Consider the following 57,671-nt stretch of genomic DNA (forward strand, 5'->3'; position numbering starts at 1 on the left):
CTTCAAGCGTATGGAATCTTTCACGGATCATGTCCAGAGTTTGCAGGAACCATTGTTTGTTTTCAGCAAAATACTCCTCTTTCCACAAGCCTTCAGCCTCCAGGCGCTTGGCGACCATAGCCGCCAATTCTTCAATGTCCATGGTTCGCAGGTAGACTTCATTAATGGAAATCAGCTTGGGGTCGGTGAAAAATTTTGGATCACCTGGACGGAAGTTGAATACAGAGTTGACCTTACTGATTCTGTTAAGGGTAAAAGTTTCAATAAGTTCTTCTCTTGAAAATATTTCCTGATCAGTTCCGGGATTCCAGCCAAGAAGACAGAGAAAATTGCAGAGTGCCCAGGGGATAAAGCCCTTATCTTCGTAAAATTGGACAGCAACGACTTCCCCATGACTGCGTTTTGAGATTTTACGCTTCTGAAGGTCCAATGTAAGTGGCATGTGGGCAAAAACAGGAAGTGGCGAGCCCAGAGCTTCATAAAGCAATACCTGTCTGGTGGTATTTGTCATGTGATCCTGTCCTCTGATCACATGGGAAATACGATCGCGGATATCATCAACGACATTACAGAGGAGGTAGAGGGGCTTTCCATTGGAGCGGACAATGACGAAGTCTTCCATTTCGCTGTATTTCCGTTCAATTCTGCCTAGTACCTCGTCGTCGTAGAAGAGGGTCCCGGTACGTTCAGGCACCTTGAAGCGGATCACGTAGGGAAGTCCCTGGGCTTCCTTGGTGGCTACTTCTTCTGGAGAGAGATGTCGACACGTGCCGTCATACCCGACCTGAAGCTTATTCGCCATGGCATGCTCACGTTTTTGATCCAGTTCTTCCTTGGTGCAGAAACATTTGTAGGCATGACCTTCTGTCAGTAATTGTTGGGCAGCCTTAACGTGATCCTCTTCGAATTCGGTTTGAAAATATGGTCCTTCATCCCAGTCCAGGTCCAGCCACTTCAGACCATCAATAATACCGGCGATGGATTCCTGGGTGGAACGTTCGGTGTCTGTATCCTCGATACGCAAAATTAGCTTGCCATTGTGTTTTTTTGCAAAAAGCCAGTTGACAAGAGCTGTACGTGCACCGCCTATGTGCAAATATCCTGTAGGGCTGGGGGGGAAACGAACTCGAACGTCTACCATGGGAATTCCTCAATATGTAGTGTGTGGATGGCAGAAAGTACAATATGACTTCTGGAATCAAATATATACGGTTTTATGAATTGATTGAAGATGTTGTTTGTTGAAAAAAGCAAAAATTATATTCCTGAGTAGTTAATTTAATAGGATTGTTATCATCCGGAGTTTCCTAATATATACACAGTGAAACTGGATAAGTTGCTGTGCCAACGTGAAAATTCTGTTGCCTGCGGTAGGCGTCCTAGGTAATGTCAAAAAACGGTTACTGCCGCACAAGGAAATCTCACAATCTGTTATCTCGAGCAAGGTCACAACGGTTATGTGTCGGGTGTACCTCTGTGCGATAAAAAAATCTCCGGGCAAAATGAAATAAACGTGATACCTTTTCTCCATAAGAAAAAAATATTCAGTTATTGATGTCGGGAAAAACAGTGGTTATAGCCTGAAGATGAGATATCTTCAAGGTTTTGATTCTTGCAGAAACCAGGAAATAATCTTTTGTGGGTGGGGATAAAAGAGTTGTGTGGCAAGGGTGTTCTCGTTATAGTTATTAGCTTTTGCCGTTGAATTTGAGATATGCGTGCTTTTATAATTTCATCTGTGGGCTATGGTCATATTTTCAACGAGATATAGGGCGTTTTCTCTGTAACCGGTACCATGGGGCCAGAAGAAGAGTACAAAGTTATACGTATTGCTCTGCCCCTGTGAATAAGTTGGAACGATTTAATCTGTATATATAGAAAATGAGAGAAAGTAACAATGGAGAATCAGACAGGTTGTGGTGAATGTCCCGAGGGAATGGTGAAGGATGAATATGGGCAATGTGTCATGCCCTGTGTAACTTTTGCATCTTTTGTGCTCTCCTTGAACACGTCAGCTCTTTTTCATATGGGGGAATTGCCTCACCCGGAGAGTGGGCAGCGAGTTATTGATCGCGCCTTGGCAAAACATACCATTGATACTCTGTCCATGCTTGAAGAGAAAACCAAAGGTAACTTGGAAAGCGATGAGAAAGAACTGCTCAGCCGGATTGTATATGAGTTGAAGATGAAGTTCGTCAAAATAGAAAAAGGCTAGATTTGTTTGGAAAAAAGTAAATCTATCACCATCAACGCGCCAGCAAAGGTCAACCTCTATTTGAAAATAACAGGTAAGCGTTCCGATGGCTATCACACCCTGGAAACGGTCATGCAGAAGATTAATCTGTATGATACAGTTGAGCTGACATTGACCGAACATCAGGGGATCAGCTTAACATGTCCTGATAGTTCCCTCCCGGAAGATCAGTCGAACTTGGCGTATCGAGCTGCAGAAAAATTCTATTCCGTGTTGATAGCCAGGGGAGTGTCCGTCTACGGGGTTGGCATAACGTTACAAAAAGGGATTCCGATAGCAGCTGGCCTCGGTGGCGGAAGCAGTGATGCCGCTGCTGTATTATCAGGGCTTAATGCGTTGTATGGTAGTCCTCTGGGAGTCCGTGAAATGGCTGAAGTCGGAGTTTCCCTTGGTGCTGATGTCCCTTTTTTCCTGCAGTCTGGATCTATTTGTATTGCAACAGGAATTGGTGAAATATTGAAACCTGTATGTTCCGACGCATCTTACTGGTTTGTCGTTGTCAATCCTGGTTTTTCCGTTTCGACAAAATGGGTGTATGAAAATTTTGTATTGACAGAGGATGAAAAAAAGATTAACCTAGATCGTTCACGTATCAAGAAATGGTGGCGGTCCTGTGGGCAAGGAAGTAGTTGTCCTTTTCCCATGGATTGTCTCTATAACGATTTGGAACAGGTTACGGCTGCTCGCTACGGGCAAATTAAACAGATAAAGCATTCATTGATACAGTGTGGAGCTGCTCATGCGCTCATGTCGGGTTCAGGTCCTACGGTATTTGGTGTATTTGCAAGCGAGCATCAGGCTGCACATTGCGTGCAGCGTATTAAAGGGAGCGAAAGTTTTGTGAGTCTGGCTCAGGTCGTTGGTGGCCAAGGCTAGGAAGTGCAAAATGAAGATAAGCTGGGGCGTCGTCAAGCGGTAAGACACAAGGTTTTGATCCTTGCATTCGGGGGTTCGAATCCCTCCGCCCCAGCCATTTGTTGTCCCCTGTGGTATGTTAGTCTCTCGTCAATCCTGCCTGCAGTAGCAACCGATATGTGAATAAGAGATGCACGGGGATGCGTTATGCCCAAAGTGATGAAAGTTTTTACAGGTAATGCCAATCCGCAGATAGCCAAAGAAATTTGTGATTACCTGGGGGTGCCCCTGGGGGCTGCCGAAGTGAAGCAATTCTCTGATGGAGAAATATCCGTCGATATCGGGGAAAATGTTCGAGGAGCTGACGTGTTTGTGATACAGCCGACATGTCCTCCCGTAAACGACAACCTTATGGAATTGCTTATAATGGTTGATGCGCTGAGAAGGGCGTCAGCTCGCAGGATCACTGCTGTAATGCCTTATTATGGGTATGCGCGTCAAGATCGAAAGGTCCGCCCACGTGTTCCCATTACAGCCAAGGCAGTAGCAGAAATGCTGATGGTCGTTGGAACTCGACGTGTACTGAGTATGGATCTGCACGCCGGGCAGATACAGGGCTTTTTTAATATCCCGGTCGATCATCTGTATGCAGCTCCAATTCTGCTGGAGTTTATCAGGAATAATTTCAATGATGTTATTCTGGTGTCTCCAGATGCAGGCGGAGTTGAACGGACCCGCGCATTCGCAAAAAGGCTCAATGCAGGTCTCGCCATTGTAGATAAACGGAGAGATCAGGCAAATGAGTGCGAAGCGGAAAATGTTATCGGTGATGTCAGAGGAAAGACTGCCATCCTACTTGATGATATGGTCGACACCGCCGGTACTCTCTGCAACGGAGCAGAAATACTGATGCAGAAGGGAGCCCGCGAAGTACATGCCTGTTGTTCCCACGCCGTGCTTTCTGGTCCTGCTATTGAACGTTTGAACAAATCAGTAATCAAATCGTTGTTGGTAACCAACTCGATCCCCTTAAGGGAAGAGGCAAAGCAGTGTGAAAAGATAACCGTGCTGTCGGTTGGGAAATTGCTTGGAGAGGCAATTAAAAGAATCCATAACGAAGACTCCGTCAGCTATCTTTTTGTGTAACACAAATACAGTATTTATTCGTAACCCGGAATAGGGGAGGCTTTTTATGTTACAAGTCGATTTGGCGTCCAAAGTGCGCACCGTATTCGGTAAAGGGCCGATGCGCCAGATGAGGATGCAGAAAGTTACGCCGGCAGTGGTTTATAGCGGTGGTGATGAGGCTGTAGCCTTGCAGTTTGATGCAGGACAGCTCTATAAAAAAATGCTTTATATTCACGGTCGCAATGCTGTTGTCACTTTACAGGTTGAAGGTGACAAAAAAGAAAAGCGCCACGCAGTCGTACAGGAAATCCAAAAGGATCCTGTCACCGGCAGTTTGATTCACGTGGATTTTCGTGAGATCGATCTGGAAAAAGAACTCGAATTTGTAGTACCTCTTGAGTATACAGGCACTGCCAAAGGTGTTGATTTAGGTGGTGAGCTTGTCGTGAATCGTACAAGTGTAAAGCTGCGAGGTTGCCCTTTGGATATACCTGATAGTATTTCAACGGATATAACCAGCTTGGAGCAGGGCGGTGCTGGCCTTAAGTACAGCGATCTCGAATTGCCTGAAAAGGTAACCATGCTTGACAAGCCAGAGGTAACCTGCGTTTTTGTTCAGTGAGATTAAGCATTTTTAATGCGTATTTTTATGAATGGGCCGGTTTAATAACCGGCTCATTTTTTTTATAATGTATTCATGGATTATCTGTTCGTCGGACTTGGCAATCCTGGTAGCCAGTATACGGCAACCCGTCACAATATCGGCTTTATGGCCATTGAATCACTTCTAGGCGTGTACAACTGTTCTGCTCCAAAACTGAAGATGCAGGGCCTGTTTACCCGGATAAAGCTTCCCCATTGCGGGCTGATTTTTTTACAGCCACAAACATATATGAATCGATCAGGTGAAGCTGTCGTCAGATTTATGGAGTATTACCAGGTGGATCTTGATCATCTTGTCGTTTTACATGATGATATAGACCTTTCTTTTGGTCGAGTTAAAATTGTGGCAAACGGCGGTGCCGGTGGTCATAATGGTATTCGCTCGATTATCCAGCACGTAGGGGGAAAAACATTTTCCCGAATGAAGATCGGTGTAGGACGACCATCGTCAAAGGGGAACCAGAAAGACATCCCTGTCGATAAATATGTCCTTTCACGTTTTACTGCCCAAGAGCAGGTATTGTTGGAAAAGATATATTGGCGAATCGGTGATGCCGTGGACATATTGCTAACACAAGGTGTTGCGGCCTGCATGAATGAAATAAACGGATTGCCCATAGTCGATTGATAAGACTGGAAATTAACCGTTTGTGTGTTGCATATTCGTCAATATCAAACAAAACTTGCTGCTACTCTTTGCTATTCCGGAAAAATATGGTATTGTATGAATTCGTGAAAACCTTTTCGGGATTAAAATATTGTACGTGCATTATGCAGAATTTTTAAATGTTTTCCGGAGGATCTCGTGTTTTCAGAAGGTGATATGGCTGTGTATCCTGCCCATGGTGTAGGACTCATAGAAGCCATTGAAACACAAACCATTGGTGGCATTGATCAGAGTTTTTATGTAATGAAAATTCTGGACAATGACATGACTATAATGATTCCAACCGCCAATAGCGAAAATGTTGGGCTTCGGGCTATTATTTCCAGTGACGAGGTGACAAGAGTTATTGATATTCTAAAGGAGCGTGATATCAAAATCAACGCTCAGACTTGGAATAGAAGATACCGCGATTACATGGAAAAAATTAAAACCGGATCCGTTTTTGAGGTGGCTGTTGTTCTCAGGGACCTGTTTTTGCTCAAAGAAGATAAAGAGCTTTCTTATGGGGAGCGGAAGATGCTTGATACAGCGAAAAGCCTTCTCGTTAAAGAACTTTCTTTAGCTCAAGAGCTAGAAGAGACATCTATTGAACAGCAGATTGAGCAGTTGTTTTGCTGATATATAAATATTGGTATAATTAGTATAAAGTTTTCTCAAGTGTTTTGTGAGGATGATACCGACCGCGTTTTGACGCACAACGTGCAATCAAATGAAGCCAGACAACGTCTGGATCACTGCATTGTTCGTTTACATCCTGATCTTTCCAGATCGTATATCAACAGATTAATTGCAGCCAAGCACATTTTTGTTAACGGTCAGTCTGTAAAAGCTGGTCATAAACTCAGACCAGGCGATCAGATTACTGTACATTTCCCTCCTGTCGAGCCTAGCGAGTTGGAGCCTGAGGCCATTGATTTTGAGTCGATTTTTGAAGACGACCATCTTCTCATAATCAATAAACCTCCTGGATTAGTTGTACATCCCGCTGCTGGTCATAGGCATGGAACTCTGGTGAATGGCCTGCTGCACAGATTTGGCAACTTGCCAAGTCTGGAAAATTCCAGACCTGGGATAGTACACAGGCTGGATAAAGATACTTCTGGTATCATGCTTGTTGCCAAATCTGATACAGCTTTGAAAAATCTTGCTGATGCTTTCAGGAACCGAGCGGTGAGCAAAACCTATTATGCTTTGCTGGAGCATTGTCCCGTCAAGGATTCTGGGAGCATCGTTGCCCCCATAGGACGACATCCTGTTAACAGAAAAAAAATGGCCATTGTTGAGAGGGGGCGTCATGCTATTTCCCACTATGAGGTCATGGCTTCATATGTTAATGGTATGTGCCTGGTTAAAGTCCGTATTGAGACTGGCCGAACCCATCAGATCAGAGTACATATGGCCTCCATTAATACTCCGATAGTTGGTGATCTACTGTATGGTGGTAAAAAGCACATTTTAGGTGGCCAACATGTTGAGCGACAGATGCTTCATGCACACACACTCGTTTTTCCTCACCCGGTGAGTGGCAAAACGATGAACTATTTCGCTGAATTGTGGTCAGATTTTAGCCAATCCCTAGATTATCTTGATCAGCTGGACAGTTCTCATGGGTAGGGTAATTTGCATTACAGGTGGTATTGGCAGTGGGAAAAGTTCTGTTGCCCGGCTCATGTCTGCTTATTGTAACGTGCCATGTATAGATATTGATGAGTGTTGTAAAGAGTTACTCTGTAAAGGGCACAGAGGATGGCATGCTCTCCAAAATACATATGGGAATGTCTATTTCAATGAATCTGGGCATGTAGATCGCAAGCGGTTACGTGAAGCTCTTTTCTCCGATCCCGAACTGAGGGAGCAACTCGACAGCCTTCTTCATCCCATTGCGCGCAGAACGTTGCTTGACGCAATCGAGCAATATGATGATCAGTTTTTACTTGTGGAAGTACCGCTTGTATATGAAGCTGGGTGGGACAAAGACTTTGACGCTATTGTTGTTGTTGCCGTAGATCGTGAAAAACAAATTCAACGCACAATCACCCGTGATGGAGTAGATGAGGAGCAGGCTCGCCAATCTGTCGATGCACAGATGGAACTCGAGAAAAAGGTAAATTTGGCAGATTATATTGTTGACAATAACGGTGCATGGGCTGATACTAGAAATAAGGTGGTGGATCTCTGTCTTCTGTTGGAACGAGAAATAGGGCTGTTCAAGAAAAAAAACTTGACAGTATGAGCTTTACCAAATATTTAGCTGTATACACCTCAACAATTCTTCCAATGACTGTTGATTTCTTGTTCTGATATTTCATATAAAAAACAATAACGAATAGAAAGCCTAGAGAGGGTCAGGGAGGCACATCTTTAACCTCTGATCTGCTGTTCAGGCAATATAACATACCATCAAAACGACCCTGCCATATTTTTTCAACTAGCTGTACGTATCCTCTTACAGGAACTTCGCGTCTCTCTACCAGTCGAAGGATTTCTAGGCAGTATATAGTGGCTATCCGGTTATGTATTCGTTCATTGTTGATAACAAAATATTCTGTAATAGCGCTGTTTATTCCCCTTGAGCTGCATGGGTGTCGCTCATGGACGCTTTGAAAGACCATACGGAGGAAAGACCGGTCGATGAATCCTACTGAGTTGAAAAATAAAAAAATTAAAGAGCTTGTCGCCTTAGCTGCTTCGCTAAACATTGAAGATTATAGCAATATGCGTAAGCAGGAGCTTATTTTTGCCATTCTCAAGTCCCAGGCAGATGAAGATGGAAAACTCAGGGGGAGCGGTGTTCTTGAGGTACTCCAGGATGGATTTGGTTTCCTTCGCGCTCCAGATTACAATTACCTTCCCGGTCCGGACGATATTTATGTAAGTCCGTCTCAGATACGGAGATTGAACCTCCGTACCGGTGATACTATTGAGGGAGAAGTCAGAGCTCCTAAGGACAATGAGCGATATTTTGCCCTGTTGAAAATTGACAAAATCAATTACGAGCCTCCCGAAGCTGCCAAAAATAAGACCGCATTCGTCAATCTGACGCCACTCCATCCCGAAGAACTCATCAACCTTGAGACTTCTCCAGATAATTATTCCATGAGGGTAATGAACATTACCGCGCCCTTGGGGAAAGGACAAAGAGGCCTGATTGTAGCTCCACCTAGAACAGGTAAAACTGTTCTCATGCAAAAAATTGCCAATTCTATCGTGAAAAACCATAAGGAGGCCCATCTTATTGTTCTCCTTATTGATGAACGTCCTGAAGAAGTCACCGATATGAAGCGCAATGTAGATGCAGAGGTCGTCAGTTCTACATTTGACGAACCGCCCCAGCGCCATATTCAGGTCGCTGAAATGGTAATTCAAAAGGCTAAACGGTTGGTTGAGCATAAAAAAGATGTTGTTATTCTTCTTGACTCCATTACTAGGTTGGCGAGAGCTTATAACACCGTTACACCTGCTTCCGGCAAAATTCTCTCTGGTGGTGTCGAAGCCAATGCACTGCACAGGCCAAAGTTGTTTTTCGGAGCAGCTAGAAACGTCGAAGAAGGCGGGAGCTTGACTATTCTTGCCACTGCGCTCATCGATACCGGCAGCCGCATGGATGAGGTGATTTTTGAAGAATTCAAAGGTACCGGTAATATGGAGATCGTTCTTGACCGTAAAATGGCTAATCGCAGAATTTATCCTGCCATCGATATCCAAAAGAGCGGTACACGTAAAGAGGACCTTTTACTTCCACCAGATGATCTCAATCGAATTTGGATTTTGCGCAAACTCCTTTCTTCCATGAATCCTGCAGATGCTATGGAATTTCTCCTGGATAAAATGTCTCAGACGAAAAACAATCAGGAATTTTTTGCCTCCATGAATCGGTAAATGTGATTTTTACTTTAAAAAAACTGGGAAAAAAGGTATATTATTATTTTTTTGTGCAAAAAAAGCGCGAAGAAATTTTACAAGGAGTAATGAGCAATGAAATCAGATATACATCCAGAATATAATAAAATTAAAGCTGTATGTGCTTGCGGAAACGAGGTAGAACTCGGAACAGTGATGTCCGAAATGAAAGTTGAGATTTGTTCAGCCTGCCACCCGTTTTTCACTGGTAAACAAAAATTGGTGGATACTGCTGGCCGTATCGAGAAATTCAAGAAAAAATATGCGCATCTCAACAAAAAGTAATATTTTTTCTCTAATCCACATGGCCCATTCTTCTTGTGTCATGTGGATTTTTTTGTCTTTAGCCCAGGATAAACTGCATGTTTGACAACCTTCGTGACATTGATGAAAAGCTTGCTGTGCTTGAGCACCAGCTCTCAGATCCGGCACTTGTTCAAGATCAGAAAAAGTTCCAGAAAGTTGTTCGCGAGCATTCTACTGTGTCTAAGCTTGCTTCTTTGTATGGAAAGTATCTGGCTCTTTGTCAGGAAATGGATGACAATAAAGCTTTGATCAAGGATGAAGGGGAAGATCCGGAGCTGGTTGAACTTGCTAAAGCTGAGTTGGGTGAAATGGCTGAGGACAAGGTCAAACTCGAGCAGGATATCAGCGTTCTCCTGTTACCTAAAGACCCCAATGACGAGAAGAATATTTTCCTTGAGATTCGGGCAGGAACAGGCGGTGATGAGGCCGCTCTGTTTGTAGCCGATCTTTTCCGCATGTACAGCCGTTATGCAGAGAGTCAAAGCTGGAAAGTTGAGGTTATGAGTTCCAACCCGATTGGAATCGGCGGCTTCAAAGAAATTATTGCTTTAATCAGTGGTAAAAGTGTGTACTCAAAGCTTAAGTTTGAGTCGGGGGTGCATAGAGTCCAACGGGTTCCCGATACCGAGACACAGGGACGCATACACACTTCGGCTGTAACGGTTGCCATCATTCCTGAGGCTGAAGAAGTAGATCTGCACATAGAACCCAATGAATTAAAATTCGATGTTTACCGTTCATCAGGACCAGGCGGTCAGTCTGTAAACACCACTGATTCTGCTGTTCGCGTTACGCACCTGCCCACAGGACTGGTAGTCACCTGCCAGGACGAAAAATCACAGCATAAGAATAAGGCAAAGGCCTTACAGGTTCTACGGGCTCGTTTGCTGGATAAAATGGAACAGGAGCGTCACGATAAGATTTCAGCTGACCGCAAGAATCAGGTAGGAAGTGGTGATCGAAGTGAACGGATCCGAACCTACAATTTTCCCCAGGGTCGAGTTACAGACCATCGTATCAACCTTACGGTATATAAGCTGGATCAGGTTATTGCTGGCGCCCTGGAAGAAGTAATCATACCTGTTATCACCCATTACCAGACAGAAGCACTGAAACGGGCAGATGCCTAAAGTGTGTTGAACCTGGTTCGGATGCGAATATCAGAACTCCTTATTCAGGCCAGTGCAAAGTTGCATGGCTGTGGCGTGTCTGCAGCTTCTTTGGAAGCAGAGCTCATTATGCTGCATGTTCTTGGATGTTCGCGGGCAAAACTGTATCTCTCCTCTGATGATAACCTCACACCGGATCAACAGGAAAAATTTTCCAATCTTATTGCCCACCGATGTCGTCGAATACCATTGCAGCACCTTACCGGGCAACGTGAATTTTGGTCTTTGGATTTTATTGTAGGCCCAGATGTCTTAATTCCCCGACCAGAGACTGAATTCCTGCTTGAGTGCGTGCTGCAATCAGTTCATCGAACCGCATGTGCAAATGCACTTGATCTTTGTACTGGTAGTGGTGTGATCGCTACAATACTGGCCCTGGAACTTGAAACCAGAGTTCTTGCCACAGACCTTTCTTTGCCTGCGTTGGCTGTAGCCCGGCAGAACGTTGCCCACCATGAGTGTACTGACAAGATCTCTCTGCTTTGTTGCGATTTGTTCAGCGCGATTGCTCCGAAAAAACAGTTTGACCTTATAGTCAGCAATCCACCTTATGTTGGGCTGAACGAACAGGATCAGCTCGAACCTGAAGTAAAAGATCATGAGCCGCATCTGGCTCTTTTCAGCGGCGAAGACGGTATGGACAGTATTATTCGCATACTGACCAGCGCTCCCCAATATTTGCGATCTGGTGGATCTTTATTCTTAGAGATAGGAGCCGGCCAGTCAGAATCTGTTTTGTCTCTTGCCTCTCACATAGGGCATTACCGAAAAACATCGATTACCCAGGACTGGTCCGGAAAGGATAGAGTCTTCCACGGCAGGCTTTAAAGGGTTGATCATCTGCGGCCTGTGGCTAGCACCAACCTGAAAAATACGGCACGCAAATTGCATTGTTTGATTTGTCTTTGCAGTTGGCTGTATCCCACAGAAGTGCCAACCATTGGACCAGTGAAGCTTCGTCGTTTTTTATATATTTTTATTGATCTCCAAAGGTGGGAGGCGATCAATGAACCGAGAATTTCGCGCATCGAAAATGCATGTGAATACAAACAGGTTTACTTTTAACATAATAAAGGGAATAGATGGATAAGATAGTCATTCATGGTGGTCAACCGCTCTACGGAAAAGTGTCAATGAGTGGAGCAAAAAATGCAGCATTGCCTTTACTTGCAGCAACACTTCTCGCACCTGGTTTACATACATTGTCTAATGTCCCCGACTTACGGGATACAAGGACAATGCTCCGTCTCCTGGAAATTCTTGGTGCACACTGGCAGCGTACCGGGTCAACTGTAACCATCGAGACTTCAAATCTGACCACAGCTGAAGCACCTTATGAACTTGTGAAAACTATGCGTGCCTCAGTGCTAGTTCTTGGCCCACTCATCGCTCGATCAGGTTTTGCCAGGGTATCTCTTCCCGGAGGGTGTGCCATAGGCGCCCGGCCAATTAATTATCATTTAAACGGTTTTGAGCAACTTGGCACTGTGACTGAGTTAAAACAGGGATATGTTGAAGTACGTGCAGAAAATGGTGGTCTTGAAGGAGGTACCATATACCTCGATAAACCTACGGTGACGGGCACTGAAAATATACTCATGGCATCTGTGTATGCCAAAGGCAAAACAGTAATTAAAAATGCAGCAAGAGAGCCTGAGATCGGAAATTTAATTGATATGCTGGAAAGCATGGGCGCAAACATCCAAGGGAAAGATACTGACTGTCTCACTATTCATGGCGTGGAGAGTCTGCATGCGGCCACAGCAACTATTATTCCCGACAGAATAGAAACCGGCACCTATATGATCGCAGTGGCGGCTGCTGGTGGAGAGGTGGAAATCACTGATTGTATACCTGGGCACCTCCCCGCTCTTACCGGAAAGCTTGAGAGATGCGGCGTTGATATTGAAGTGGGAAACAATAGCTTTAAGGTGTGCTGCCCGGAAAATAATGGACAGAACCATTGCCGGTTACGCAGTGTGGATGTAACGACACTTCCTTATCCTGGGTTTGCTACCGACCTGCAGGCACAATTTATGGCGCTTATGACGTTGGCAACCGGAGCTGCTGTAATTCATGAGACTATATTTGAAAATCGTTTCATGCATGTTGCCGAATTAGAACGTATGGGAGCAGATATCAAGATAGATGGCGGCAGTGCTGTAGTGAGAGGTGTTGGACGAGGTTTTTTAAGCGGTGCCCAAGTTATGGCGACGGATCTTAGGGCAAGTGCTTCCCTGGTTATTGCCGGACTTGCCGCTTCCGGTATGACTGAAATATCGCGTATCTACCATTTGGAACGTGGCTATGAGAATATGATTGAAAAACTTGCAGGGCTCGGAGCCAATATCAGACGCGTGCGTGAATAGCGGACACAGCATACCTGATCACAGGTATTTTCTTGCTTTCATTTGCCTTGTAACGGTGTTCTGATGCCTCGGATCTGTGCAATTATGATCAATCGAAGAGGTAAAAGCGAGCAACTGGAGATTATGTGGAATACCTGTGATCAATTACGTTAAAAGTCATTTTGTCATGGCGTAAAACATAAGCGCGTTGAGTACAAGTCCATGGTCAATGGTTCCTTGCCTCACCAGAGCAGTTACTTCTTTATATGACCTGAGGAAGCACTCAATATCCTCCATGTCATCCTGTTTGGGGTTATCAGACTTAACCGCATCCTTCACCAGTATTGTATAGCAGTAGTTATCCTGCAGAGCAGGATTAGGGCACACTTTTCCTATAATTTCAGGCTGGTTCCCCCTGTATCCGGTCTCTTCCTGTAATTCTCGGCATCCTGCAGTTATCGGGTCTTCTCCTGGATCAATTATGCCGCCGGGTATTTCTATCTCCGGACGGCAGCTTCCATAGCGAAATTGGCGTATCATGACCAGTTGCCCTATGGGGGTTACTGCAACAACATTTACCCAGTCGGAAAAATCAAACCTGATAAATTCTTTTTTTCTGCCAGTTCTTTGACATCTTGCCGGACCGGATCTGATGGTTGCCAGCGGTGTTTTCAGTAATTCCTTCTCTTGGGCTAATATCCACCCGTGTACCTCTATATCGTCTTTCATTGTTCAATATCTATTTTTTACTGCCCTGTTGGTTAGTTAGTGCCTGTCTATACATGCTTTTTCGTTAGCTCGTTACTCGCTTACTTACCCAATTATTGCGTTATGCTCAAAATTCTATTCTCGAATGTAAGCGAAGACTCCGATACCAGGTATATGTTTATGATAAAAGATATCGCATGTCTCGGATTCTACGCTTACCCAAAGGTGAACATAAATCCTCATGTATGGATAGACACTATCTATCGTCGACCTGACCCACCACTGCCGCCAGAATTGCCGCCAGATCCTCCTGCACCGCCACCGGAGCCACCGGAGCCACCTGAACTACCTGAGCCATTTGAGTTATTGCCTGATCCACTGGAATCACCAGAGCCACTTGAGCTATTGCCCGCTCCTCCAGAATTACCAGAACCGCTTCCAGCACTTCGGCCGGAGATTCCTGTTTCCCTGCCGGTTGAAATATTAGATGAAATACTACGTGCAGCGTTTTCTGCAGAACCATAGCGGGCCTGGCGCTCAAAAGCATTTCTGACCTGCCTCATTTCAGCAGCCCCAAAACCACAGTTGATTGCATTTTCTGTCATCTCACCAATTGTCTCTGAGCGTACAGAGCGATAGGCCATCGCACGTGCTGTAGTCCATACCTGAATAGTTAGCTTATCCGCATCAGCCTTATTCATTGTACTGGTTCTTGTCTGCAGTGCGGCGACTATCCTACTGGAATCCTCAGTCTTAAGCCCCGCAGCATAGGCGTTGGCCACAAGGTCACAAAGAGTCTCCTGTATTGTCGTATTATCAGAGAGATTCCGGGCTGTTTTGTAGGCATTTGCATACCTACTTCGCACCGTTTCAGCCGCAACAACTATTCTGTCTTGATCAATATTCTTGGCAATGCCCTCATAGATCTTATTTGTAACAGGTTCCATTGGTAGCTTTTCTTTTTTTGCCAGTGAAACAATAGTACGCACTTGGTTAATGTTTTTTTGGCTGAACCTGTATTCCTTCATTGCCTGCAGAAGATTCGCCTCTTCAATGCCGTCTTTAGAAGAGGGCATTGAAACACCAGAATTCTTAAAAGTATTCACTTGTGCTACGGCCTGATCGGCAAGACTAAAAAAAATAGAGGCAAGAGTTATCCCTATGAGAATCATAGATCTGTTTTTCATGCGATTATCTCTCCCGTTAAAGCTGACGGTTACCAATGCAACGGGCATGGTTGCTTTTTGCAGCCTTGCCACAACACAAACAATTGTTTGCCTTTATTGTTGGATTCATGATTTGTATGATGATTTTCATATATAACAATTGCTTACTGTTAAGGTTACCTTTCAGGAGCGAATAAACAGTTTCTCGCTCCGAAATCATCGACAACGGTCAGTTCGCATGCAGGAATTTCTGGTACCTTATCGATAAGATAGAAGTAAGAAAAGTTACTTCTTTTAGGTACCGTAATTCGCCACATGCCGTGGTCAATATGTGCGGCAGGGTGTAATGTGAAGTGGTCGATGGACGAGGCAAAAAGGACTTCTCTTGCATCCGGATTCTGGTAATACAGCGCGATAGAATCCGATTGGATGATAAAGTAGTGCCGCTTTGAACATCCGGTAGTAATAAAAATCAGGAAGATTGCAGCAGCCAGAAGCGTTTTTCGTTGAAAGAACATAACCATTTTTATGTCTCCACCTTTATGACAGAATTTATTGTACCGAAATCATCTGGCTCACGTGCTGCTACGGTTGGATCGGGTAAAAGCATCTTACCGTCCACTACGAAAGAATATTTATGTTCCCCATGGACTACAGGCAGGGTAATTTCCCAGTAATTACCAATGCCAGTGGGTAACAGAGCCACCTTTTTCCAGTTAGTAAAGCTGCCTATTATCTCAACCTTCACCGCCTCCTGATAGAGAACAAAACGATAGTTAACCGCTTTATTCTGAATAGGGGTGACGTTTACGCCTGCCATTTCTTCATGGGGACCTTTCTCTGTTCCTGTAAAGATAAAAAATACTATAACCATAGCCACTGCAAAGCTAGCTATTGGCTGCCACCAAGAGGAGAGAGCTTTCTGTAGGGAAAACTGCACTGCCTGAGAAGGAATCGGTCCTGGCATCCATTTTTCAGGTGCTCCGTGCAGAAGTTTTTCCTGCTCTAAAAATGACTTGGTTTCGCATGCAAATTGATGACTGTCGTGTACCTTATCCACGAACGTTATCTTCTCATCAAGATTAAGTTCGTCATCAATGAATTGAGAAATTAAATAGTCTTCCATGGCAGATTCAGGTTAAAAGTTGTCTTAGTTTTTTTCTTGCCCTGTGTACTTTTACTTTAATATTTGTTTCACTGCACTGGTGGATGGCCGCAATATCAGCATAGCTTAGACCGCTGCTAACAACGAGGGCTAGGATATCTCTTTCTTCCGGTGATAACTGTTTCATTGCATCCAGAACACGTCTCGCTTCCTCTTTTTCAATATACTTCTTCTCCTGATCTGACGCGGGCTCAACAGGTTCTACATCTAAAGACGCGTCATGTTTTTGCAGACGTATATAATCGTGGAAAAGGTTTCGGCCAATGGTGAAGAGCAAGGCCAAACTCAGTTCCCGGTTTTTATATTTTTCCAGATAACGGGTAAAACTTTCCTGAACCAAATCATTTGCTACATGGGAATTGCACGATTTCCGTAGCAAAAAGTGATAAAGTCGCCCGCCATTTTCTAAATAGAATGCCCGAAATTTATCCATAATACTATGCTAACGGAAAAAGAGAGTGAAGGTTTCATAAAAAATAAGGTTTATTGTAAGTAGTATCTTGTGTTTCACAACAAGATGTTGTCTAACTTGCTGTTTTAACATTGAATACCGAGGTTTTTTTGGAAATTTGATAATCAAATGTAAAATATTCTGTAACCTTCTTTTTTCTTCTACGTTTACCTCATGAAATACGGCAGATTTACAACCATTTCTCTGAACATGGTGTTTGGGGAATTATCTGTTCAAGCCACGATTAAAGGAGTGTACACATGAAGAAAAAGATCAGCACATTGTTTGTTGTCTCTTGCGCCACCCTCATGCTGACAACTGCGACATATGCAGGTCAAGGAAAATCGGCCGGTTATGGTGATGGTAGCGGAGATTCAACCGGAGATTATGGTCCAGGCGATTGTGATCTTACATCAATCATGAAAGATTATCCTGGTTTCCTTCTTGCCGGTAATGGGCATGGTCCAGGTGATGGAACAGGATCTGGTGACCAAAGCGAGGCAAACGGGCCTGGAGATTGTGATACTGCTTTGATCATAAAATTGGATTCCAGCCCGCTACTTGCCAAAGGTGGCGGAGGTGGCAATGGAAATGGAGGCGGAGGGAACGGTAACGGTAACGGTGGCGGTGGAGGCAATGCCGGGTCAGGGGATAACGGTGGCAACGGACCTGGTGACGGAACAGGAACGGGTGACGGCCCCTTGGACGGAACGGGGAATGGACCTGGAACCGGCGACTGTCTCAACACCTGAGATCACTCTACCCGCCAGCCTTATGGCTGGCGGGCCCCACCATATGATCAAACCTCAAGTTCTATTTCCATCTTCATCAACTGCTACGTGTAAAAAAGCAAATTTTTGATGCAACCTAAGTAGCAAATTTCATTTGAAATATTTCTAAAAGTAACATCACCTGCGCGAATAGCCAGCATTTGCACATTCTTTCCACATTTCTTGAAAATAGGGAGAGTATTGTTTTGTGTAGTTAAAGAGTTAATCCCTCTATGACTGCCAAAAAAGTTGCGATGCAACAGATATAAGACAAAACGTTAATGCACAGGTGAAAAAACATGAATCGTAAACAAAAACTGAGTCTAACCAGATGGATGCGTACACTCCATAGAGACATTGGCTTTTTTGTAGTGGGGCTAACCATTATTTACTGCGTAAGCGGAGTTCTTTTAACCTACCGGGATACCGGTTTCCTTAAAAGCGAAATCCTCATTGAGAAAACACTGAAACCGGGATTGGCCGCAAACACCCTCGGTAGAGAACTGCGCATTCGAGATCTTAAGGTAACTGCTGGGGAAAACGATATCATATCCTTTGCTACTGGCAGTTATAATACCGTAACAGGTATTGCTACTTATACCGCAAGTGAGCATCCATATCTTCTGAGATTGTTTAACAATTTACACCATGTGAGTAGCAAGGACGGCAGGCATTGGTTTACGACTCTGTATGCTATTGCACTTCTGTTTTTAGCTCTTTCCTCTTTCTGGATGTATATACCTGGCAACAGTCATTTTAAACGAGGGCTGCTTATCTCTTTTTGCGGGATTCTTTTCTGTGTGCCGCTTTTGTTACTTTAAACTGATTGTTTTGCAAATTTTTACCTTAAAAAATGTCATGCGAATCTTTTTGCTTATTGCTTTGACTTTTCAACTCATGGCCTGTGGACTGCACATCGGCCCTGAGAATGCAGTATTAACGCAGGAGGACCTTAACCACCTCCCTGCCTGGCAAAGCGACAATTTAGAGGATGCTGTTTCTGCCACATCTCTGTTTACTCTGTTTGATTCTCCGCAACTGCGAATGCTTGTAGATGAAGCTCTTGCTGCTAACCCAGACCTGCAGCAAGCAGCCCTTAATCTACAGATTGTTCAGGTTGAGCTTAGGCAGGCCAAAGGAGACCAGATACCCCTGGTCGATGCCGATCTTTCCATGGGGAAAGAAGAAGCTTCTGAGGAGTTATACACCGGAGCCCTGTCTGTCAGCTGGACACTCGATATCTGGGGTAAATTGCGAGATATAACCAGGGCTGGCGATATGGAGGTCAATGAGAAAAGAGCACTGTTGCAGGCTGCCCGAAACGATCTTGTTGCTGAGGTAATGGGGTATTGGCTGCAGCTCGTTGCTACATCACATGATATCGGACTTCAAACAAGACGAGTGGAAACGTTGCTGAAGACAGAGAACTATATTCTCTCACGATATCGCAGCGGACTCGGTGACCTCCAGGATCTGGACAGTGCGCGCAGCGCTACCTCTTCCGCTCGGGCAACACTGGTTGAATATCAGGAAACGCGTAAACGACTCCAGCGTACATTACAGATACTGCTTGGTAAGACAACGGTTCTTACCATTGACCTACCTGAAAACTATCCAGTAGTTCTCACACCGCTCGTCGAGGTACCGGAACAAACACTGGGGAGGCGCCCTGATCTTAAGGCTGCTTATTATGCCATCCGGTCTGCAGATCTCAAAACTTCTGTTGCATATAAAGAGTTGTTGCCTGAAATTAATCTCTCCGCAGTACTTGAAGATATAGGAGATTCTCCCTCAAGTCTCTTGCTGGCTGATCCGTTGTGGACCTTGCTTGGTGATTTGGCTGCACCGCTGTTTCATGGGGGAACATTACGAGCAGAGGCTGAAATCGCTGAATTGGAAGCTGCCCAGACCTATCAGGTGTACAGGCAGACGTTACTGTCAGCCATTGGGGAGGTCGAGAATGGACTCGCCTATGAACAGGAGCTGAGCCAACGAATAGTGCTTGTCGAATCAGCGCTGAAAAGTGCCCGTAATTCCCTGGCCACTTATAGAAACAGTTATCGTGCGGGGCTGGTTGATATTCTAGATTTATTGAGCGTGCAGAAAGCAACGTATGATTTGGAATTTGAACTGGATGATCTTGTTTACAATAAACTGGCGAACCGTATTCAGCTCGGACTTGCGCTTGGTTTAGGAGTTACGGAATTATGAAACGATTGATACAGTGGATTGCGCCTCTGTTTGCTTTGCTTTTGCTTGGGGTGGCTGTTCTGTATGTTAGGGCTGATATGGGAGAGAATAAAACGGAAGGCGCGAAAAAACAGGCGGAAAATATCGTACTCCCGGATGTTTCTGTGGTTACCTCGAGTCCCGGAAGTTATATGGCTACGATTTCGGGATACGGAGAATCAGTACCGCATTATTCCCTTAGTCTGGTAGCAGAGGTAAGTGGCAGGGTGAAGAAGGTTGGAGTATCTTTTGAATCAGGCAATATTTCTAGAAAAGGTGAGTTGCTTGTCCAGTTGGATAATAAAAAATATCTCGCAGATGTAGCCACCGCCAAAAGCGACCTGGAGCAGAACAAACTTAACCTGCTTGAAGAAGAACGACAGATGGCTCAGGCAAAGGCTGAATGGGAATCTTCTGGGTTGGAAGGGGAACCTGATTCGGAACTTGTTTTGAGAAGACCGCAACTTGCTGCAGCCAAGGCGATGGTGGCAAGCAGTAAGGCAGCCCTGGAACTTGCAGAAGACAAACTTGCCCAGACCGAAGTATACGCCCCCTATGATTGTCTGGTGGTCGCCCGTAATGTTTCTCCCAGCAGTTATCTGCAGGAAGGTTCAACTATAGGATCGTTTTACAGTGTGGACAAGGTGGAAATCTCCGTACCGCTGTCCACCAGAAATTGGGATAATTTGCCGAAGCCACCTGAGCTCTCAGGTTATGCCGTGAAGATCAGCGCTGTTGACAGCGATTATTCCTGGGAGGGCAGTGTCAACCGGGTGGAGCGTAGCGTTGATACGGCAACCCGGCAGAGAGACGTGGTGGTAGAAGTCCTTGATCCTTTCAGCAGATCTACGCCGTTGCTTCCAGGCATTTTTGTACAGATTGAAATTCATGGCAAAGAGGTTGACAATCTTTGGAGATTGCCGATGTCTGCGCTCAGTCAGCGTGGTGAGATATGGTATGTAGTGGATGGTACGTTGGATAAGTTTTCGGCAAACCTTGTCTTCAGCAACCTTGACAAAATATATATCGAGGTTCCGGAAAGCCTTGGCGATTCACCACAACAGGTGTTGGTTCATCCGTTGTCAAATTATGTCTCCGGCATGAACGTGCATCCGGTGGAGGTTAAACTATGAACAGTTCGGGGAAGCTGAGGGGGGGTGACGGTTATGGGATTATTGGCTGGTTTGTCGAAAACCCAATTGCAGCAAACCTGTTGATGATAGTTGTTATCGTGCTGGGCGTCATGCAGGCGGCTAACCTGCAGAGAGAATCCTTTCCTTCAACGGAACCAAACTCAATTACCATTTCCGTTTCCTATGATTCCGGCTCCGCCCAACAGGCCGAGGAAGGCATAGCTATGAAGATTGAGGATCAACTCGAAGGTGTGAATGGCATCAAAAATCTTACCTCAGCCTCAACTGCAAGTGGTGCCACGGTAACTGTTGAAAAGCTCGATGACTATAACCTTGAGACCCTGCTTGATGATGTCAAAGATAAGATTGATGCGATTTCCACTTTTCCGGCAGATGCTAAAAATCCGGTAATCAGCAAATCCCAAAGGGAAGAGCATGCCATCTGGGTACAGCTTTACGGCGAAGCGGACAGAGCCACCTTGCAAAATCTTGCCTACCGGCTGAAGCTTGATCTCCTAAGCAACAGCTATGTCAGCCAGGTCAATACCGCCGGCTGGATCGATCCGATGATGGTCATTGAGATCGATGAAGGAAAGCTACAGGCGTACGGCTTATCACTGTCCGATGTGGAGAGTGCTGTCAACGCCACCTCTTCGGATACCATGAGTGCCGTGCTCAATGGCGATAACGTGTATCTGCAGCTTAAATCCTCCAGTCAGGCATACTACAAAACAGAATTCGCAGCTATTCCTCTGCTTACAACCAATAACGGTCATCAGGTCCTCCTGGGTGATGTTGCAGAGGTAGCAGACCTGTTTGATGATTCAACCTCTGTTCTGTCCAGGTTCAATGGTGTTAATTCCGTGGCTCTGCAGGTTATCGCGTCTGACGATGATGATATAACCGAGACTGTTTCCGGTGCCCTTGAGGTAATCACTGAGTGGCGTGATGGCGGTAAATTGCCAACAGGTGTTGAGCTGGCAACCTGGCATGATCATTCGATAAACATCAAACAGCGGCTGGCACTGCTGGGAAAGAACGCGTTTAGCGGTATAGTGCTTGTGTTTGTCCTGCTGGCAGCTTGTCTCAACCTCACTGTCGCATTCTGGGTGGCCATGGGCTTGCCTTTCATCTTCTTCGGTACCCTTTATTTTATGGGGATACCATGTATCGATCTCACCCTGAATGAATTTACGACTTTCGGATTCATTATGGCACTCGGCATTGTGGTCGATGATGCGGTTGTCATCGGTGAGAGTGTGTATACGGTCCGGCGTGGTGAAGGCGATACCAAGGCAAGCACCATTAAAGGCACCATGCTTGTGGCTGTGCCAACTCTTTTCGGTGTATTCACCACAGTGGCGGCATTTTATTCTCTTACCCAGCTCAGCGGTCGCCTGGGCCAGCTATATAGTCAGTTTGCAACAGTGGTTACCGTCTGTTTGCTTCTTTCCCTGATCGAGTCAAAGCTGATTCTGCCTGCTCATCTTAGTCATCTCAACACCAGGCGGAGCAAAATCGGCAACCCCTATCTTGCGCTTTGGCAAAAGGTGCAGGTTGCAACAGATTTTTGTCTGGAATGGTTCAATGAACAAATCTACCGCCGCGTGATTGAGTGTTCCCTTTCCCATCGTTATACGATTTCCATTCTCTTTCTGGTCGTGTTTGTACTTGTCGTCAGTATGCCGCTGACAGGGAAGGTCCGCCTCAGCTTTTTTCCGGATGTTCCCGGCGATACCATCAACGGTCAGTTGGCAATGCAGAACGATGCCAGTTACGGGCAAACACACGCGGCGTTGTCTCAGCTGGAGCAACAGGCTCTTCAGGCAGATGAAGATTTGCGAGGTGACGGCGCAGCATCAGGCATTGCCAGCCTCCAGGTTCTCTCCGAGGCTGACAGGTCCGGCAAAATTACAGTGGAGCTTGCCCCTGACAGCCCCTATGATGTCAAAAGCTTTACCAATCGCTGGCGGGAGCTTGCGGGGCAGCCGGAAGGAGCTAGGACCGTCTCAATCCAGTCCAGACATAACACCATTGATGCTTTCAGAATGGAATTACGTTCCAATGACGACCAGGAGCTAATTGCAGCTGGAGAATGGGTAAAGACTTATCTGCTTGATATACCAGCCGTCAGTGGCATTGAAGATAACCTGGAACCGGGCATGCCCCAGCTGCATATTGAACTCAACCAAGAGGGAAGGGCTCTGGGGCTGACTACAGATATGCTCTCCCAACAGATCTATCAGGCATTCAGCGGTCAGATAGTCCAGCGGTATCAGCGTAACAGTGATGAAATCGAAGTTAAGGTTCGCTATCCAGAATCCAGCAGGGGAAACCCTGCCGATGTGCTTATGGCCAATATCCGTACCAGCGACAATACGGTGTTGCCACTTGATTCGGTGGCAACCGTGACCTATGGATATACAAGGGACACGATTGATCGCATTAACGGTAAAAGGGCGGTCTATGTTTCTTCAGATATAAATAAGGAGATGCTGTCTGCCACTGAACTCGTGACCAAAGTGCAGCAGGAACTGGTAGTGCAACTCAAACGTCACTATCCCGGGCTCGACGTTCATTTTGCAGGAGAAGCCGAGCAGCAGGCTGAAACAGAGCACTCAATGATCAATATGTTTCTCATGGCTCTGTTTATCATCTATGTTCTCCTGGCGGTTCCACTCAAATCCTACGTGCAGCCGCTCCTGATCATGATGGCCATCCCCTTTGGAGTGGTGGGAGCAATTCTTGGGCATTGGTACAACAATCTCCCGCTCTGCATTCTTTCCCTGAATGGCATCATTGCATTGAGCGGAGTTGTGGTCAACGACAGTCTTCTCCTGGTAACCTGTTTCAACAGCCTGAGAAAAGAAAATCATGGCAGCGCCCCTGAAAAACTGATTGGTATTGCCTGTCGGTCCCGATTACGGGCCGTACTGCTCACCTCCTGTACTACCTACGCAGGACTCATGCCGCTTCTTGGTGAAAAAACGAGGCAGGCACAGTTCCTTATTCCAGCAGCGGTCTCTCTTGGCTATGGTATACTATTTGCCACAGTGATTACATTGATTTTAATTCCGTCTCTTCTGATGATTCAGCATGATGTGGCGTCTCTTATGGTTAGAATCAAGGAGAAATTGACAACAGCAGGGCAGCAGGCAAAAAAAATATGAAAAGCAGTATGTTCAGTGTCTATCCATAACTGTTTTTTTTCCTGATTTTTGCGGTATGCTCAAAATGTTATCTTCGAAGGTAAGTGTAGACTCCGATATCAACTCTATGTTTACAGTAAAATGTATCGCATACCCCGGAGTCTGCGCTTATCTGAACTTGAGCAAAAATATTTATTTATGGATAGACACTCTTTACCTGCTGCTCAGATTTTCTTTCGGGCAAGGGGTTGGCAGGCAAATACGAACAATACAGGAATAGACGGCATTATGCGTAAGTTCAATCGTACCATGGTGATTATCGACAATCTGTTTCACAATGGCAAGTCCCAAGCCGCTTCCATTTTCACGGGTTGTAAAGAATGGCTCGAATATTCTATCCCGTAATTCTTCTTGGATACCTGGGCCTGTATCACAGACTTCTATACAAACAAAGGCGTGGCCTTGTATCTGTCTTTCAGAAGCTTTTATGGCGATGACTGCCTGCAGGTCTTCTGCCATGGCTCTTGCGTTTTCCAACAGGTGTTTGAGTGCAGTCTGCACTTGCTGGAGGTCAGCCCAGCAGTGGAGATTTGTTTCAATATCTTGCAGGATTGTCTGTGAGTCCAAACCGATTTTTCCCAATTCCGACTGTTGCAGTACTTCAGCTGCCATTCGTTCAACATCAAACCATTCCCGATGCAGTGCTGTAGGCCGTGCAAATTGCAAGAAATCTGTGATTGTTCTTGCCATTCTGTTGGATTCACGGAGAATTATTGCCATAAGAGTGCGTACTGTTTCCGGGTCAGTGATTTCTCCATCACCCTGTGTTCCAGCGAGAATTTGTGCAGAACCGGAGATAGCTGCCAGGGGATTTCTGAAATCATGGGCGATGGATGCACTTAATTCACCGATGGCAGCCATTTTTTCCGCTTCCCTGATTTGTTTTTCCATTTTTTCGACCTGGCTGATATCGGCAATTGTTACAATTTTCCACATGTTTGGAGGCGTTTCACCTGAGTCAGCTGAAGGCATGTGGAGGTAAGAAAAAGAATAGCCTGCCCGTATTGATGAATGATCATCTCCTCGTCTCAGGTCACACACCTTTCTGGTTTGCGGTTTGTCCAACAAGATATCTGGAAAAATGGTGGTAAACAGTTGTCCAAGCACCTGGCCTTTTGAGTATCCGGTTATATTTTCGGCAGCATTGTTAAATGAGGTAATATGCTCCTGCTCGTTGGTAGTTATGATGCCAGTGGAAATATCATCAAAAATTTGCTTGTATAAAAGAGACAGACGGTCATATTCAAGGGTGGTTTTTGACAGTTCCTTTTCCGTTGTTCTCAATCTACCTGCTATCTGACCACTGACAAGGGCTGCAACGAAAAAGGTGATGCCATGAATGGCGAAGAGGTTTGAACCGGTCAGCGGGTTAAACATTGGTTTATATGGAGTTGTCAGCAGGTATTCGGGAATGATAGCTGCATAATCCATATATAAAATACCACCATACAGAATGGTGGCTGAAGCTGCTGGGATGAGGCCACCTATTTTATATAAAATGAGGCCTCCAGCTATAACGGGAAGAATAAAGACCGGGGTAAATATGGATTGACTGCATCCTGTGCCATATACCAGCAGCGCGGCAAACAGTGTATCAGAAAGAAGCTGGATAACTCCGAATTTTCGAAGAGATATTCCTGGTCGCCTGAGGTAAACAGCAGAGGCCGCTGAGTAGCCGGTGAGCACAAGCATGAATGTAATAATAATGCCATGTGGTGGCAATATTCCATCGTGGCCTTTAACGTGCAACAGAGTGGTTATAATGAGCAGGGTCGCATAAAGAAGGATACGAACAAGAAGCAGGGAAAGCAAATGGCGTTTCAACTGTTGTTCAGTATCGAGGACCGGTGAAAAAAGGTCTTTCCAGGCATAAGCTGAGTTCATAAGCGTTACAAAATGTGGATGAAACAAGTACAATAGTGTACGGGATAGTTGATATCGAATCACAAACGATTGTAACAGCCTATAGATGTTCTGTGCTTATACATTTTTCAAGCCTATCTTTTCATGAGCAAAATAGTAGTTTGTGGCAACATGCAGGCGAACGGGACATATGACTGTCAATCGATTTTGTATTTCTTGGTTTTATAACGTAAACTGCGGAAACTGATTTTCAATAATTCAGCAGCACGCATCTTTGAGTTGTCTGCTTTTTCCAGCGCGTACAGGATCATCTGCCGCTCCAGATCTTGCAGGATGTCTTCCAGACCACGTTCAAAAAGCTCATCTTCATTTTCAGCAGCCACAAAGAGTGCCGGTTTCGTGGTGTTTTGGGCTTTTGAACCTTTTTTCTTTCGATGTGCGGAAAGGATTAGATTTTCCGGTAAGATAATGTTGGACGCTTCCATAGCCACGCCGCGCTCAATAATGTTTTCCAGTTCCCTGACATTACCTGGAAAATCATATTCCATGAGCACTTCCAACCCATAAGAGGAGATCGTTTGCACTTCTTTACCGAGACGTTCACTGTATTTTTTAAGAAAATGATTAACCAGAAGAGGAACGTCTCCTTTTCTCTCTCGAAGGGGTGGAACCCGTATGGGAACCACGGCGAGACGGTAGTAAAGATCTTCCCGAAACTGACCGGATATTATTTCTTCCTCCAGTATTCTGTTGGTTGCAGCAATGATTCGAACATCAACCTGTTTGGTTTGAGTTGAACCAACAGGCATGAATTCTCGTTCCTGAAGAAACCGAAGGAGTTTGGTCTGGATAATTGGTGTCAGCTCTCCTATTTCATCCAGGAAAGCCGTACCACCATTTGCACGTTGAAATAAGCCGGCTTTATCTGCAATGGCACCGGTAAACGCTCCCTTGACATGACCGAACAGTTCACTCTCAAGCAGACTTTCAGGGATGGCGCTGCAGGTGATCGGTACAAAGGGTTGCTGTGCGACCCGTGAGTGATTATGAATGGCCTGTGCCACTAATTCTTTTCCTGTTCCCGACTCTCCAAGAATGAGTACATTGGCAGGAGTTGGAGCAATTTTTTTAATCAGATCAAAGATTTTAAGCATCTCCGGGCTTTGCCCGATGATTTCTGGAAAGCATTCGGTCCTTTGTTGAGAAGCTCCGTCTTTTTTTGAAAGGGCGGCCCTGATAACAGCAGTGATTTCCTCGACTTTAAAAGGCTTGGTGATATAATCGAATGCTCCATGTTTCATGGCGGCCACAGCATCTTCAGGATTGGCAAAAGCGGTAATCATTACCACACCGATGGAGCTGTCATGTTCTTTAATGTAAGAAAGGAGTTCAAGACCTCCCATGCCAGGCATGCGAATATCAGTAACAATCAGATCCACTTTGCTGTCCTTTTGGAGGACTATATCAAGAGCTTCCCGGCCATTGCCTGCGGTTATAACATCATAGCCTTCTTTTTGAAGAAGAATTGTGAGAAATTGCCGCATACTGAGTTCATCGTCTACAACGAGCAAAGTTGCCATACTATTTCCTGTCAAAAAAGTGCGTAGCGTATTACCTGTGACTGTATTTGATTGGCGAATCGGAGTGTTCAAGTGCCCCTCAAGCTCGCAGCATCAGTTTTGTTTCGACCAATTGCAGGACAGTAATTTTGCCGTGTATCCGAAGTCTATCTGCCGCAGAAAAAATCACCTGTGAGAAATGCGGGCCAAATCAAATCATTCATAAAGGGTAGTGAAAAAAATACATTATCCACTACCTTAAAGCCAGTGTAGCCTGCGCTCTCTATTCAAGTCAATCACTATCACAGTATCGGTTTACAAGTGTATGGAGATGCGGTAGGATAAACAATTTATATATTTATATTGAACACCCAAAGAAATTTCAGCCTTTATGGCACTTGTTCCAGGTTGTGCTGTCAAAGAAAAAAACAGGTGCACGAGTGTCGGGCACACAAAAGACAGTTTCATCGCTAACCTGATGTCAGCCCGATGAATATTTTTCTCATGCAAGGAGTACAGTGTATTTGTGAGTGATCAAGAAAATTTTAATAAGCAAACCTTGAGCGAGCATTTAACCGATCTCAGGTCATGCCTTGTAATTTCCCTTCTTGCTGTCATTGTTGGGTTTGGTGCAGCCTATGGAGTTATTCATCCCATTGCAGAATGGTTTTTCGCTCCTTTAATAAAGGTGTTACCTGAAACTAAGTCTTTGATTTTTATTTCCTACCAGGAAGGGTTTTTTTTTATCTGAAGCTCGCCCTTGTCTGCGGCGTTTTTCTCGCCTGTCCGATTATCTTCTATCAAATATGGAAATTTATTGCTCCAGGGCTCTATGAGCATGAAAAACGGATAGTATTGCCTTTCACCGTCATCTCAACAACATGTTTTGTCGGTGGAGCGGCTTTTTGTTATTTTGTGGTTTTAACCCCTGCATTCCGTTTTCTGCTAGGCTACTCCAATGATTTTCTGGAACCCATGCCTGCAGTGAGTGAATACTTTTCTCTTGCCTTGCGATTATTACTTGCCTTTGGGGTAGTTTTTGAGTTACCTGTTTTTATGGTTTTTCTTGCTAAAATTGGTGTTGTGAACAAACAATTTTTGCAGAAAAATCGTAGGTATGCTTTACTCATTGCCTTTATCGTTGCAGCAATTCTGACCCCCACACCCGATGTGGTCAATCAGTGTCTCATGGCTGGCCCCCTAATTATTTTGTACGAAGTAAGTATTGTGGCGGTGTCATTTTTTGCACGCAAGCCGTTTCTTGGTTTTTCAGAGCAACAAGAAGAGTAATTTCAGGCTAATATCTTGATGTGCCTGGATCACTCCGCACAACAAAATGACGTTGGTCTCTACCAGCGCAAATGCCGAATTCTTGCCTTCAGGGAGGGTTAGTATGTCCTATTATGCCGACTTTGAAAAAGCACTCGAAATTGGACGTCCACCAAACATTGTAGAGCTTTTTCCACATTCCAGAGCACTTCTGGTAAGCGGAAAGGTTATTGATCGAGCCATGATTGCAAAGGGTAAGGCCATGACCATTGCTGCTAACGGTCGTAGCCACCTGATAATCCGTGGAGCATTGAAAGCAGCACAGAGAGCCCGCTCCGCCATAATCATCGAGATTGCCCGTTCCGAAGGAGGTGCCGCAGCATATTGCGGGGTTAACTACTGGAATATAGCACGCCAGGTCGACGCCCTGTGTAATCAGCTCGGCATCACGGTTCCTGTGGCTATTCATGCCGACCATTATGGTATAAAAAGCATGGACGACATTCCTTTTGCACAACAGGAGATACCTTCTGTGATAGATGCGGGAATAACATCAATAGCTATTGATGCTTCCCATATGCCTGATGACCAGAATCTGCTGGCGAGTATAGAACTGGCTAAACAGGTACCAGCCTGGGCTGGATTTGAAACTGAGGTGGGTGAAATAAAAGGAACCCAGGGGCTTTCATCAAGCGAGGAGGCTCTTTTTCTCATTCAGGGACTTAATGCCCATGATGTTTTTCCGGATTGGATTGCGCTGAATAATGGAACAACCCATGGAATTGAAGCATCTGCACAAGGCATTCAGGTTGAATTGACAGCAGAGATTCATAAGGCGTTGGAAAGGTATGGCGTATCAGGGGCCCAGCATGGAACTTCAGGAAATAATTCCGACAGGTTACGGGCCATCGCCGGAATGACTAATTCAACAAAAGCCAATGTAGCTACGGCATTGCAGATGATTTCCTGGGGCCTGGTTGTTAATGATTATGGCAATGCTTCTATGGATGCTGACGGCAATTTTATAAAGGTGAAAGGTGAAGGCGTCAGTGAAGAGCTGTGGCAGGAGATGCGTGCTTATGCGGATGCACAGGGGTGGAAGAAAGGTGATTATAAAAAGTTGAACCTGGCGTTTGAAAATAAAATTTTAGGTCAGCCTCGATCCATTCGGGAACGTATGGCGAGAAGGGTAGAAGATTTTGTCTACACTTTATTGACAGAGGTGTTTAACGCAGGTGACACTGCCCACTATGGTGTTGAATGTATTCTTGATGCCGGCAGTTATGATGTTGGGCCTAAAGTTGGTCGTATTGAGTCTATTGATGAGTGGACTCCTGAAAAAATACAGACAAAGGCTGCTGCCTTGGATACTGATAAAGGGCCGGAAGGGGATTTTGACGATTGATTAATCATTTTTTCCGGTTTTGCACAGGAGCGCTTCTGGTGTGGGTACTGGTTTTGTGTACCTTCTCCAGAATCGCTTTTAACGCTGTTGACCTGAATTTGTACTGTTTAACTGAATTATTGATAAATACATAGCATAGTCTGGATAGTTCCTGGTAACTGATCACAGTGCATTTGATCTTTCCGCGATAGCCCGGCTTACGTATGCCCAATACGCTGCGTCAGCTTGGTTGCGAAAATCTCAAACACCCTGTAATCAGTTGCACATACAGGGAGTTGAGATAAAGGCTTGTTGAGAAATACATGAAAACTATTTTAATCACCGGTGCTGCCGGATTTATTGGTCACGCTTTAGCAAAACGTCTGTTGGAGCAGGGGAGAAGAGTCGTAGGGCTTGATAATTTAAATGACTATTATGACCCCCAATTGAAAAGGGATCGCCTGGCTGAACTGACGGTGAATCCTTTATTCAGCCATGTCAATTTTGATATGGCTGATCGAGCCAGAATGGCAGAACTTTTTACAGAATATTCCTTTGACGGAGTCGTCAATCTGGCTGCACAGGCTGGTGTTCGGTATTCACTGATTAACCCTCATTCGTATGTCGATACGAATCTTGTTGGTTTTGTCAATATTCTGGAAGGCTGCAGACATGGCGGGGTAAAACATCTGGTGTATGCATCCTCAAGTTCAGTGTACGGTGCCAATACCAAAATGCCGTTTTCTGTGCACGACAATGTGGATCATCCCGTCTCTCTGTACGCAGCCTCCAAAAAGGCCAATGAACTGATGGCGCATACATACAGCCACCTGTTTAATATTCCCACCACAGGGCTCCGTTTTTTTACTGTCTATGGCCCATGGGGCCGCCCCGATATGGCTTTGTTTCTCTTTACCAGGGCAATGATTGCCGGAGAGCCGATCAATATTTTTAATCATGGAAATATGGAACGGGATTTCACCTATATCGATGACATCGTGGAAGGGGTAGTTCGCGTGATTGATCATGTTCCTGAGCCTAATCCGAATTGGCAGGGAGACAGTCCGGATCCGGGAACCAGCTATTGTCCTTGGCGAGTCTTTAACATAGGCAACAACAACAAAGAAAAACTCATGCGTTATGTGGAGGTGCTGGAAAACTGTCTTGGCATTGAGGCAAAGAAAAATTTTCTTCCGATGCAGGATGGAGATGTCCCGGCTACCTATGCCAATGTAGATGATCTTATTCGTGAAGTGGGTTTTAAACCGCAAACAACCATTGAGGAAGGTGTACAACGGTTTGTGGATTGGTATCGTGCATATTACAGGATATGAAGAGCTGGCAGAGATAGTCGAACATAGAATTCACTGTAGATACCGCCGTGTTCGGCTGTCCTTGCATCTCATCTGTGATCGTTTGGCAGGGTGAAGATGCAATGCGGCAGTGTCTTGGTTCATTTAACCTGCCTCTGATACTATAATAGCTGAGCAGTGGTAACTTGCAGTTATTAAAACTGCTCTTGAGTTTGCTGTTTTATACGAAACACATCCGGTTTCCAGTTTTCTCGGCTTCCTGCATAGCAGCGCCAGTGCTATTTTTATCTTCACGGGCCTGAGTTAAAAGTTCGCCAACTGCATTTTCCGTGGCTACGTTTCTATTCTGAATGGTAAGGAATCTGTGAGTTCCTTGGGTAGGACTGTTTCCCGGACAACACCTACTACTGTCCCTGGAGAAAGGCCCTTGCTGTGCAGTTTTTTTCTGATAAGTAACCCTGGCTGGTCACTGGCAAAAGGATTTGAAAACAGTATGGAATCCATGGCGATGATGTCCCGGCTGACGGAAACTCTCCATCCACATCACCGCTATTAAGGACAGCTTTTGCACGTGCAAGGGGGAAAGACCAGCTCGCCGACATACCCTTTAATGGTAAGTCGGCTGCCTATGTGTATGATGCTTGTTTAAAGGTTTCTAAATGGGGCATTTCGTTTTGCGCTGCAATGGAATATGGCAATACCCATAGACTCAGAAGAGTGAAGTGGAAATTGCCTCGAATTCTCATTTGCATCATGCCAAGAGGCTTCTTCGAAGAAATGAAAGATATCGAACTGTCTGACTGTGTTAATCGTACATCTTTGATGTGTCGAAGAAATTGCCTATTTTTTTGTTTCTGTAAACTCCAGGGCGGCTTTTATGATCCCTTTGGTATCTATACCTGAATTCTCCCATAAAACCTGTTGTGAGGCATGTTCGATGAACTGGTTTGGGTGGCCAAGGATTTTAAGGGGAATATTCAGCCCCTGTGTTACAAGCATCTGCATTACGGAGCTGCCAAATCCTCCCTGGATACAGTTATCTTCAATGGTGATAATTTTGCCTGTCTGCTGTGCCCAGTGAGTGAGTAAAGTTTCGTCAAGCGGTTTGATAAAACGTGGGTTAAGGACAGCTGCCCTAATACCAGATTGCTTGAGTTTTTCTGCCGCTTCAAGAGCAGGATAAACACGGTTTCCAACGGGAAGAAGTAAAAGATCCTCACCACTTTGCAGCACTTCGCCTGTGCCGTATTCAAGTTCCCTCATATCTTTGTCGAGAGGAACGCCAACTCCATTGCCTCTGGGGTAACGAAGTACCACAGGGCCATTATGCCTACTGGCTGTATAGAGCATATGTTGCAGTTCATTCTCATCTTTTGGAGCCATGATGGTGAGGTTTGGAATATACCCTAAAAAGGAAAGGTCAAATATACCATGATGGGTCGGGCCATCTGCCCCTACCACACCGCTTCTATCAAGGGCGATAACTACAGGCAGGTTTGGCAGACATACATCATGGATAAGCTGATCCAATGCTCTCTGCATAAAAGATGAATAGACAGCAAAAAACGGTCGCATACCTTCCATAGCAAGGCCGGCAGCAAAGGTTACAGCATGTTGCTCGGCTATTCCCACATCAAAAAAACGATCTGGAAATTGTTCTGAAAATGCCTGGAGACCGGTACCTCCCGGCATGGCGGCTGTGATGGCAGAGATTGTTTTGTTTGATTGTGCTAGCTTGCATAAAGTACTTCCAAAAATCTTGGTGTATGAGGGCGGAGACGGAGAGGCAGGTTTTGCTTTGCCCGTCTGGATGTCAAAAGGACCAACACCATGATATGCACCGGGATTTTCTTCAGCAGGTTTGTATCCCTTACCCTTTTTTGTTATCACATGTATTAAAACCGGACGGTGCTCGTGGTCGCGTACGTTTCTCAGCGTTGTGATAAGTGCATCGAGGTCGTGACCTGGAATGGGACCTACATATTTGAATTTGAATGCTTCAAAAAGGATACCCGGGGTGAGGAAGACTTTCAGGCTCTCTTCACTCCTGCGAAGCACAGAAAGTATATTTTCCCCCACTGAGCTTAGGGCCATCAGGCGTTCTTCAATATGGTCTCGTAGCCGCCGGATGGTTTTACTGGTCATTTTTCTGCTGAGAAAGCTGGACATGGCACCGACATTCTCAGAAATCGACATCTCGTTGTCATTGAGAATGACAATGAGATTCTTGTCAAGGTCTCCGGCATGGTTCAGCGCTTCAAAAGCCATACCTGCGGTCATGGAACCGTCACCTATAATCGCTATGACCCTGCCGTCATCATCAAGTAGTTCTTTGGCGGTAGTCATCCCCAATCCGTAGGAAATCGAGGTCGAGCTATGTCCTGTCTCTACATGATCATAGATACTTTCAGAACGTTTTGGGAACCCGCTGACGCCACCTTGCTTACGTAGGGTATGAAATTGTTCCTTTCTACCGGTAAGCAGTTTGTGTGCGTATGCCTGGTGGCCCACATCCCAGATAAGTTTGTCTTCTGGAGTGTTGAACACGTAATGGAGTGCCATGGTCAATTCCACCACACCGAGACTGGGAGCCAAATGGCCACCATTTTCTGAAACGGTAGTGATTATTGTTTCACGCAATTCCCTGGCCAGGGTTAAAAGTTCTCTGTAATTCAGCTTACGCAGGTCATCCGGTGAATGGATATCTTCAAGCACTTTGCCCTGCTGATTCAGCTGGGGGTCCATCAATAACATGTCAATTCTTCCGTTCTATAATGTATACTGCCAAAGCCCGGAGTGGCTCAGCAAAGTGATTAAAAGGAGCTAACGCAGCAAGCGCAGCTTCCACAGCTTCCTGGGCCATGGCTCTAGATCGCTCTAACCCAAACAGCGATGGATACGTTACTTTATGCGCTGAAAGGTCACTTCCAACCGGTTTGCCCAATTCTTCGGTGGTTGATTCTATATCAAGGAGGTCATCCGCAATTTGGAAAGCAAGGCCTATGTTGTCTCCATAGGTTGCCAGGGCCTCTATTTGTGCAGGTGTTGCTCCTGCAACCAGTGCACCGCTACGGACCGAAGCGGTAATCAGTGCCCCTGTTTTGCTCTTGTGCATGGTCTGTAGCGCTTCGTAGGGAATATTTTTTCCCTCGTTGCTGATGTCAAGAGCCTGGCCGCCTACCATACCCATGGAACCTGCTGCTTTGGCTATAACCTGGATGATTTGCATTTGCGCCACCGGGGGGATAGCAACAGTATCGTTTCGGCTTAATAGATCAAAGGCAAAGGTGAGCAATCCGTCTCCGGCCAATATTGCTTGTGCTTCACCATAAACCACATGGTTTGTAGGCTTTCCCCGACGCAGATCGTCGTTATCCATGGCTGGCAGGTCGTCATGAATGAGCGAATACGTGTGAATGCACTCAAGAGCGCAAGCTATGGGTAACGCGGTCTGGTCAACCTTTTCATTTTGCGCCACGGATTCAGCTGCAGCAAGGCATAAAATCGGTCGTATCCGTTTTCCTCCCACAAAGAGGCTGTAACGCATTGCTTCTATGTGTTCAGCAAATGGACCTTCAGCCTGCAGCATAAGGGTGCCGAGAGCCTTTTCAACAACAGATTTTTTTTCTTTAAGATATGTTTTAATCACCTGCGTCCTCATCAAAGGGGGTAGTCGTGCAGGTCCCGTCTTTACGAAGCAGGAGGTCCACTCTGTTTTTGGCTTCTTCCAGTTTGCCACTGCAGAATTGAACCAACTGGATACCTTCATCAAATTTTTTGAGACTCGATTCTAAAGGGAGATCACCGGCTTCCAGCTCAGTTGCTATCTGCTCCAGTTTGGCGAGTGCGCTTTCAAAGTTCTTTTTGGCCATTGTCTGTTAACTCTGTTTTTCCATGGCTTGAGTATATTATCTTGCTCTCCATAAGACAGAAAGGTAATTGTATAATGTAAACATATTAGTCTTTGGTTTCAATAGCTGTTTCATTATGATCGAAAACATTGAACAATTCATTGTCTGGTTGAAGGTTGAAAAGGGGTACTCTCCGCATACCATTGCCGGGTATTCAGCTGATGTTCGTGAGCTTTTCACCTACTGTGGTGAACCGGAAAACGTGGAGACAATCAATGCTGACCAGATATCCGGGTTTGTAGCCTCCTTGTACGGGCAGAATTCCAGCACTACCATTGCCAGGAAGCTTTCATCGTTGAGAACGTTTTTTCGTTACCTGCTGCGCTGTGGCATTGTCAGCCGGGATCCTCTTGCTTCCATAGGAAATCCACGTTTGGCCCAATACGTTCCTGGATTTCTTACTGTTGATGAAGTTTTTGCTCTACTCGATGCTCCTGACGAACGGGAGAGTTTCGTGCATCGTAACAGGGCCATCATGGAAATACTCTATTCCACCGGCATGCGTGTATCAGAATTAGTTGGCAGTAACCTCAGCGATTATGATGTCAACGCTGAAATGGTTCGTGTTCGAGGCAAAGGTAACAAGGAGCGGATCATCCCTTTTGGGAAAGCCGCGGTCGAAGCCATTGCTGCCTACATGCGTGAAAGAGAGCAGATACGCCTTGACCGTATAAGCAAATGCAAAAATGTCGACGGAGAGGCCATGTTTCTGAATGCCAGAGGCGGGCGGCTCACCGTTCGGAGTGTTGAACGTTTTGTCAAAAAATATGGAGAACAGGCTGGAATAGTCACCGTGGTGACCCCGCATGCCTTACGTCACTCTTTTGCCACCCATTTGTTGGAAATGGGAGCGGATTTGCGTACAGTTCAAGAACTGTTAGGGCATGTGAGCCTTTCCACCACTCAAAAATACACCCATGTCGATGTGGAACACCTCAGTCGAGTGTATGATCAAGCCCACCCTCAGGCTCAGAAAGATGGAAATTGAACATAGGTCTCTATGTATTTTAGCTGTATGTATGCGTTATTTTGAGTCTGGTCTGCGCGGGTTATTACACAGGCAGCATTGACCTGGATGAAACCAATGGTTAACGTCATCCTCCATTGGACTTCAATTTTCTTTTATATATTACTCTAGAGATTCATGAAAAAAATTCGATCTACAACAATACTGGCTTTGCGCCATAAGGGTGAAGTAGTGGTTGCAGGTGACGGCCAGGTCAGTTTGGGGCCAACGGTGATCAAGCATCAGGCACGTAAGGTGAGAAGACTGTACCACGATAAGGTTATTACCGGTTTTGCCGGCTCAACAGCTGACGCTTTCACTCTCTATGATAGATTAGAGGGCAAACTGGAGCAGTTTAATGGCAATCTTATGCGTGCTGCGGTGGAACTGGCCAAGGACTGGCGCACAGATAAAATGCTGCGAAGGCTCGAGGCCATGCTCATAGCAGTTGACAGTAAGTATTCGTTATTATTGTCAGGTACTGGTGATGTCATTGAATCGGATAACGGTATATTGGCCATCGGTTCAGGTGGACCTTATGCCCAGGCAGCAGCCACCGCCCTGGTAGAAAACTGTGATCTCAGCGGGTCGGAAATCGCTCGAAAATCACTGGAAATCGCGGGATCTATCTGTGTCTACACAAACTCAAATATCATTGTCGAAACCACCAACGATGAACGTAATTAATTCACTGACCCCAAGGGAAACCGTTGCCGAACTTGACCGCTATATTATTGGCCAGGCTGAAGCCAAACGTTCAGTAGCCATCGCCTTACGAAACAGATGGAGGCGTCAACAGGTTGAGCCAGGTTTACGGGAGGAAATTGCTCCTAAAAATATCATTATGATCGGTCCTACTGGTGTAGGAAAGACTGAAATTGCCCGGCGTCTTGCTCATCTGGCACAAAGCCCTTTTATCAAAGTAGAAGCCTCAAAATTCACAGAGGTTGGATATGTTGGCCGTGATGTAGAATCTATGGTTCGAGATCTGACCCAGCTTGCTGTAAATATGGTGACAAAAGAGGCTGAAGAGGGGGTACAGGATCAGGCTACCAAACGAGCAGAAGAACGCTTGCTGGATTTATTGCTCCCACATACTCCCTCTGTTAGACCTTCTCATATGCGAACAGAAGGTCACCAGCCTGATGTTATAGCCTTGGGATATGGTTCAGGGGCTGAGGGATCGTCTGGTGAAGAACAACGGCAAAACCACGAATCGACACGAGAGCGTTTCCGAGAAATGCTGCACAAAGGAATGCTCGACGAACGAGAAGTGGAACTTGAAATTGTGGCTCCCTCCGGTACTCCCATGGTGGAAGTTTTTTCCGCTTCCGGTGTCGAAGATATGCAGAATTCTCTGCAGGATGCTTTCTCACGTTTTTTTCCGAAAAAGAAACAAACCAAAAAAATGAAAGTTCATCAGGCATTTGAAGCGTTAAAGAAAGAAGAAGCCGAAAGTCTGGTGGATAATGAAAGTGTGGTAGAAAAGGCCATTCGACGTACGGAACAGTCGGGCATCATCTTTCTTGATGAGATTGATAAAATCGCGTCCCGGGGAGGTGGTAACTCCGGAACTCCTGAAGTCTCCAGGGAAGGTGTGCAACGTGATTTATTGCCGATTGTGGAAGGGGCAACCGTGACTACCAAATATGGGCCCGTAAAAACAGATCATATTTTATTTATTGCCAGTGGAGCTTTCCACCTGTGTAAACCATCTGATCTTGTCCCTGAGTTGCAGGGCCGTTTCCCCATCAGGGTAAATTTAAATGCCCTTGGAGAAGAAGAATTTTTCCGTATTCTGACCGAACCTCAAAATGCTCTGATCAGGCAGTATAAGGCGTTGCTGGCAACAGAGGATATAGATCTCCAGTTCACCGAAGACGCAATTCGTGAGATGGCCAGGCTTGCAGCACATGTAAATCAGAAGACAGAAGATATAGGTGCCCGTCGACTGCACACTATATTGGAAAGAGTTTTAGACGAACTCTCTTTTAATGCCACTGATCAAGAAGAACTGACATTTACAGTGACTGCAGAGTATGTCCGAAAACAACTTGCTGATATCTCCGATAATGAAGATCTGAGCCGTTATATTTTATAATATGTGTCGGAATATGTCACATAAAGAAGGAGAAGATAGGCTGTGAGCACCAGGTATGATCCTGACCTCAAGTATTGCCCGCAATGTGGTGAAGAGTACCAGAAACATGCCAGTCGTTGCGTCGACTGTTCAGTGCTGCTTCTTTCTGGTACCCGGATGGTAAAACGGCAGAGGCTGAAAGAACAGCATGAGATGGGGCGGATGCAACCTATTGAAAAAGGTGAACCGCTGCTGCCTGTGCAGCATGGAAATATATTGCATATAAAACAGTTACAAGCTGAACTGAGACGTGTTCACCTTGTAAGCATGGTAAGCAATAATGAAGAACAAACATGTGGTAAGAGCTGTTGCCAGCCCGAGGTAACTCTTTATGTTCGTGAGGCAGATTATGCTGATGTCACGGCCTTCTTGCAACGACAACATGCAGTAGCAACGGGCTTGGCCGACCACGATACACGTTATATTGAATCTGTTTTTGATCAAGACATGGCAGAGGTAATCTGTCCTGCCTGCGGTCATGCTTTCGAACCGACAAGTACAACCTGTCCGGATTGCGGACTATGCCTTGCCTGATTTTTCCTGAGTAGTAAATGAGGTTGAGTTCTTAGTGAATAGTCAGCCTTGAAAGGAAATTTTGGAATACAGGTGAAAGTTTTTCACCTGTATTCTATATGTGGGTCCTAATCTGTGAGAAGGGATTCGTACTGTTTGAGTTGGCGGCTTTACTTTATAGTAATAAATAGTCGTTGCTAATTGGCGGCTTTCTGCTGTTTGAACTTGCCATTTCCCTTACGCCGTCCACTTTCTACGGGACGCATTTGCAGTTGCAGGGCATTGTTACCGCAAAGCTGCCCAATCTCCTTAAAAAACTGCGGGCAGGGTCGAATGGTGAGATCTTTTAGGATGTCTATATCCACCTCACCCCTGCCATCAAAGTGAAGAGTAAGATGTAAAGGTGTGGAACCGTGGTACTGGTAAAGGAGTTCCTTAACCTGTACCATATGCTGCCTTGATGTCGCATTTGCCTGTAATGTAATCTGGGCCTTTTCAGTATAGCGCTCTATGGCTGCATCTAATTCATGAATTTCCTGCGCAATAATTTTAGCCCCCCGCTCACCCACCTGTACGTCGCCAAGTACGATGAGCGGCTTTTCGCTACGCAGGAGTTCAGAACATTCTGCGAATGTTGATGGAAAAACAATAACCTCCATCTTTCCTGTCATGTCTTCCACAGAGATAAATGCCATCCGGTCACCTTTTTTGGAGCGGTGTTCCTTGTAGCTATTTACGAGACCGCCAATGCGAATTGGCTGTCCGTCGTGCCAGTTTTCAGATTGATCAATTGCAGAGTCAGCAACAAGCATCAGATCCTTATTCACTCCTTCAAGTGGATGCCCGGTGAGAAAAAAACCTATGGTTTCCTTCTCACTTGCCAACCGATCAAGGTCCGGCCATTCCTCGATGTCAGGAAGTTGAATTTCTTCAGGCTGCGCTGGATCGCTAGTAGCCGCACTGCCCAGTGAAAACAGGCTCATCTGACCGCTGAGCCGATCCCTCTGTACGGCCTTTGCCTGCTCCAACGCCTGATCAAGCACGGCCATGAATTGTGCCCGCTTCCCCCCCATGGAATCAAAAGCTCCGGCTTTTATCAGACTTTCAATCACCTTGCGATTGACCTTTGCCGTGTCAATTCGATTGCAAAAATCGGTGAATGAATGAAATTGTCCGTTCTGTTCGCGTTCTGCCAGGATGAAATCCAGGGCAGCCCCCCCAACGTTTTTTACTGCGGCAAGTCCAAATCGAATGCGATCGTTAATTACCGTAAAATCATTGTATGATTCATTAATATCAGGAGGAAGCACGTCAATTTGTTGAAGCCTGCATTCGTTAATGTATTTGACGACCTTATCTGTATTGTCTACATCACAACTGAGAAGAGCTGCAAAAAATTGGGATGGATAATGTGCCTTGAGATAGGCTGTCTGATATGCTACCAGTGCATATGCTGCGGAGTGTGATTTATTGAAACCATAGCCTGCAAATTTTGCCATGAGATCAAAAATGTACTTTGCTTTATCCTCTGGTACATTGAGTTCTTTAGCTCCTGCCATGAATTTTTCACGTTCTTCCTCCATGACCTCTGGAATTTTTTTCCCCATGGCCCTACGAAGAATATCGGCATCACCCAGGCTATATCCTGCCAGGATATTGGAAATTTTCATTACCTGTTCCTGGTATACGATAACCCCATAGGTCTCTTCAAGTACAGGCTTGATTTGTGGAAGAGGATAGTCTGGTGGTCTGCGTCCGTGTTTTGTTTCAACAAAGGTGTCAACCATCCCGGAATCCAATGGGCCTGGACGGTAAAGTGCAACCAGTGCGATAAGATCCGTGAATTGCTCAGGATGCATTTTGACCAGGAGCTCTCGCATACCGTCGCTTTCCAATTGAAAGACTCCAAGACTGTCACCTCTGCAGAGAAGATCGTAGCTTTTGGGGTCATCCATGGGGATTTTACTCAGGTCAACGGAGGTTCCTACATCAAATTTGATCAGTTTCAGAGCTCGATCAATGACTGTCAGGGTTTTTAATCCGAGAAAATCGAACTTTATCAGTCCGGTTTTCTCTGTGTATTTCATGTCATATTGAGTCAGGATTTCCTTGTTCGGGCCAATACATACCGGGAGGTAATCCACCAGCGGGGTAGGGGAGATAACCACCCCGGCGGCATGGGTCGATTTATGCCTGGAAAGTCCTTCCAACGATTTAGCTACGGTAAGCAGGTTGCGGATTTCCTTATCCTGCATAGCATCCCGTAGCCTGGGTTCCTTATCAATAGCTTTTTTCAGTGTGATTTTAAGCTCTTCTGGTACCAATTTGGCAACCTTGTCAACCACTGGCAAGGGCACTTCCAGAACTCTTCCCACATCACGGAGAACGGCCCTGGCTTTCATGGAGCCATAGGCAACGATTTGGGCAACGTAATCGTCACCACCGTATTTATTGCGCACGTAATCTATAACTTCGTCCCTTCGGTCTTTGCAGAAATCCACATCAAAGTCAGGCATGGACATGCGCTCGACATTGAGAAAACGCTCAAAAATCAAACCATATGGGATGGGGTCTATATCCGTTATTTTGAGACAGAATGCGGCCAGGCTGCCTGCACCGGAGCCACGTCCAGGACCTACGGGAATATCCTGTTCTTTTGCCCATGTTATAAAATCTGCTACTATGAGAAAGTATCCGGAAAAACCCATTTGCTTGATAACACCGATTTCCATGGTTAATCGGTCTACATATGCCTGCTCCAGTTCTTTGTCGACTTCCTGCATTTCACGGAGATGATTTAACCTGGCTTTCAGGCCATCCCAACAGCCCTGTTCAAAAAGTGTCTCTAGAGTTTGCCCTTCTGGAACTGGAAAAATAGGAAAATAATGTTTTCCAAATTCCAGTTGTAGATCACATCGTTCGGCGACTTCCAGTGTATTGGCGATAGCCTGTGGACAGTAGCTGAACTGCCTGGCCATTTCTTCGGCTGATTTGAAATACAATTCCTGGGTTGGAAAGCGAAACCTGTCGGGATCGGTAATTGTTTTGCCTGTTTGGATGGAAAGAAGCACCTCGTGCGCATAGGCTTCTTCGGCTGTCAAATAGTGGCAGTCGTTAGTTGCAACAAGTTTGATGTCCAGTTCTTCGGCAAGTTGCATTAAGCCTTTGTTGGCTATGGTTTGTTCTGGAATCGAGTTTTCCTGTAGTTCAAGATAAAAACGGTCACCAAATACTTCTTTGTATTGCAGGGCTTTTGCCTTGGCTTCTTCCGGGTTGTTGTGAGTGATTCGGTAAGGTATTTCACCATGCAGGCATGCAGTAAGGACAATAAGGCCTTCATGGTGCTGAAACAGGGTCGGGGTATCAATCCTTGGTTTGTAGTAGAACCCCCTGGTCTGAGCCAGTGAGGCGAGTTTCATAAGGTTTCGATATCCTGTTTCATTCATGGCCAGGGCAACAAGATGAAAATTGTGGCCAGCGGATCGATCATGGAGAAGCATATCTTTTTCAGAGATATAAAACTCACAGCCAACCAAAGGGCGAAGTCCTTTTTTCTTAGCTTTTTCGTAAAATTGCAGACCGCCGTACATCGCTCCATGGTCAGTCAGCGCCACAGCCTCCATGTTAAATTCTTTGGCTTTGGCAATAAGGTCTTCCAGGCGTATCGCGCCGTCAAGCATTGAAAATTGGCTGTGAACATGCAAATGTACAAATGGTGCACTCATAATTGTATATTATTAAAAAATTCGTATTAAAGGTTTGTAAGAGGTGAAATACTGTCTGCTGAACCTGGGAAAGTAGCCGTTTCGTTTGGTAAAAGATTCTGAAAAAATCTAAGTACTACAATAAAAGTATTAATGAGGGAATCCGATTATGGCGTCAAGAAGGGCTCCGTCAAAGCTTGTCTTATCTATTTGTGCGCCAGTTACATTTGCCCTTATAAGGTTTGCTCCCTGGAGATTTGCTCCTCGAAGATCGGCATCCTGAAGGTTTGCACCAGGAAGGTTGGCTACCCTTAAATCAGCATTGCGCAAATCTGCCCCCTGAAGGTTTGCCCTGCGAAGGTTGGAGTGGGAGAGGTCGGCAGCATAGAGTTGCGCACCTTTGAGGTTTGCTTCAATTAAATCAGCCCGTGAGAGATTTGCGCCTTCCAGGTTACAACCGGGACAATTTTTAGCAATCCATTTCACTGTGTTGTGGATATCTTGTTTATTATCTGTATGGTGCTGTTCAGCTTTTTTGGAGGCTTGCTCATCCAACCCTGGCGCTGCTGTTTCCTCCTGTGTGGTCGTTTCCCTGGTTGCCTGTAATGCATTGCGATAGCTTCTTTTTCCCGCTTTTTCGGTTCGGTGGAGTCTCTGGCTGTCTCCTGAAAATGCCTTGGCAGTATAGACAAGTACAGCAGAAGCATTGGCGAGGTGATAGGTATTTTCAGCACGGTAGAGGGTGTAACAGCGAAGGTCACCATGCCACCATTTTCGCATGCGAAAACAAAGCTCTCCATCAACACTAACATCCCATTTTCCTGTATCTTGGTTTGCCTGTATGTCTTTGGCCGCTATATGTCCGGACTCCTGAAAGTAGAGAGATATATCTTCCCCTGCGTTTCGTATAGATAGGGTGTTGCCGTTTATGAGGGAGTAAAGTTCCTGTGCATTGAGAAGCTGTGCGTTTTCCCGTTCCAGGAGGGTGTTCACGGTGACAGGAGCGCAACCTGTCAGAAAGAGGATCAAGCTGAAACAAACAAGTGTTCTCATCATAACCTGTAGGAGTTTAGGTGTTATTCTTGGCAGCTGAATAAAGTGTCTGCAACTACAATAGCGCAGGAAATGAGAAAAAAAGAAATATTTCACACTCAATGTTCGCATGACATAGACTACTGAAATCGCGAAATATGACGTTAATTCGATATGAGGTCACAGGGTAAAAAACGCCTTCAATGCCAGTAATGATAAATGTACTGTCCCGATAGATAATCTTTTGAATGCGGATAAAGGCTGTTTTGTACAGGCATTGAAATGCTCCTATCCATCGATCTGCTGCCGTGCGTTGTGTGTAAGCAATGAAAGGCTGGAGTCAGGATGCAGGGAGCATGAATGATTGCATCAGTGAAACAACTCTTTCTGAAACAACCTGATTGCAATTAAGCATATAATATGCCACGTCCTCATCGGTTTGGCTATGATCTTTTGACAGAAAAAGGATCATCCTTTGAGATCAATGAATTGGCCTGTGTCTTTATCCCGTATGTTGAATCGTTCTCTGATCTTGGCCAGTGGTACAAGGTCGTCCTTTCTTTCAGATGGGGTGAGAAAAGAAAGTAATTTAGTCCTTAATATGGTTGGATTGAGTTCGCTTTCAATGGCAATGATACCCTCAAGGATAATTTTTTGAAGAAGAAGCTCATGGTTAGTTCGTTCCCGTAAATTGGAGGCAAAGGGAATAAAAAAGAAATTAGCTAGTACCAGTCCATAGAGGGTTGAGGTAAGAGCAACAGGTACAGTGCGTAAGATAACTGAAGTATCGCCGATGCCAGCCAGCATCGAGATTAATCCGACCACTGAACCGATGATGCCGAAAGCCGGTAAAAAATCGCCTATTGTTCGAAGAACCCGTTCACTGTCTTCCCTGCGCATTTTAAAAAAATACATCTCAGTGTTGAGAATATCCCGAATCTGGTAAGGTTCATAATTATCAACCAGGCACCCAAGTCCCCTGCGGAGAAAAAGAATAGATGTTTCATTTTCATCTTCCTGCAGGGATAGAATGCCCTCTATACGGGATTTGATAGCTAAATTTATTAGAATATGAACTATTTCTGTTTCAGAGACTCTACGTTGTGCGTAGGAAGAACGTACAACGTGAAAAACAATTTTCAGGCGTTGCAAGCGGAAACTGATCAATGCTGCAGACAGACTGCCACCGATTACAATTAATAGTCCTGTAAGGTTAAAGTAGAGACTGAGGTTGCCTTTGAGAACAAACCCAGTGATAAAAATCGACATACAAAGGATAAGCCCTATTAAGTTTCGTCGTATCATTAGTGTATTAAGGCGCAGAGAGTTTGGGTTGATCAGAGTGTATCACTGGTGGAGTTTCTTTTGAAAGAATAATTTCCACCCGCCTGTTGGCTCTTCTGTTTTCTTCGGTTGTATTGGGTTTGACAGGCCTGAAATAGCTGAAGCCCGATACTACAATTTGTGAACCGGAAATACCCATCTCCTCGATAAGAAATCTCGCAACTTTACTGGCTCTGGCAACTGAAAGCTCCCAATTGGTTGGGTATAGAGACGAGTGCATGGGAACTGAATCCGTGTGGCCTACTACATTGATCATATATGGTGTCTGGGCAATGATGGGCGAGAGTTTACCCAGCGATATTTGGGCAGATTGGGTAAGATCGGCTTCTCCGGTTGCAAAAAGAAGGTCTCCTGTAAGGATGATTCGCATTGCTTTATCCGGTATTAGCTCAACAGAGGCAAATCTTTCCAGTTTTTCTTCAGCAACTGTTAATTGTGATAAATCATAGATTTCTGAAATTATTTCTTTATGTTCCCGCTGTCCTTGTTGCAAGGATTTCGCTGTAGGGGTGGCTTTATCATCTGTTATTTTTTTCTCAGGCTCTTGCGATATCTCGGGAGATCCAGGCGTTTTTTGAGCTATGGTCAGATCTCCAATATTCATGGACGGAGAGATGGGCTTCGGTTGAGGAGTGAGAGGAGGGATAGGGCGATCCTGTACAGGTTCTTCAATAATGTCTGTAATTTCTTCAGGTGTTTCGGGTTTTGCTGATTCCAGTGTTTTAAGTTTGTCAGCCTTATGTTCAGACAATTGAGGAGATATTGGATGAAACGGAACAGTAAAAGGATCTGTTTTTGGGGGAACGGAAATGACGGAACCGGACACAACTTCTGGTTTGTCCTGGGAGAGGAACTCTCGATGCGCTAATTGATAGATGAACAAAGTCAGGAAAAGAATAAACATCGTCATCATCAGATCTGACCATGCAATGGACCAATGAACAGAGCGGGGAGTGCGGGAACGGTAAAAAGAATCTTCAATCACAAATACAGGTTGAGAAATGGTAGCATGGTAGTCAGCTGGCGGTCGGCTGACAACTTCCTGTATAAGCGGTTCTTCGTCAGATATACCCTTGCTCTGATCTATTGGTATCGCTTCAGTATCTTTCCTGTTATTATCTTCCATACCATATTATCGGTATTATCGTACTGAAAGAAAAGTACTTTTTTCTTCCTTTATAAAGAAGCAAGAGGAGTAGCATGGATCAAACAGACAGGTGTCGCGGCAGGTACGGAGTTTTCCTTTGCTGTGATGCCAAAAGGTATTACGGAGAGTAGGTTTTTGAGGTCAGGGAGCAAAAATGGTGCGCGCAAGATAGGATAGACTATGCAAGACATCTTCCACTGAGCGCTGCTCCAAAGTAATAATTGGGAGTTCTTCTTTGTTTTGTAATTCAGAAAAAAAATTGTCAAAATGAAATATTCCCTGACCAAGAGCAAGATGCTGGTCTGTGCTGCCGTTGTTGTCATGGAGATGCAATTGGCCAAGATGCGGCAAAAATGCAGAGTACCAATTTTCCCAGGATGTAGTGGAAAAGGCCAGGATATGACCAGTATCGAGACAACATTTAGGATTCAGGGGAGCAAGCCTTTCAAGCAAGGCCATATGAATAGAAGGTGCATGCTCGTAGGTGTTTTCAAACATCACTGGTACGTGATAACGCTGCGCTGATTCAAGGAGTGGTGTCCATGTTTCTGTACAGACATCAAGCCACCTGTTTAAATCCTGGGAATGTTTAAGGTTATTATAGCCAAGATGGCAGACAATGCTTTTCGGCTGGAACACGGGGAGTAAATTGAATACCAGGGTAAGCTTTTCGCGGGTCACTCGAATGATTTCACGGTCAAAGCCGCCAGGGGTGAGGTCATGAAAGGGGGCATGTAAGGTGCAATGAAGACCATGCCTGTTGAGAAGTTCTGCCAACTCAATAAATTCCTGCTGGGGAGTATCCCAGAGATCATTTCCCTCCAAGCCTATTTCCGGTTGGAGGCCATTGTCAATGAAAGTCGGCAGCAGGTCCGTACGGAGTCTGCTGAAGGGAGCATTTATAAAAATTTTGCCACTAAAACGTCGATAACTTCGAAATTCGTTATGGTACATGGCTCGGGTATATAGATGCTCCTCCGCACCACTCTGAGTAGTGCGGAGGAATTCGTTCAGCAAGTGACGCTGAAGAAAATTATTCAGATTTGTTGTTGTCCAGCGAACTGACCAACAGAGAACCGGCAAGGCCTAACAGCCCTATTTCTTTAATTTTCTTCATGGCTGGTTTGGTCATCTGGGCTAACATCCGTCTGCGTAAAGAAGCCTCTGGCATTTCTTGAGGGGCACTTTGCATTAACAGTTCCATATCAGCTTGCTTGCTACCGTAATACATACTGTTGGGGCCTATCTGCACCGCAGTTGAGGTGAGTCCTTTTGCCCCTTTTTTTACATATTGGGCAACATCAGAGTTGGGGTCGTCCAAGTCTCCGAATATACGTGCTCCGGCCAGACAGGTCTGCACACATGCAGGTTCAAGTCCTTCTGCCAATCGTTCAACGCAGTAAGTGCACTTATCTGCCTTGCCCATGCTTTCATCATCTGCAAGGTCTTCGTTGATATAGCGAGCACCATAGGGACAAGCGTCTCGGCAGGCACCGCATCCAATACAACGTTCTTTATCGATTTGAACGGTACCATTGAACGGATCTTTCCAGGTGGCTGCCACTTCCATTGTTATGGTCTTTCCGGTTTTAGCATCCTTGAAAGTCATGGAAACCGGATCAGCGGGACAAACATCCACACAGGATGGTTGATCGCAGTGGTTACATAGCCCCGGATAATACGTATAGGAGAGCCCCTGGGAGGTTTGCGCAGGGCCAAGTCTATAGACCCAGTTGCGGCCAAATTGAGCGGGAACTTCCCACTCTGCCTTACAGGCAATGGTGCAGGCATGGCAGCCGACACACTTATCGATATCTATTATCATGCCATAATGCATTTCATTTTCCTCCGGAAGATATCTACAGCTGTTGAGAGTAGATCTGTATCGTTTCTCAACTTACTTTCACAAGTTTGACAAAGTTATTACGCATGCCATGGCATCCTGTTTCTGGGTCTACAGCGAGCCTGGTAATCAGGCTCGTATCATCAACTCCTTTGTTGTGGCCAATGGTCAGTTCAGGATTACGGGAGCCAAAGCCATGATACATGTAAACAGCATCCTTGCGAATACCGGGAGTAACCTTGACAGTGGTGGTGGTTCGGGATTCCACACCATCCTGATTAATGAGTTTAACCGTATCTCCGTCCTGCAGGCCTAAAGCCTCTGCTACCTTGTCGTTCACCCAGACAGGGTTGGAGTCGTTGGCTGCCATGAGCCAGGCATTGTTTTGGGTTCGGTTGAACGTATGCAATGGTGAGCGGCCATACAGAAGGCGCATATACCCGGCGGGCGCTCTATCCACTGGTATGTATGTGGGGATAGGTGGATAATCTTCGTCTTCAAGATCTTCGTTATAAAAATGAATAGTCAGATCTTCGTCTACACCGTAGGGATCCACACCTGGCTGGAGGTGAATACCGCCCTCTTCACGAATTTTATCCAGGGATAGGCCTACACCGGAAAGGCGATAGTTAACCATTTCCACCTGGTCCTTAACAGGAATATGCTCGCCATACCCCATGCGTTTGGCAATTTCATTGGTAATCCAGATCCCATCTTTTCGTTCAAAACCAGGTTCAACCAGCGGCATACGTGGTGCAATGTATTGCTGATGCTCATCGGCAAAGTTCCATTGGGTACCGGTTTTGATATAGTCGTATCGTTCGAGATATGAACACTCCGGCAGGAGAATATCAGCAAACATGGTAATGTCTGTGGGCTGGATATCCGTGCACATGACAAAATCCATTTGCTGTAACATCTGGATTGTTTTTTCCTGGTTCGGGATTGTCTGAATTGGATTCTGCCCCCAAACTACGCATCCTTTAATGGGGTAGGGCTTGCCGGTGATGGCTGCGTCCCTGATCAGATCAGTGGGAGTGCCTGGAGGTGAAAATGTATAGGGATTGTCGGAGTATTCTGTTAAGCGGTCTGCTTCATGTTCTCCATGGGGCCAGGAAACTTTTTTCAGTCCTTTAGGTCCTTTAGGTGGAACAAAGCCACCTTTGACTCCAAACGCACCAAGCAGGCCGGTCAGGCAGGCGAGAGCACGCTGACGCTGGAAGTCATTTCCATACCACGATACATGACGGCCTGGATGGATAGCAACGTTGGGCGCATTCTCCGCAAGCATCTCTGCAACCTGTTTGATCTGGGCAACAGGAATATCACATTCTATGGCTGCTTTGGCCAGTGTCCATTCTTTGATACCTTCAGCAAACTCCTCAAAGCCTTCGCCATATTCATCGACAAAGTCTGCGTCATACAGTTCATTTTCAATGAGGTAATTCATGATGGCAAGAAGCATGGCCGTGTCTGTGCCAGGACGAATGGGCACCCAGACATCCGCCTTGGATGCAGAGGCTGAAAAGCGTGGGTCTACAACAATGAGTTTCGCCCCGTTTTCCAATCCTTTCAGGTATCGTTTGAGATGAGAGACATGCACGTTCTCACCAAAGTGGCCGCCAATGAGGAACAGCACCTTGGTATTGGGCATATCCACATTTTCTCCCGGCGGTTTTTCTATGGTTGCCACATACGCCATATCCCTGATACCGCGACATTGAAAAAAAGAAGCTTCCGAAACATTCGGAGTTCCTACGGTATGCTCAAAAAAATGAAAGGGATAACTTGCAGACGCACCATGGGGAAAAATTGCCAGGGCCTCAGGGCCATGCTCTTCAACAATGCCTTTAAGTTTTTCGGCGCAGGTATCCAGTGCTTCTTCCCATGTGATCCGCTGCCACTTGGGTTCTCCACGCTTGCCAACATTTTTCATCGGATATTTCAATCTGTCTGGGTCGTACAACATTTTAACACCTGCGTTACCGCGGGCACAGATGGAAACACCGTTATCGATTGATTTTGGGTTACCTTCGATTTTAACTAACCTGCCATCCCGTACTTTACCCACCAACTGACAGCGCCAGAAACACATTTCGCAGACACCGCCAACGACTGTCTGGGTATCTTTAAAACTTCCAGGGGGCACCAGTGGTGCTTTAACAACATCAGACTCTGCTTTTGCCACAACTTTTGATAATGGCACGGACGCAGCGGCAATGGAGGCGGTTTTAAGAAAACTCCGCCTGGACAGATGTATTGCCATTTACTGTTCCTCCTTGGTGAAAAAATCAATTAACTGTATCGACACGATGTAATAATCCTGTCGAGCTTCTCTCAATACTTGCTCCTTAAACCGTTTAAACCATGGACGAAAGAGTGTTTTTACAAACTGCTCTTCTTCGTCAAAACGTTTTTCTTTGACAATGGCTGCTAAAAATTCCAACTGATGTTGAATGTGATCAGGCGGTTCGCTGGAGTCAGCTATGTCAAATCCGCAGTTCCTGTAAAAGTCATGTATTTTTTCTGTCGTTTTGCCCTGTAATGTTCCATCGCCATCCATATACACAGATGCGTAGGGAGGGACTGTGGACTTTGGGATTGCGTTGATAAAAAGGCGGGTGTATTCAAGTTGCAATTCGTCCAGGCAGGATTCACTGGAAAAAATCAGAAGTTGAATCTGTTCGGCCTCTTCCTGCCATCCCAAGGATTTAAGAAGCAGGACATATGTCTCCAGAAACTGGCGGTCAAGAAATTCAGGGTTAGGGTAGCGCATAGTCAGTGATAAAAACGAGTAGACGTCACTGAGGGTATGTGCCTCTTCATCGAGATTCTCTGATGAGAGATCAGTATCATGTATAGCCATGATTCGGACCATTCTGCTGGTATTTAATGGGAAGTATTTTTCAGGAAATACGATCGTTATAGGAACTGCTGTGATGGTATCCTTCTGGACTGTATTCTAACGGCTGAAAAAAACTTATATCTGTCCCCCTAGTTTTTATAAAAAGTGCACACATCGTAGCATATAATATTCACTAAGACAACAGCGCTCTGCCGTATCCTCTTAAGGTTTCCATTATTTCTGCCGATAAACGAATAGGATCACTATGCGCTCATGGATGAGGGCAGTCCAGTTGACAGTAGTATGCAAAGGTAGGTAACCAGGGAGGGACCTATGAAAATTACTGATTCATCACTCTTTTTAACAAGCCATCATTACGAGAAGGAAACCTCGGTCCAGAATGAAACTCTTGAAATTTGGACTACAGGAGAACCTGAACAACCAAATACTGATATCCTTTCTTCCAAAATAGCAGATACCGTAGAACTCAGTTCTTCAGGGCGTACACAGCAGGCCGGCGCATTGACTGTTTCCGGTCTTGAGGAAATGGACCCCCTGGAAGATTTGAATATGCGTCTGCTCAAGGCTTTGCTCGAAAAAATTTTTGGAGCAAAATTCAGGCTCAGTTCACCTGCCGAAATTGTACAATCCATTCAGTCTGAATCGATACCTGATGCGAGCCCAGAGAAAGCAGTTTCTTCTGATCAGGAAAACAGTGGCTGGGGAATAATCTATAATTATTCGTTACAACACTCCGAAGTGGAATCAACCACATTCAATGCCAAGGGGCAGGTACGTACCGCAGATGGAAAACAGATAGATATTGATATCGGGTTGAATATGAGCAGGGAATTTTTTACATCGGAGCAGCTCTCTGTAAGAGCTGGTGATGCGCTGAAAGACCCACTTGTTATAGATTTTGCCGGTACTGGAGTTGAACTTACCAAACAGACATTTTCCTTTGATATCGATGCGGATGGGCAGCAAAACCAGATCGCATTTGTCAAGCCTGGTGCAGGATTTCTGGCATGGGACAAGAACAATGACGGCGTGATCAATGATGGCAAAGAGTTATTCGGGGCATTGAGTGGAGATGGTTTTGCAGATCTTTCTCTTTTTGATGATGATGAAAATGGCTGGATTGATGAGAATGATTCCCTTTATTCTCATCTTCGTATTTGGACAAAAGATGATCAGGGAAATGATTCGATTGTTGCTTTAGCCGAGAAGGGAATCGGGGCAATATATCTAGGGAATATTTCGACTGCATTTTCTCTCAAAGATTCAAATAATGACTTGCAGGGAGTAGTGCGCACCACCGGAATTTTTCTCAAGCAAGATGGGCAGGCAGGAACAATACAGCAGATCGATCTGGTTGCATAGGCCACTGGGGACGTTGATAGTAATTATATGTACGACAATGTGGGGCTTATGGTGTTGTAGTTGATATTTTCTGTTGACAAATATTTTTACCGTGTTAGATAAAGATCAATAAACATGAAATAAGGAAAAAGATAGCAGATTTTAGATAATTATCCTATTTAGTGCGTAAAAAAATCTTTGTGCTGTATATGATAAGAATTGTTAATGTTACAGGTAATGGTGGATCTGTAGCTATTTGCAATTTTAACTGTTGATTAAAAAGGGTTGTGGTGGACCCTTTTGTCATCTTGGCAGCTTATCTAAGATTTTTTATTGAATGTGTAGGTATGAATTGTTGTCTCGTAATCCTTTTTTTGTCTCTCTCTTTGTGTTCTTCTTTAATTTTTTGTAATGACTCCTCATTACGCCAGCTTTGAATTGATATTTGAGTACTATCGTGCATGATTTCGCTTTGCAAACTTTGAGATTTTACGCGAATCCTGTACCGCTCTTGCCTGTTTTTTTGTAAGGGGCGATGTGTTTACAGTTGTGCTTTGCCGAATATGTGCTGCTATTTTTATGGTTCTAGTTGTTTAACAGGTGAGTTGGGGTTTTCTTGCAGGCATTCTGGTAGAAAATCCCTTTTTTAAGGGCGCCTGGAATCGTTTCAGGTGTTAAACAATCTTGTTACAAGGAGGGGGTATGGCAGATGTAAAACCAATGGGTAATCCGGCAGTGGTAGGTTTGGCTGGTTTCGGGTTGACAACTATGTTGCTGCAGTTTCATAATTTGGGCTGGATGGGAACCGGCACCATATTCTGTACTGCGATGTTCGTCGGCGGGTTGATGCAATTTATTGCCGGATTTCAGGAGTTTAAGTGTGGGAACAACTTTGGATACAGCGCCTTTTGTACGTATGGCGGGTTTTGGATGGCTTTAGGCTCAATTTGGTTTCTGGCTGATGCAGTCCCTGATACTTGGAAGCATTTAGGGATTACAACGAATGATATTGGCTTTTTCCTTGTTGGATTTACCCTGTATACCATTATCATGTGGATTGGATCCATGCGTGTCCATATGGCTATGTTTTTAACCTTTACCACACTGCTGCTTGGCTTTATCGGCCTGGATCTGGTATTCCTGGCTGGTATGAAAGCTCAACTGCTCAAAATTACAGCCATAGATCTGATCGTCTGCGCCTCTCTCGCATGGTATATGATGGCGGCGGCTATTTATGGTCAACTTTTTGGGCGCCCCATTTTACCTGTTGGCAAACCATTAGTTAACTGAGCTCTGGTTTCATCGTAAGACTATACGCTGAATATCAGTAGGTTGATGATCTGGGGGTAAGTGTTTACCCCGGTAAAATGTAACGAAAATATCAGAAAAAAGGAGAGTACCCCCTTTTTTCTGATATTGTTGTTCAATGGTTAGGCGATTCTAGGTAAACGTGCACCGTTTTTAAGGGTAAATTACAGGGGATAAGCATTATTTTTCTTTTGTTTTTTTTGCATGTTTATTGATGGCGACTATTTTCAAATTTTGATTTATTTAAATAGGTTAAGTCCGGAAAAACGTTGGTAAGCTTGTCTTTTTTCCGGCACTATATTTTCCGTTCTTTCTTTTCTTTCTCCTTGTAACATCGTCTTTTGTTGTGTGTCAAATTGCCTCGTCGTGAAGATGGATTCCTCCTTTTTTTAATTCTTGACTCGCTTTTTTCAGGCTGTTATAAGACCTTAGCTTCAGTAAATTTTTCTTGACGAAGTGGGTTGTATTGATTGCGTTGTCCACCATAGGCATGGAGACAAATCTCTGTGTCTTTAACAATAGTGAATCATTACAAAGGGGGAGGTTGTTTATGAGTCAAGACAAAGTGCCTGTTCAAGCTTGGATCACCACGTTCGCGGGTACAGCGATCAATGCATGTCTGGGTATTCTTTATGCCTGGAGTGTCTGGGGGAAGTCTCTCGTTAATGGCGAACTCGCTGGCCAACCAATGGAAGGCATAAATGCCGGTTGGACCTATCTGACCAATGCACAGGCATCTACGCCGTTTTCCATTTGCGTTATTTTCTTTGCGCTCACCATGATTCCTGGTGGTAAAATCAGGGACGCATTCGGTCCGAAATTCGGGGCCACACTCGGCGGTCTTCTTTTAGTAGCAGGTTGTATAGTGGCGGGCCTAATGAAAAGCTATACAGGCTTGATAGTTGGGTTTGGTATACTTGGTGGCTCTGCCATGGGAATTGGATATGCCTCTCCTACTCCTGCCGCTCTGGCTTGGTTTGGACCGCAACGTCGCGGCCTTATCGCAGGCCTTGTTGTTATGGGTTACGGCGGCGCAGCTATCTACATTGCACCTTTGGCACGTTTCCTGATTAATAAGTACGGAATTACAGGAAGCTTTATTGCTCTGGGTATTTTTTTCGCAGTTGTTGTTATCGTCGCAGGTCAGCTTCTGCTTACTCCGCCAAAAGGCTATGTCGCACCAACACCGCCTGTTAAAGAAGGTGCCCATCTGAAGCGTGCAGTTGCAACTAATAAAAACTGGAACTGGCAGCAGATGATCAAAACTCCTCAGTATTGGATGCTGCTCATCATGTTTATTCTTGCCACTCAATCAGGGTTGCTCATTATAGGAAAAGCTGCAGGTATGTTGGCTAAAACGTCAAAGGCCATACCTTTCCTGGCAGCCAATGGTTGGATTCTCGCCTCATACGGTGGTATCATGAACGCTGCAGGACGTCCCGCTACAGGTGTGTATTCCGATGCGTGGAGCCGTATGAAAGCGTATGCTTTGAATAATGGGCTTGCTGCTATTGCACTTGCTTGTATGCCGATGATTATGGCATCTCAGAATATCTTCCTGTTGTTCTTGGCTGTCGGTATTGGCTACTGGCAATATGGAGGATTGCTCTCTCTGATGCCTTCTTTTATAGCTGACTTTTTTGGTCCTAAAAATCTTGGAATGAATTTCGGTGTTGTTTTCTTCGGTTGGGGGCTGGGTGCTTTTATGCCCCGTCTTGCCGGAACCATTCAGGATAAAACCGGTAGCCTGGATACTGCATTTTATCTTTCTGCAGGATTGCTTGTCATCTCGGTTATTATTGCGCTTATGCTCAAAAGGCCGGATGATGAACATATTCCAGCTGAACAGTAATGTAAACAGTTATGCCATGATGCGCTCTGGCTATTTATATTAAGCAGAGTTGTCAGTAGTACAAAGCAAAGCGTGGATATGTGGTGGACATATCCACGCTTTTTTTAATGCAATCAAATTGTATAATGTAACAGGGAGGATACACTGTGGAGTTTGAAATTCCCGTGGGGCAGGAAGGCGTTCAGGAGTTGATGGTTAAGTATGAGGATACTGCAGCTAACTATGGAAGCGGACTGGTTGAGGTGTATGCAACCCCTGCCATGGTTGCTTTAATGGAGAAAACCTGCCTGATGTCAGTACTTCAGTATTTGCCTGACGGATACGGTACTGTGGGGACAAAAGTTGATATCGTCCACACAAAGGCTACGCCTGTCGGCATGCGGGTAGTTTGCAGGTCAAGACTTGTAAAGATTGATCGTCGTAAGCTTGTTTTTGAGGTTGAAGCTGAGGATGAAGCTGGTGTTATTGGTCGAGGGCATCACGAGCGTTTTATTATCGACACTGATCAGTTCATGGCTAAAACAGGTGCACCTGCAAAGTAGGTTTGTGTATTTCCTTTCTGGATCATCGCTAAAGACACAGTTAACCAATGTCCTCACTGGTTCACCTTACATGTATGACAAGGGGGCCTGCCTGTAGGAATGGCAGGGAAATAGGATATGGAGAAGGCTTATGGGGTTGAGGAACTCCATGTCTGGCATGGAGTAAACGTTGGAGCCGGTGGTTTATTAGATAGTTATCGGGCGGAAAAAATGCGCGGTGGTAATAGTGCTACGGTATGCTGCCGCAGTCACCCCTGCCATGGTATCAGGATACTCCCGGTTTCTCTTGGCAAGAGCAGGCCGCAACAGGTGATATCGTATCTGGAAGAGAGGGTTTACTTGACAGTGTTTCTCTCTTCTTTTTCCAGTAGTCGGCTATACTTGTTCAGTACACCATAAAGCATGTCTGGGAGATCGTTCTGTTGTCGAGAACTTCGCTGTAACTGTTTCAGGCATTTTTCCAGAGTAAGTGGTTCGCCGAGCATAACATGTCGAAGGATGAGCGAGATGAGTCTGGTGATTGTCGTTAGGTTGGAAATTCGAGATTGCAGCTGATGATCACGGTCAAAAGCCGTAGAAGCAAAAATTTCCACAGGCCGACCGTCAATTTCACTTACAGAAAGATACCATTTGTTAAATTCGCGATCAATTGTCCTGTATCGTTTTCCATCAAGTACTTCAGGTAATTCTATTTCAGCATCAATCCTGTTTAACTGGGGATTGATTAGTAGTGGCTCATCTTGATATTCTCTCCATAATTTTTTAATTATATCAGGTTTTTGCAGGATTACGGATCGAAGGTGACGGCAACTGTCACAGATGTTGTCTTCGTGGGTGTTGTGCAGATCCCCGCTGCCACAGTATTGGCAGGTATCTTTGTTAGGTTGTTGTTTCAAAACAGCCTCCGGAACAGGATTACTCAATGAAGGTGAATTCTATATTCTCTATACTCTGCCTGTGTACAGTGGGCAAAGAAAAAATTCATGGGCGGTATGCACTTGATTGCCAGTGAACCATTTCAGCATTGCAAATACTCATTTTCAGCAACTCCTGGTCTAATCGTTAAGCGTAATACCTTCCACCCAGCTCTGCTGTTTGCAGAATAGCGAAACGTATTGGATCATGGTAAAGCAGGCCAATACCTGAAAGGTCAGATGCGTTGTAAGCAGTTATTGGTTTCAATGGCTTGCAGAGGTGATATATATTCATCTGGAAATATGTAATTACTCATGGGGGGCTTCATGTACTTGGGTTCATTCACCTCTGAACTGTAATTGCCCACAGGTGATTCACATTTGAACAAGCTCGATTTGAGGCTATAGCCTATCTATGAGTGACATCGGGATCGTCCAGAGATAAAGTGCCTGTGATCAATTAAGGCAACGTGGACCGCTTTGCTCCTAGCAACAATACAATACGTCATGCGTCAATCACTGTATAACTCTTAATCTGAAATCAATGTCAAAGGGGATAAAAGAGAAATATGCGCAGTAGATTTAATCGTCGTCAGGATATACAAACTCGATATAAAAAAGCTCGTCAGCGAAATATGGTGTACGCCAATCACGGTATTCATGAGTTTGTAGTTATTCTGGATGGATTGAAACCAGACT

50 protein-coding genes, 1 tRNA gene and 1 pseudogene (2 of these 52 running past the window's edge) are annotated in these 57,671 nt (G+C 45.2%); 31 read left to right on the plus strand and 21 right to left on the minus strand.

The annotated features are described in order from the left end of the window. Positions 1–1,141 carry the 5' portion of a glutamate--tRNA ligase gene (gene gltX, locus G493_RS0107135; RefSeq protein ID WP_028579820.1) on the minus strand. It extends 344 nt beyond the left edge of the window, so 1,141 of the gene's 1,485 nt are visible here — the first part of the coding sequence; its start codon is at positions 1,139–1,141; the stop codon falls past the left edge of the window. Between the two features lie 756 nt (positions 1,142–1,897). On the opposite strand from gltX, the gene G493_RS0107140 reads away from it, so the two are divergent. From G493_RS0107140 to murA, 14 genes are all read left to right on the plus strand, one after another. Further along, positions 1,898–2,215 carry a DUF1844 domain-containing protein gene (locus G493_RS0107140; protein WP_028579821.1) on the plus strand — a complete coding sequence of 106 codons (318 nt, stop codon included), beginning with the start codon at positions 1,898–1,900 and terminating at the stop codon, positions 2,213–2,215. A gap of 6 nt (positions 2,216–2,221) precedes the next feature. Beyond that, positions 2,222–3,130, plus strand: a complete 909-nt coding sequence (gene ispE / locus G493_RS0107145) for a 4-(cytidine 5'-diphospho)-2-C-methyl-D-erythritol kinase (RefSeq protein WP_028579822.1) — start codon at positions 2,222–2,224, stop codon at positions 3,128–3,130. Between the two features lie 22 nt (positions 3,131–3,152). Then, a tRNA-Gln gene (locus G493_RS0107150) sits at positions 3,153–3,227 on the plus strand. Positions 3,228–3,316: 89 nt separating this feature from the next. After that, positions 3,317–4,255 carry a ribose-phosphate diphosphokinase gene (locus G493_RS0107155; RefSeq protein ID WP_028579823.1) on the plus strand — a complete coding sequence of 313 codons (939 nt, stop codon included), beginning with the start codon at positions 3,317–3,319 and terminating at the stop codon, positions 4,253–4,255. Positions 4,256–4,301: 46 nt separating this feature from the next. Beyond that, positions 4,302–4,859, plus strand: coding sequence for a 50S ribosomal protein L25 (locus G493_RS0107160; RefSeq protein ID WP_028579824.1), 558 nt, complete (start codon positions 4,302–4,304; stop codon positions 4,857–4,859). A 75-nt stretch (positions 4,860–4,934) separates the two neighbouring features. Continuing rightward, positions 4,935–5,528, plus strand: coding sequence for an aminoacyl-tRNA hydrolase (gene pth / locus G493_RS0107165; RefSeq protein WP_028579825.1), 594 nt, complete (start codon positions 4,935–4,937; stop codon positions 5,526–5,528). Between the two features lie 177 nt (positions 5,529–5,705). Beyond that, complete coding sequence (locus G493_RS0107170) at positions 5,706–6,185, plus strand: CarD family transcriptional regulator (protein WP_028579826.1); 480 nt, start codon at positions 5,706–5,708, stop codon at positions 6,183–6,185. An 81-nt stretch (positions 6,186–6,266) separates the two neighbouring features. Then, entirely contained in the window at positions 6,267–7,181 is a 915-nt protein-coding gene (locus G493_RS0107175; RefSeq protein ID WP_051309097.1) for an RluA family pseudouridine synthase, read from the plus strand. After that, positions 7,174–7,800 carry a dephospho-CoA kinase gene (coaE, locus tag G493_RS0107180; RefSeq protein ID WP_051309098.1) on the plus strand — a complete coding sequence of 209 codons (627 nt, stop codon included), beginning with the start codon at positions 7,174–7,176 and terminating at the stop codon, positions 7,798–7,800. The genes G493_RS0107175 and coaE overlap by 8 nt, the downstream gene beginning before the upstream one ends. Positions 7,801–8,198: 398 nt before the next feature. Next, on the plus strand, positions 8,199–9,446 hold the full coding sequence (gene rho / locus G493_RS0107185) for a transcription termination factor Rho (protein ID WP_028579829.1): 1,248 nt from the start codon (positions 8,199–8,201) through the stop codon (positions 9,444–9,446). Between the two features lie 96 nt (positions 9,447–9,542). Beyond that, on the plus strand, positions 9,543–9,752 hold the full coding sequence (rpmE, locus tag G493_RS0107190) for a 50S ribosomal protein L31 (RefSeq protein WP_028579830.1): 210 nt from the start codon (positions 9,543–9,545) through the stop codon (positions 9,750–9,752). A 77-nt stretch (positions 9,753–9,829) separates the two neighbouring features. Next, entirely contained in the window at positions 9,830–10,903 is a 1,074-nt protein-coding gene (gene prfA, locus G493_RS0107195; RefSeq protein WP_028579831.1) for a peptide chain release factor 1, read from the plus strand. A 21-nt stretch (positions 10,904–10,924) separates the two neighbouring features. Next, a complete protein-coding gene (gene prmC, locus G493_RS0107200) occupies positions 10,925–11,770 on the plus strand; it encodes a peptide chain release factor N(5)-glutamine methyltransferase (protein ID WP_035273876.1) in 846 nt (281 codons plus the stop codon). Positions 11,771–12,024: 254 nt separating this feature from the next. Continuing rightward, positions 12,025–13,311 (plus strand): UDP-N-acetylglucosamine 1-carboxyvinyltransferase, encoded by a 1,287-nt coding sequence (gene murA, locus G493_RS0107205; RefSeq protein ID WP_028579833.1) that lies wholly within the window; start codon positions 12,025–12,027, stop codon positions 13,309–13,311. A 156-nt stretch (positions 13,312–13,467) separates the two neighbouring features. On the opposite strand, the gene G493_RS28255 is transcribed toward murA, so the two are convergent. The 5 genes from G493_RS28255 to G493_RS0107230 form a co-directional block, all read right to left on the minus strand. Then, entirely contained in the window at positions 13,468–14,019 is a 552-nt protein-coding gene (locus G493_RS28255) for an NUDIX hydrolase (protein WP_051309099.1), read from the minus strand. Between the two features lie 239 nt (positions 14,020–14,258). After that, complete coding sequence (locus G493_RS31910) at positions 14,259–15,185, minus strand: hypothetical protein (RefSeq protein ID WP_028579834.1); 927 nt, start codon at positions 15,183–15,185, stop codon at positions 14,259–14,261. 155 nt (positions 15,186–15,340) lie between these two features. After that, positions 15,341–15,682 (minus strand): hypothetical protein, encoded by a 342-nt coding sequence (locus tag G493_RS0107220; protein ID WP_153306448.1) that lies wholly within the window; start codon positions 15,680–15,682, stop codon positions 15,341–15,343. Between the two features lie 8 nt (positions 15,683–15,690). Continuing rightward, positions 15,691–16,290: a glycogen-binding domain-containing protein gene (locus G493_RS28265; protein WP_035273878.1), complete on the minus strand. Its 600-nt coding sequence runs from the start codon at positions 16,288–16,290 to the stop codon at positions 15,691–15,693. A 7-nt stretch (positions 16,291–16,297) separates the two neighbouring features. Beyond that, a complete protein-coding gene (locus tag G493_RS0107230; RefSeq protein WP_028579837.1) occupies positions 16,298–16,762 on the minus strand; it encodes an RNA polymerase sigma factor in 465 nt (154 codons plus the stop codon). Between the two features lie 278 nt (positions 16,763–17,040). Between G493_RS0107230 and G493_RS0107235 the strand changes: the two genes are divergently transcribed. From G493_RS0107235 to G493_RS28270, 5 genes are all read left to right on the plus strand, one after another. Then, positions 17,041–17,532, plus strand: a complete 492-nt coding sequence (locus G493_RS0107235; protein ID WP_028579838.1) for a hypothetical protein — start codon at positions 17,041–17,043, stop codon at positions 17,530–17,532. A gap of 317 nt (positions 17,533–17,849) precedes the next feature. Continuing rightward, a complete protein-coding gene (locus G493_RS0107240; RefSeq protein ID WP_028579839.1) occupies positions 17,850–18,371 on the plus strand; it encodes a hypothetical protein in 522 nt (173 codons plus the stop codon). A gap of 37 nt (positions 18,372–18,408) precedes the next feature. Next, positions 18,409–19,761 (plus strand): efflux transporter outer membrane subunit, encoded by a 1,353-nt coding sequence (locus tag G493_RS0107245; RefSeq protein ID WP_035273933.1) that lies wholly within the window; start codon positions 18,409–18,411, stop codon positions 19,759–19,761. Continuing rightward, a complete protein-coding gene (locus tag G493_RS0107250) occupies positions 19,758–20,912 on the plus strand; it encodes an efflux RND transporter periplasmic adaptor subunit (protein ID WP_028579841.1) in 1,155 nt (384 codons plus the stop codon). The genes G493_RS0107245 and G493_RS0107250 overlap by 4 nt, the downstream gene beginning before the upstream one ends. Next, positions 20,909–24,082 (plus strand): efflux RND transporter permease subunit, encoded by a 3,174-nt coding sequence (locus G493_RS28270; protein WP_051309100.1) that lies wholly within the window; start codon positions 20,909–20,911, stop codon positions 24,080–24,082. Before G493_RS0107250 ends, G493_RS28270 begins: the two co-directional genes overlap by 4 nt. A gap of 192 nt (positions 24,083–24,274) precedes the next feature. Here the strand turns inward: G493_RS28270 and G493_RS0107260 are convergent, their stop codons facing one another. Next, on the minus strand, positions 24,275–26,005 hold the full coding sequence (locus G493_RS0107260) for a two-component system sensor histidine kinase NtrB (protein ID WP_028579842.1): 1,731 nt from the start codon (positions 26,003–26,005) through the stop codon (positions 24,275–24,277). 176 nt (positions 26,006–26,181) lie between these two features. Beyond that, positions 26,182–27,564, minus strand: a complete 1,383-nt coding sequence (locus tag G493_RS0107265; RefSeq protein WP_028579843.1) for a sigma-54-dependent transcriptional regulator — start codon at positions 27,562–27,564, stop codon at positions 26,182–26,184. Between the two features lie 505 nt (positions 27,565–28,069). Between G493_RS0107265 and tatC the strand changes: the two are divergent. The 3 genes and pseudogenes from tatC (at position 28,070) to G493_RS0107285 (ending at position 31,530) form a co-directional block, all read left to right on the plus strand. Continuing rightward, positions 28,070–28,833, plus strand: a pseudogene (gene tatC / locus G493_RS0107275) (twin-arginine translocase subunit TatC). Between the two features lie 103 nt (positions 28,834–28,936). Then, the gene (locus tag G493_RS0107280; protein ID WP_028579846.1) at positions 28,937–30,217 is read left to right on the plus strand and encodes a class II fructose-bisphosphate aldolase; all 1,281 of its coding nucleotides are present in this window, start codon (positions 28,937–28,939) and stop codon (positions 30,215–30,217) included. 302 nt (positions 30,218–30,519) lie between these two features. Then, complete coding sequence (locus tag G493_RS0107285; RefSeq protein ID WP_028579847.1) at positions 30,520–31,530, plus strand: NAD-dependent epimerase; 1,011 nt, start codon at positions 30,520–30,522, stop codon at positions 31,528–31,530. 312 nt (positions 31,531–31,842) lie between these two features. Here G493_RS0107285 and G493_RS33350 read toward each other — a convergent pair whose 3' ends face one another. The 4 genes from G493_RS33350 to xseB form a co-directional block, all read right to left on the minus strand. Then, a complete protein-coding gene (locus G493_RS33350; RefSeq protein ID WP_153306449.1) occupies positions 31,843–32,013 on the minus strand; it encodes a hypothetical protein in 171 nt (56 codons plus the stop codon). A gap of 336 nt (positions 32,014–32,349) precedes the next feature. After that, complete coding sequence (gene dxs, locus G493_RS0107295; protein WP_051309101.1) at positions 32,350–34,263, minus strand: 1-deoxy-D-xylulose-5-phosphate synthase; 1,914 nt, start codon at positions 34,261–34,263, stop codon at positions 32,350–32,352. Between the two features lies 1 nt (position 34,264). Beyond that, a complete protein-coding gene (locus G493_RS0107300) occupies positions 34,265–35,170 on the minus strand; it encodes a polyprenyl synthetase family protein (protein WP_035273881.1) in 906 nt (301 codons plus the stop codon). Continuing rightward, entirely contained in the window at positions 35,151–35,381 is a 231-nt protein-coding gene (xseB, locus tag G493_RS0107305; protein WP_028579850.1) for an exodeoxyribonuclease VII small subunit, read from the minus strand. Before xseB ends, G493_RS0107300 begins: the two co-directional genes overlap by 20 nt. 115 nt (positions 35,382–35,496) lie before the next feature. Here xseB and xerA point away from each other — a divergent pair, with 115 nt between their 5' ends. The 4 genes from xerA to G493_RS0107325 all read left to right on the plus strand — a co-directional run bounded on the left by xerA (position 35,497) and on the right by G493_RS0107325 (position 39,100). After that, positions 35,497–36,408 (plus strand): site-specific tyrosine recombinase/integron integrase, encoded by a 912-nt coding sequence (gene xerA / locus G493_RS0107310; protein ID WP_028579851.1) that lies wholly within the window; start codon positions 35,497–35,499, stop codon positions 36,406–36,408. A gap of 156 nt (positions 36,409–36,564) precedes the next feature. Further along, the gene (hslV, locus tag G493_RS0107315) at positions 36,565–37,113 is read left to right on the plus strand and encodes an ATP-dependent protease subunit HslV (protein WP_028579852.1); all 549 of its coding nucleotides are present in this window, start codon (positions 36,565–36,567) and stop codon (positions 37,111–37,113) included. Then, positions 37,100–38,527, plus strand: coding sequence for an ATP-dependent protease ATPase subunit HslU (gene hslU / locus G493_RS0107320; RefSeq protein ID WP_028579853.1), 1,428 nt, complete (start codon positions 37,100–37,102; stop codon positions 38,525–38,527). Before hslV ends, hslU begins: the two co-directional genes overlap by 14 nt. A 42-nt stretch (positions 38,528–38,569) precedes the next feature. Beyond that, positions 38,570–39,100, plus strand: coding sequence for a zinc ribbon-containing (seleno)protein DG (locus G493_RS0107325; RefSeq protein ID WP_028579854.1), 531 nt, complete (start codon positions 38,570–38,572; stop codon positions 39,098–39,100). A 176-nt stretch (positions 39,101–39,276) separates the two neighbouring features. Here G493_RS0107325 and dnaE read toward each other — a convergent pair whose 3' ends face one another. The 8 genes from dnaE to G493_RS31920 all read right to left on the minus strand — a co-directional run bounded on the left by dnaE (position 39,277) and on the right by G493_RS31920 (position 51,015). Beyond that, the gene (gene dnaE, locus G493_RS0107330; protein WP_028579855.1) at positions 39,277–42,804 is read right to left on the minus strand and encodes a DNA polymerase III subunit alpha; all 3,528 of its coding nucleotides are present in this window, start codon (positions 42,802–42,804) and stop codon (positions 39,277–39,279) included. A 129-nt stretch (positions 42,805–42,933) separates the two neighbouring features. Next, positions 42,934–43,839 carry a pentapeptide repeat-containing protein gene (locus tag G493_RS32940; RefSeq protein WP_205623648.1) on the minus strand — a complete coding sequence of 302 codons (906 nt, stop codon included), beginning with the start codon at positions 43,837–43,839 and terminating at the stop codon, positions 42,934–42,936. A 444-nt stretch (positions 43,840–44,283) separates the two neighbouring features. Then, positions 44,284–45,084, minus strand: a complete 801-nt coding sequence (locus G493_RS0107345) for a motility protein A (RefSeq protein ID WP_232363725.1) — start codon at positions 45,082–45,084, stop codon at positions 44,284–44,286. Between the two features lie 43 nt (positions 45,085–45,127). Then, positions 45,128–46,285 (minus strand): OmpA/MotB family protein, encoded by a 1,158-nt coding sequence (locus G493_RS31915; RefSeq protein ID WP_051309102.1) that lies wholly within the window; start codon positions 46,283–46,285, stop codon positions 45,128–45,130. A gap of 162 nt (positions 46,286–46,447) precedes the next feature. Beyond that, positions 46,448–47,260, minus strand: a complete 813-nt coding sequence (locus G493_RS0107355) for a sugar phosphate isomerase/epimerase family protein (protein WP_028579858.1) — start codon at positions 47,258–47,260, stop codon at positions 46,448–46,450. A 79-nt stretch (positions 47,261–47,339) separates the two neighbouring features. After that, positions 47,340–48,143 carry a 4Fe-4S dicluster domain-containing protein gene (locus tag G493_RS0107360; RefSeq protein WP_028579859.1) on the minus strand — a complete coding sequence of 268 codons (804 nt, stop codon included), beginning with the start codon at positions 48,141–48,143 and terminating at the stop codon, positions 47,340–47,342. 55 nt (positions 48,144–48,198) lie between these two features. Next, positions 48,199–50,415 (minus strand): molybdopterin-containing oxidoreductase family protein, encoded by a 2,217-nt coding sequence (locus G493_RS0107365; protein WP_028579860.1) that lies wholly within the window; start codon positions 50,413–50,415, stop codon positions 48,199–48,201. Then, on the minus strand, positions 50,416–51,015 hold the full coding sequence (locus G493_RS31920; protein ID WP_051309103.1) for a TorD/DmsD family molecular chaperone: 600 nt from the start codon (positions 51,013–51,015) through the stop codon (positions 50,416–50,418). Positions 51,016–51,327: 312 nt separating this feature from the next. On the opposite strand from G493_RS31920, the gene G493_RS0107375 reads away from it, so the two are divergent. The 4 genes from G493_RS0107375 (at position 51,328) to G493_RS0107395 (ending at position 56,058) form a co-directional block, all read left to right on the plus strand. Further along, entirely contained in the window at positions 51,328–52,377 is a 1,050-nt protein-coding gene (locus G493_RS0107375; protein ID WP_028579861.1) for a hypothetical protein, read from the plus strand. Between the two features lie 681 nt (positions 52,378–53,058). After that, positions 53,059–53,646: an acetate uptake transporter gene (locus G493_RS0107380; RefSeq protein WP_028579862.1), complete on the plus strand. Its 588-nt coding sequence runs from the start codon at positions 53,059–53,061 to the stop codon at positions 53,644–53,646. A gap of 568 nt (positions 53,647–54,214) precedes the next feature. Beyond that, a complete protein-coding gene (locus tag G493_RS0107390) occupies positions 54,215–55,516 on the plus strand; it encodes an L-lactate MFS transporter (RefSeq protein WP_028579863.1) in 1,302 nt (433 codons plus the stop codon). 146 nt (positions 55,517–55,662) lie between these two features. Further along, positions 55,663–56,058 (plus strand): thioesterase family protein, encoded by a 396-nt coding sequence (locus tag G493_RS0107395; protein WP_028579864.1) that lies wholly within the window; start codon positions 55,663–55,665, stop codon positions 56,056–56,058. A 335-nt stretch (positions 56,059–56,393) separates the two neighbouring features. On the opposite strand, the gene G493_RS0107400 is transcribed toward G493_RS0107395, so the two are convergent. After that, positions 56,394–56,954, minus strand: a complete 561-nt coding sequence (locus G493_RS0107400) for a TSCPD domain-containing protein (RefSeq protein ID WP_028579865.1) — start codon at positions 56,952–56,954, stop codon at positions 56,394–56,396. A gap of 587 nt (positions 56,955–57,541) precedes the next feature. Here G493_RS0107400 and G493_RS0107405 point away from each other — a divergent pair. Beyond that, positions 57,542–57,671 carry the start of a TrmH family RNA methyltransferase gene (locus tag G493_RS0107405; RefSeq protein ID WP_028579866.1) on the plus strand. The gene runs 413 nt beyond the window's last position, so the window shows 130 of its 543 coding nt (coding positions 1–130); it begins with the start codon at positions 57,542–57,544; its stop codon lies beyond the right edge, outside the window.

It is taken from the genome of Desulfogranum japonicum DSM 18378 (assembly GCF_000429945.1).
GTDB classification, from domain to species: Bacteria; Desulfobacterota; Desulfobulbia; order Desulfobulbales; family Desulfobulbaceae; genus Desulfogranum; species Desulfogranum japonicum.

Coding starts and splice junctions, on each gene's coding strand:
- xerA (WP_028579851.1), top strand. CDS start 35,497: ATGATCGAAAACATTGAACAATTCATTGTCTGGTTGAAGGTTGAAAAG.
- G493_RS0107155 (WP_028579823.1), top strand. CDS start 3,317: ATGCCCAAAGTGATGAAAGTTTTTACAGGTAATGCCAATCCGCAGATA.
- hslU (WP_028579853.1), top strand. CDS start 37,100: ATGAACGTAATTAATTCACTGACCCCAAGGGAAACCGTTGCCGAACTT.
- G493_RS0107140 (WP_028579821.1), top strand. CDS start 1,898: ATGGAGAATCAGACAGGTTGTGGTGAATGTCCCGAGGGAATGGTGAAG.
- G493_RS0107250 (WP_028579841.1), top strand. CDS start 19,758: ATGAAACGATTGATACAGTGGATTGCGCCTCTGTTTGCTTTGCTTTTG.
- G493_RS0107235 (WP_028579838.1), top strand. CDS start 17,041: ATGAAGAAAAAGATCAGCACATTGTTTGTTGTCTCTTGCGCCACCCTC.
- pth (WP_028579825.1), top strand. CDS start 4,935: ATGGATTATCTGTTCGTCGGACTTGGCAATCCTGGTAGCCAGTATACG.
- dxs (WP_051309101.1), bottom strand. CDS start 34,263: ATGTTATTGATGGACCCCCAGCTGAATCAGCAGGGCAAAGTGCTTGAA.
- G493_RS28270 (WP_051309100.1), top strand. CDS start 20,909: ATGAACAGTTCGGGGAAGCTGAGGGGGGGTGACGGTTATGGGATTATT.
- G493_RS0107365 (WP_028579860.1), bottom strand. CDS start 50,415: ATGGCAATACATCTGTCCAGGCGGAGTTTTCTTAAAACCGCCTCCATT.
- G493_RS0107345 (WP_232363725.1), bottom strand. CDS start 45,084: ATGTCGATTTTTATCACTGGGTTTGTTCTCAAAGGCAACCTCAGTCTC.
- G493_RS0107380 (WP_028579862.1), top strand. CDS start 53,059: ATGGCAGATGTAAAACCAATGGGTAATCCGGCAGTGGTAGGTTTGGCT.
- G493_RS31920 (WP_051309103.1), bottom strand. CDS start 51,015: ATGGCTATACATGATACTGATCTCTCATCAGAGAATCTCGATGAAGAG.
- prmC (WP_035273876.1), top strand. CDS start 10,925: ATGCGAATATCAGAACTCCTTATTCAGGCCAGTGCAAAGTTGCATGGC.
- G493_RS0107285 (WP_028579847.1), top strand. CDS start 30,520: ATGAAAACTATTTTAATCACCGGTGCTGCCGGATTTATTGGTCACGCT.
- G493_RS0107360 (WP_028579859.1), bottom strand. CDS start 48,143: ATGCATTATGGCATGATAATAGATATCGATAAGTGTGTCGGCTGCCAT.
- G493_RS0107265 (WP_028579843.1), bottom strand. CDS start 27,564: ATGGCAACTTTGCTCGTTGTAGACGATGAACTCAGTATGCGGCAATTT.
- G493_RS0107260 (WP_028579842.1), bottom strand. CDS start 26,005: ATGAACTCAGCTTATGCCTGGAAAGACCTTTTTTCACCGGTCCTCGAT.
- G493_RS0107280 (WP_028579846.1), top strand. CDS start 28,937: ATGTCCTATTATGCCGACTTTGAAAAAGCACTCGAAATTGGACGTCCA.
- murA (WP_028579833.1), top strand. CDS start 12,025: ATGGATAAGATAGTCATTCATGGTGGTCAACCGCTCTACGGAAAAGTG.
- G493_RS0107355 (WP_028579858.1), bottom strand. CDS start 47,260: ATGTACCATAACGAATTTCGAAGTTATCGACGTTTTAGTGGCAAAATT.
- G493_RS28255 (WP_051309099.1), bottom strand. CDS start 14,019: ATGAAAGACGATATAGAGGTACACGGGTGGATATTAGCCCAAGAGAAG.
- G493_RS0107220 (WP_153306448.1), bottom strand. CDS start 15,682: ATGTTCTTTCAACGAAAAACGCTTCTGGCTGCTGCAATCTTCCTGATT.
- G493_RS33350 (WP_153306449.1), bottom strand. CDS start 32,013: ATGGATTCCATACTGTTTTCAAATCCTTTTGCCAGTGACCAGCCAGGG.
- G493_RS28265 (WP_035273878.1), bottom strand. CDS start 16,290: ATGGAAGACTATTTAATTTCTCAATTCATTGATGACGAACTTAATCTT.
- G493_RS0107390 (WP_028579863.1), top strand. CDS start 54,215: ATGAGTCAAGACAAAGTGCCTGTTCAAGCTTGGATCACCACGTTCGCG.
- G493_RS0107230 (WP_028579837.1), bottom strand. CDS start 16,762: ATGGATAAATTTCGGGCATTCTATTTAGAAAATGGCGGGCGACTTTAT.
- G493_RS0107375 (WP_028579861.1), top strand. CDS start 51,328: ATGAAAATTACTGATTCATCACTCTTTTTAACAAGCCATCATTACGAG.
- G493_RS31910 (WP_028579834.1), bottom strand. CDS start 15,185: ATGAAAAACAGATCTATGATTCTCATAGGGATAACTCTTGCCTCTATT.
- G493_RS0107245 (WP_035273933.1), top strand. CDS start 18,409: ATGCGAATCTTTTTGCTTATTGCTTTGACTTTTCAACTCATGGCCTGT.
- dnaE (WP_028579855.1), bottom strand. CDS start 42,804: ATGAGTGCACCATTTGTACATTTGCATGTTCACAGCCAATTTTCAATG.
- G493_RS0107300 (WP_035273881.1), bottom strand. CDS start 35,170: ATGAGGACGCAGGTGATTAAAACATATCTTAAAGAAAAAAAATCTGTT.
- rpmE (WP_028579830.1), top strand. CDS start 9,543: ATGAAATCAGATATACATCCAGAATATAATAAAATTAAAGCTGTATGT.
- G493_RS0107240 (WP_028579839.1), top strand. CDS start 17,850: ATGAATCGTAAACAAAAACTGAGTCTAACCAGATGGATGCGTACACTC.
- G493_RS31915 (WP_051309102.1), bottom strand. CDS start 46,285: ATGGAAGATAATAACAGGAAAGATACTGAAGCGATACCAATAGATCAG.
- G493_RS0107160 (WP_028579824.1), top strand. CDS start 4,302: ATGTTACAAGTCGATTTGGCGTCCAAAGTGCGCACCGTATTCGGTAAA.
- G493_RS32940 (WP_205623648.1), bottom strand. CDS start 43,839: ATGATGAGAACACTTGTTTGTTTCAGCTTGATCCTCTTTCTGACAGGT.
- rho (WP_028579829.1), top strand. CDS start 8,199: ATGAATCCTACTGAGTTGAAAAATAAAAAAATTAAAGAGCTTGTCGCC.
- xseB (WP_028579850.1), bottom strand. CDS start 35,381: ATGGCCAAAAAGAACTTTGAAAGCGCACTCGCCAAACTGGAGCAGATA.
- hslV (WP_028579852.1), top strand. CDS start 36,565: ATGAAAAAAATTCGATCTACAACAATACTGGCTTTGCGCCATAAGGGT.
- prfA (WP_028579831.1), top strand. CDS start 9,830: ATGTTTGACAACCTTCGTGACATTGATGAAAAGCTTGCTGTGCTTGAG.
- coaE (WP_051309098.1), top strand. CDS start 7,174: ATGGGTAGGGTAATTTGCATTACAGGTGGTATTGGCAGTGGGAAAAGT.